This window comes from Psychrosphaera algicola (assembly GCF_028401425.1).
Taxonomy (GTDB): domain Bacteria; phylum Pseudomonadota; class Gammaproteobacteria; order Enterobacterales; family Alteromonadaceae; genus Psychrosphaera; species Psychrosphaera algicola.
The window spans coordinates 3,056,589-3,114,259 of the sequence record NZ_JAQOMS010000002.1; the positions used below are offsets into that span (position 1 = coordinate 3,056,589).

49 protein-coding genes, 2 tRNA genes, 3 rRNA genes, 19 pseudogenes and 1 riboswitch (2 of these 74 cut by a window edge) are annotated in these 57,671 nt (G+C 42.5%); of the genes and pseudogenes, 54 read left to right on the forward strand and 19 right to left on the reverse strand.

Annotated elements, in window-relative coordinates:
* Positions 1 to 68, reverse strand: partial view of a TonB-dependent receptor plug domain-containing protein gene (locus tag PN838_RS16755; protein ID WP_272181403.1) — the 5' end (the start) only. 1,696 nt of this gene lie to the left of the window's left edge; the window shows 68 of its 1,764 coding nt (coding positions 1–68); the start codon lies at positions 66 to 68; its stop codon lies off the left edge, out of view.
* Positions 69 to 168: 100 nt separating this feature from the next.
* Positions 169 to 296, reverse strand: a riboswitch (cobalamin riboswitch).
* 188 nt (positions 297 to 484) lie between these two features.
* Between PN838_RS16755 and PN838_RS16760 the strand changes: the two genes are divergently transcribed.
* Both PN838_RS16760 and PN838_RS16765 read left to right on the forward strand, forming a co-directional pair.
* Entirely contained in the window at positions 485 to 988 is a 504-nt protein-coding gene (locus PN838_RS16760; protein ID WP_215964673.1) for a DUF6491 family protein, read from the forward strand.
* 234 nt (positions 989 to 1,222) lie between these two features.
* Positions 1,223 to 2,492: pseudogene (locus PN838_RS16765) on the forward strand (Xaa-Pro dipeptidase).
* Positions 2,493 to 2,615: 123 nt separating this feature from the next.
* Here the strand turns inward: PN838_RS16765 and PN838_RS16775 are convergent.
* Positions 2,616 to 3,748: pseudogene (locus PN838_RS16775) on the reverse strand (GGDEF domain-containing protein).
* Positions 3,749 to 4,066: 318 nt separating this feature from the next.
* Between PN838_RS16775 and rpsF the strand changes: the two are divergent.
* From rpsF to rplI, 4 genes are read left to right on the forward strand one after another with little or no spacing between them, the layout of a single operon-like run.
* Positions 4,067 to 4,402 carry a 30S ribosomal protein S6 gene (rpsF, locus tag PN838_RS16780; RefSeq protein WP_215964676.1) on the forward strand — a complete coding sequence of 112 codons (336 nt, stop codon included), beginning with the start codon at positions 4,067 to 4,069 and terminating at the stop codon, positions 4,400 to 4,402.
* A 15-nt stretch (positions 4,403 to 4,417) separates the two neighbouring features.
* Entirely contained in the window at positions 4,418 to 4,723 is a 306-nt protein-coding gene (gene priB, locus PN838_RS16785; RefSeq protein ID WP_215964677.1) for a primosomal replication protein N, read from the forward strand.
* Between the two features lie 9 nt (positions 4,724 to 4,732).
* Positions 4,733 to 4,960: a 30S ribosomal protein S18 gene (rpsR, locus tag PN838_RS16790; RefSeq protein ID WP_215964678.1), complete on the forward strand. Its 228-nt coding sequence runs from the start codon at positions 4,733 to 4,735 to the stop codon at positions 4,958 to 4,960.
* 27 nt (positions 4,961 to 4,987) lie between these two features.
* Positions 4,988 to 5,440, forward strand: a complete 453-nt coding sequence (rplI, locus tag PN838_RS16795; RefSeq protein ID WP_215964679.1) for a 50S ribosomal protein L9 — start codon at positions 4,988 to 4,990, stop codon at positions 5,438 to 5,440.
* Between the two features lie 268 nt (positions 5,441 to 5,708).
* Here the strand turns inward: rplI and PN838_RS16800 are convergent, their stop codons facing one another.
* A complete protein-coding gene (locus tag PN838_RS16800) occupies positions 5,709 to 6,902 on the reverse strand; it encodes a DUF3083 family protein (protein ID WP_272181405.1) in 1,194 nt (397 codons plus the stop codon).
* Between the two features lie 476 nt (positions 6,903 to 7,378).
* Here PN838_RS16800 and PN838_RS16805 point away from each other — a divergent pair.
* Together PN838_RS16805 and PN838_RS16810 are read left to right on the forward strand one after the other, a co-directional pair.
* Positions 7,379 to 7,947: pseudogene (locus tag PN838_RS16805) on the forward strand (DUF6198 family protein).
* A gap of 149 nt (positions 7,948 to 8,096) precedes the next feature.
* On the forward strand, positions 8,097 to 8,768 hold the full coding sequence (locus PN838_RS16810) for a LuxR C-terminal-related transcriptional regulator (protein WP_272181406.1): 672 nt from the start codon (positions 8,097 to 8,099) through the stop codon (positions 8,766 to 8,768).
* A gap of 46 nt (positions 8,769 to 8,814) precedes the next feature.
* Here the strand turns inward: PN838_RS16810 and PN838_RS16815 are convergent, their stop codons facing one another.
* From PN838_RS16815 to PN838_RS16840, 6 genes are all read right to left on the reverse strand, one after another.
* Positions 8,815 to 9,282 (reverse strand): response regulator, encoded by a 468-nt coding sequence (locus tag PN838_RS16815; RefSeq protein WP_272181407.1) that lies wholly within the window; start codon positions 9,280 to 9,282, stop codon positions 8,815 to 8,817.
* Between the two features lie 80 nt (positions 9,283 to 9,362).
* The gene (locus PN838_RS26565; protein ID WP_334313533.1) at positions 9,363 to 11,264 is read right to left on the reverse strand and encodes a sensor histidine kinase; all 1,902 of its coding nucleotides are present in this window, start codon (positions 11,262 to 11,264) and stop codon (positions 9,363 to 9,365) included.
* The gene (locus PN838_RS16825; protein WP_272181408.1) at positions 11,218 to 12,273 is read right to left on the reverse strand and encodes an SLC5/6 family protein; all 1,056 of its coding nucleotides are present in this window, start codon (positions 12,271 to 12,273) and stop codon (positions 11,218 to 11,220) included. The genes PN838_RS26565 and PN838_RS16825 overlap by 47 nt, the downstream gene beginning before the upstream one ends.
* On the reverse strand, positions 12,274 to 12,756 hold the full coding sequence (locus PN838_RS16830; RefSeq protein WP_215964685.1) for a hypothetical protein: 483 nt from the start codon (positions 12,754 to 12,756) through the stop codon (positions 12,274 to 12,276).
* Positions 12,757 to 12,861: 105 nt separating this feature from the next.
* Positions 12,862 to 14,601 (reverse strand): sodium:solute symporter family protein, encoded by a 1,740-nt coding sequence (locus PN838_RS16835; protein ID WP_215964686.1) that lies wholly within the window; start codon positions 14,599 to 14,601, stop codon positions 12,862 to 12,864.
* The gene (locus tag PN838_RS16840) at positions 14,601 to 14,852 is read right to left on the reverse strand and encodes a DUF4212 domain-containing protein (protein ID WP_215964687.1); all 252 of its coding nucleotides are present in this window, start codon (positions 14,850 to 14,852) and stop codon (positions 14,601 to 14,603) included. The genes PN838_RS16835 and PN838_RS16840 overlap by 1 nt, the downstream gene beginning before the upstream one ends.
* Positions 14,853 to 15,101: 249 nt before the next feature.
* Here PN838_RS16840 and PN838_RS16845 point away from each other — a divergent pair, with 249 nt between their 5' ends.
* The 7 genes and pseudogenes from PN838_RS16845 (at position 15,102) to PN838_RS16875 (ending at position 20,983) form a co-directional block, all read left to right on the forward strand.
* Positions 15,102 to 15,389 (forward strand): hypothetical protein, encoded by a 288-nt coding sequence (locus tag PN838_RS16845; protein ID WP_272181409.1) that lies wholly within the window; start codon positions 15,102 to 15,104, stop codon positions 15,387 to 15,389.
* Positions 15,386 to 15,682 (forward strand): CBS domain-containing protein, encoded by a 297-nt coding sequence (locus tag PN838_RS16850; protein ID WP_272181410.1) that lies wholly within the window; start codon positions 15,386 to 15,388, stop codon positions 15,680 to 15,682. The genes PN838_RS16845 and PN838_RS16850 overlap by 4 nt, the downstream gene beginning before the upstream one ends.
* A 13-nt stretch (positions 15,683 to 15,695) precedes the next feature.
* Positions 15,696 to 16,175: a CBS domain-containing protein gene (locus PN838_RS16855; protein WP_272181411.1), complete on the forward strand. Its 480-nt coding sequence runs from the start codon at positions 15,696 to 15,698 to the stop codon at positions 16,173 to 16,175.
* Complete coding sequence (locus tag PN838_RS16860; RefSeq protein ID WP_272181412.1) at positions 16,138 to 16,947, forward strand: putative nucleotidyltransferase substrate binding domain-containing protein; 810 nt, start codon at positions 16,138 to 16,140, stop codon at positions 16,945 to 16,947. The genes PN838_RS16855 and PN838_RS16860 overlap by 38 nt, the downstream gene beginning before the upstream one ends.
* An 86-nt stretch (positions 16,948 to 17,033) precedes the next feature.
* Positions 17,034 to 17,645 carry an exonuclease domain-containing protein gene (locus tag PN838_RS16865; RefSeq protein ID WP_272181413.1) on the forward strand — a complete coding sequence of 204 codons (612 nt, stop codon included), beginning with the start codon at positions 17,034 to 17,036 and terminating at the stop codon, positions 17,643 to 17,645.
* A 153-nt stretch (positions 17,646 to 17,798) separates the two neighbouring features.
* Positions 17,799 to 19,693: pseudogene (acs, locus tag PN838_RS27510) on the forward strand (acetate--CoA ligase).
* A 228-nt stretch (positions 19,694 to 19,921) separates the two neighbouring features.
* Positions 19,922 to 20,983: a DcaP family trimeric outer membrane transporter gene (locus tag PN838_RS16875; RefSeq protein ID WP_215964691.1), complete on the forward strand. Its 1,062-nt coding sequence runs from the start codon at positions 19,922 to 19,924 to the stop codon at positions 20,981 to 20,983.
* A gap of 151 nt (positions 20,984 to 21,134) precedes the next feature.
* Here the strand turns inward: PN838_RS16875 and dbpA are convergent.
* Positions 21,135 to 22,520: pseudogene (gene dbpA, locus PN838_RS16880) on the reverse strand (ATP-dependent RNA helicase DbpA).
* Positions 22,521 to 22,669: 149 nt separating this feature from the next.
* Complete coding sequence (locus tag PN838_RS16885) at positions 22,670 to 23,245, reverse strand: hypothetical protein (protein WP_272181414.1); 576 nt, start codon at positions 23,243 to 23,245, stop codon at positions 22,670 to 22,672.
* Between the two features lie 292 nt (positions 23,246 to 23,537).
* Here PN838_RS16885 and imuA point away from each other — a divergent pair, with 292 nt between their 5' ends.
* The 5 genes and pseudogenes from imuA (at position 23,538) to PN838_RS16910 (ending at position 30,778) form a co-directional block, all read left to right on the forward strand.
* Positions 23,538 to 24,230 (forward strand): translesion DNA synthesis-associated protein ImuA, encoded by a 693-nt coding sequence (imuA, locus tag PN838_RS16890; protein ID WP_272181415.1) that lies wholly within the window; start codon positions 23,538 to 23,540, stop codon positions 24,228 to 24,230.
* An 8-nt stretch (positions 24,231 to 24,238) separates the two neighbouring features.
* On the forward strand, positions 24,239 to 25,036 hold the full coding sequence (locus PN838_RS16895) for a Y-family DNA polymerase (RefSeq protein ID WP_272181416.1): 798 nt from the start codon (positions 24,239 to 24,241) through the stop codon (positions 25,034 to 25,036).
* Positions 25,037 to 25,158: 122 nt separating this feature from the next.
* Positions 25,159 to 25,701, forward strand: coding sequence for a hypothetical protein (locus PN838_RS16900; protein WP_272181417.1), 543 nt, complete (start codon positions 25,159 to 25,161; stop codon positions 25,699 to 25,701).
* 19 nt (positions 25,702 to 25,720) lie between these two features.
* Positions 25,721 to 28,798: pseudogene (locus PN838_RS16905) on the forward strand (error-prone DNA polymerase).
* Positions 28,799 to 29,009: 211 nt separating this feature from the next.
* Positions 29,010 to 30,778 (forward strand): annotated as a pseudogene (locus PN838_RS16910) (acyl-CoA dehydrogenase C-terminal domain-containing protein).
* 100 nt (positions 30,779 to 30,878) lie between these two features.
* On the opposite strand, the gene PN838_RS16915 reads toward PN838_RS16910, so the two are convergent.
* On the reverse strand, positions 30,879 to 31,331 hold the full coding sequence (locus tag PN838_RS16915) for a protein kinase domain-containing protein (protein ID WP_334313535.1): 453 nt from the start codon (positions 31,329 to 31,331) through the stop codon (positions 30,879 to 30,881).
* Positions 31,332 to 31,381: 50 nt separating this feature from the next.
* Between PN838_RS16915 and PN838_RS16920 the strand changes: the two are divergent.
* Positions 31,382 to 31,890, forward strand: a pseudogene (locus PN838_RS16920) (sigma 54-interacting transcriptional regulator).
* A 43-nt stretch (positions 31,891 to 31,933) separates the two neighbouring features.
* Here the strand turns inward: PN838_RS16920 and PN838_RS16925 are convergent.
* The 3 genes and pseudogenes from PN838_RS16925 to PN838_RS27515 all read right to left on the reverse strand — a co-directional run bounded on the left by PN838_RS16925 (position 31,934) and on the right by PN838_RS27515 (position 34,583).
* Positions 31,934 to 33,016: a TonB family protein gene (locus PN838_RS16925; protein ID WP_272181418.1), complete on the reverse strand. Its 1,083-nt coding sequence runs from the start codon at positions 33,014 to 33,016 to the stop codon at positions 31,934 to 31,936.
* A 75-nt stretch (positions 33,017 to 33,091) separates the two neighbouring features.
* Positions 33,092 to 33,268 (reverse strand): hypothetical protein, encoded by a 177-nt coding sequence (locus PN838_RS27960; RefSeq protein ID WP_272181419.1) that lies wholly within the window; start codon positions 33,266 to 33,268, stop codon positions 33,092 to 33,094.
* Positions 33,265 to 34,583: pseudogene (locus PN838_RS27515) on the reverse strand (family 14 glycosylhydrolase). The gene PN838_RS27960 and the pseudogene PN838_RS27515 overlap by 4 nt, the downstream one beginning before the upstream one ends.
* A gap of 312 nt (positions 34,584 to 34,895) precedes the next feature.
* On the opposite strand from PN838_RS27515, the gene rpsJ reads away from it, so the two are divergent.
* The 33 genes and pseudogenes from rpsJ to rrf all read left to right on the forward strand — a co-directional run bounded on the left by rpsJ (position 34,896) and on the right by rrf (position 54,559).
* Positions 34,896 to 35,207 (forward strand): 30S ribosomal protein S10, encoded by a 312-nt coding sequence (gene rpsJ, locus PN838_RS16945; RefSeq protein ID WP_215964704.1) that lies wholly within the window; start codon positions 34,896 to 34,898, stop codon positions 35,205 to 35,207.
* Between the two features lie 14 nt (positions 35,208 to 35,221).
* Positions 35,222 to 35,862 (forward strand): annotated as a pseudogene (gene rplC / locus PN838_RS16950) (50S ribosomal protein L3).
* A gap of 14 nt (positions 35,863 to 35,876) precedes the next feature.
* Complete coding sequence (rplD, locus tag PN838_RS16955; protein WP_215964706.1) at positions 35,877 to 36,482, forward strand: 50S ribosomal protein L4; 606 nt, start codon at positions 35,877 to 35,879, stop codon at positions 36,480 to 36,482.
* Positions 36,479 to 36,784 carry a 50S ribosomal protein L23 gene (gene rplW / locus PN838_RS16960; RefSeq protein ID WP_215964707.1) on the forward strand — a complete coding sequence of 102 codons (306 nt, stop codon included), beginning with the start codon at positions 36,479 to 36,481 and terminating at the stop codon, positions 36,782 to 36,784. Before rplD ends, rplW begins: the two co-directional genes overlap by 4 nt.
* A gap of 15 nt (positions 36,785 to 36,799) precedes the next feature.
* Positions 36,800 to 37,625 (forward strand): annotated as a pseudogene (rplB, locus tag PN838_RS16965) (50S ribosomal protein L2).
* Positions 37,626 to 37,641: 16 nt separating this feature from the next.
* Positions 37,642 to 37,920, forward strand: a complete 279-nt coding sequence (rpsS, locus tag PN838_RS16970) for a 30S ribosomal protein S19 (RefSeq protein WP_215964709.1) — start codon at positions 37,642 to 37,644, stop codon at positions 37,918 to 37,920.
* A 9-nt stretch (positions 37,921 to 37,929) separates the two neighbouring features.
* On the forward strand, positions 37,930 to 38,259 hold the full coding sequence (gene rplV, locus PN838_RS16975) for a 50S ribosomal protein L22 (RefSeq protein WP_215964710.1): 330 nt from the start codon (positions 37,930 to 37,932) through the stop codon (positions 38,257 to 38,259).
* Positions 38,260 to 38,270: 11 nt separating this feature from the next.
* On the forward strand, positions 38,271 to 38,975 hold the full coding sequence (gene rpsC / locus PN838_RS16980) for a 30S ribosomal protein S3 (protein WP_215964711.1): 705 nt from the start codon (positions 38,271 to 38,273) through the stop codon (positions 38,973 to 38,975).
* A gap of 10 nt (positions 38,976 to 38,985) precedes the next feature.
* Complete coding sequence (rplP, locus tag PN838_RS16985; protein ID WP_215964712.1) at positions 38,986 to 39,399, forward strand: 50S ribosomal protein L16; 414 nt, start codon at positions 38,986 to 38,988, stop codon at positions 39,397 to 39,399.
* Positions 39,399 to 39,593, forward strand: coding sequence for a 50S ribosomal protein L29 (gene rpmC, locus PN838_RS16990; protein ID WP_215964713.1), 195 nt, complete (start codon positions 39,399 to 39,401; stop codon positions 39,591 to 39,593). The genes rplP and rpmC overlap by 1 nt, the downstream gene beginning before the upstream one ends.
* Positions 39,593 to 39,850 (forward strand): 30S ribosomal protein S17, encoded by a 258-nt coding sequence (gene rpsQ, locus PN838_RS16995; RefSeq protein WP_215964714.1) that lies wholly within the window; start codon positions 39,593 to 39,595, stop codon positions 39,848 to 39,850. The genes rpmC and rpsQ overlap by 1 nt, the downstream gene beginning before the upstream one ends.
* A 292-nt stretch (positions 39,851 to 40,142) precedes the next feature.
* Positions 40,143 to 40,511, forward strand: coding sequence for a 50S ribosomal protein L14 (gene rplN / locus PN838_RS17000; protein ID WP_215964715.1), 369 nt, complete (start codon positions 40,143 to 40,145; stop codon positions 40,509 to 40,511).
* 10 nt (positions 40,512 to 40,521) lie between these two features.
* A complete protein-coding gene (rplX, locus tag PN838_RS17005; RefSeq protein ID WP_215964716.1) occupies positions 40,522 to 40,836 on the forward strand; it encodes a 50S ribosomal protein L24 in 315 nt (104 codons plus the stop codon).
* Between the two features lie 14 nt (positions 40,837 to 40,850).
* A pseudogene (rplE, locus tag PN838_RS17010) lies at positions 40,851 to 41,388 on the forward strand (50S ribosomal protein L5).
* 11 nt (positions 41,389 to 41,399) lie between these two features.
* On the forward strand, positions 41,400 to 41,705 hold the full coding sequence (gene rpsN, locus PN838_RS17015) for a 30S ribosomal protein S14 (RefSeq protein ID WP_215964718.1): 306 nt from the start codon (positions 41,400 to 41,402) through the stop codon (positions 41,703 to 41,705).
* A 20-nt stretch (positions 41,706 to 41,725) separates the two neighbouring features.
* Positions 41,726 to 42,120, forward strand: a pseudogene (gene rpsH / locus PN838_RS17020) (30S ribosomal protein S8).
* A gap of 14 nt (positions 42,121 to 42,134) precedes the next feature.
* A pseudogene (gene rplF / locus PN838_RS17025) lies at positions 42,135 to 42,667 on the forward strand (50S ribosomal protein L6).
* A gap of 9 nt (positions 42,668 to 42,676) precedes the next feature.
* Entirely contained in the window at positions 42,677 to 43,027 is a 351-nt protein-coding gene (rplR, locus tag PN838_RS17030; RefSeq protein ID WP_215964721.1) for a 50S ribosomal protein L18, read from the forward strand.
* 9 nt (positions 43,028 to 43,036) lie between these two features.
* Positions 43,037 to 43,543 carry a 30S ribosomal protein S5 gene (rpsE, locus tag PN838_RS17035; protein ID WP_215964722.1) on the forward strand — a complete coding sequence of 169 codons (507 nt, stop codon included), beginning with the start codon at positions 43,037 to 43,039 and terminating at the stop codon, positions 43,541 to 43,543.
* 6 nt (positions 43,544 to 43,549) lie between these two features.
* Positions 43,550 to 43,732 (forward strand): 50S ribosomal protein L30, encoded by a 183-nt coding sequence (gene rpmD, locus PN838_RS17040; protein ID WP_215964723.1) that lies wholly within the window; start codon positions 43,550 to 43,552, stop codon positions 43,730 to 43,732.
* 4 nt (positions 43,733 to 43,736) lie between these two features.
* Positions 43,737 to 44,167: pseudogene (gene rplO / locus PN838_RS17045) on the forward strand (50S ribosomal protein L15).
* A 12-nt stretch (positions 44,168 to 44,179) separates the two neighbouring features.
* A complete protein-coding gene (secY, locus tag PN838_RS17050; protein WP_272181421.1) occupies positions 44,180 to 45,538 on the forward strand; it encodes a preprotein translocase subunit SecY in 1,359 nt (452 codons plus the stop codon).
* A 16-nt stretch (positions 45,539 to 45,554) separates the two neighbouring features.
* Positions 45,555 to 45,662 (forward strand): 50S ribosomal protein L36, encoded by a 108-nt coding sequence (rpmJ, locus tag PN838_RS17055; RefSeq protein WP_272181422.1) that lies wholly within the window; start codon positions 45,555 to 45,557, stop codon positions 45,660 to 45,662.
* A gap of 123 nt (positions 45,663 to 45,785) precedes the next feature.
* Positions 45,786 to 46,142, forward strand: coding sequence for a 30S ribosomal protein S13 (rpsM, locus tag PN838_RS17060; RefSeq protein WP_215964726.1), 357 nt, complete (start codon positions 45,786 to 45,788; stop codon positions 46,140 to 46,142).
* 16 nt (positions 46,143 to 46,158) lie between these two features.
* Entirely contained in the window at positions 46,159 to 46,548 is a 390-nt protein-coding gene (rpsK, locus tag PN838_RS17065; RefSeq protein ID WP_272181423.1) for a 30S ribosomal protein S11, read from the forward strand.
* 22 nt (positions 46,549 to 46,570) lie between these two features.
* Entirely contained in the window at positions 46,571 to 47,191 is a 621-nt protein-coding gene (rpsD, locus tag PN838_RS17070) for a 30S ribosomal protein S4 (RefSeq protein WP_215964727.1), read from the forward strand.
* Between the two features lie 24 nt (positions 47,192 to 47,215).
* A pseudogene (locus PN838_RS17075) lies at positions 47,216 to 48,209 on the forward strand (DNA-directed RNA polymerase subunit alpha).
* A gap of 32 nt (positions 48,210 to 48,241) precedes the next feature.
* Positions 48,242 to 48,644: pseudogene (gene rplQ, locus PN838_RS17080) on the forward strand (50S ribosomal protein L17).
* Between the two features lie 671 nt (positions 48,645 to 49,315).
* Positions 49,316 to 50,851: ribosomal RNA gene (locus PN838_RS17085) — 16S ribosomal RNA — on the forward strand.
* Between the two features lie 69 nt (positions 50,852 to 50,920).
* Positions 50,921 to 50,998: transfer RNA gene (locus PN838_RS17090), tRNA-Ile, on the forward strand.
* A 52-nt stretch (positions 50,999 to 51,050) separates the two neighbouring features.
* A tRNA-Ala gene (locus tag PN838_RS17095) sits at positions 51,051 to 51,126 on the forward strand.
* A 278-nt stretch (positions 51,127 to 51,404) separates the two neighbouring features.
* Positions 51,405 to 54,282: ribosomal RNA gene (locus PN838_RS17100) — 23S ribosomal RNA — on the forward strand.
* Positions 54,283 to 54,444: 162 nt separating this feature from the next.
* Positions 54,445 to 54,559, forward strand: a 5S ribosomal RNA gene (gene rrf, locus PN838_RS17105).
* The 16S, 23S and 5S rRNA genes sit together here with 2 tRNA genes alongside, the layout of an rRNA operon.
* Before the next feature lie 457 nt (positions 54,560 to 55,016).
* Here the strand turns inward: rrf and PN838_RS17110 are convergent.
* The 4 genes and pseudogenes from PN838_RS17110 to PN838_RS17125 all read right to left on the reverse strand — a co-directional run.
* A protein-coding gene (locus tag PN838_RS17110; protein ID WP_272181424.1) for an IS630 family transposase occupies positions 55,017 to 56,053 on the reverse strand; the annotation gives its coding sequence in 2 pieces (ribosomal slippage) (positions 55,017 to 55,840 and positions 55,840 to 56,053; 1,038 coding nt in all).
* 75 nt (positions 56,054 to 56,128) lie between these two features.
* Positions 56,129 to 56,425: pseudogene (locus PN838_RS17115) on the reverse strand (transposase); the annotation flags it as partial.
* Positions 56,426 to 56,469: 44 nt separating this feature from the next.
* Positions 56,470 to 57,507, reverse strand: coding sequence for an IS630 family transposase (locus tag PN838_RS17120; RefSeq protein ID WP_272180397.1), 1,038 nt, complete (start codon positions 57,505 to 57,507; stop codon positions 56,470 to 56,472).
* Between the two features lie 35 nt (positions 57,508 to 57,542).
* Positions 57,543 to 57,671 (reverse strand): annotated as a pseudogene (locus tag PN838_RS17125) (IS630 family transposase); it runs 907 nt beyond the window's last position.

Consider the following 57,671-nt stretch of genomic DNA (forward strand, 5'->3'; position numbering starts at 1 on the left):
CCGACGTCAGCAAATGCCTGCGTTGCAGTGATTAAAAAGAAGTAAGCTGTAAATAAGAACTGTTTCATGTCATCTCGTAGTTGAGCTTATATAAGCTCGATGAGACGAAAAGGGCACACAAGGTCGCGACGAATAGGCGAAGTTGGATGCCGTATTCGCCCACCGCAAATCGGTTATTTATCTTAGGTCGGTATCGGGCTTATTTTTTCAAAATAACCGTTGCGGGGGCAGCGTTGGATTTTCACCAATCTTCCCAGTTACCCTACAGAGTAGGCACCTAAAATAATGTAGTAAATATCGTGTTGTAAAACACGACATCAGAATTTGGCGCGATAATAACAGGAAGCAAGGTGTGACGAAAGTTCTTGTTGGCTATATCGTATGTCGTTATTACAAATGGTTTAGATAGATAGTTACAATTGATAACGATATTGTAGTAGATTCATGGTTAAACTAAGTAAAACTAAAATAAGTAAGGGGTATTATGTTTAAGCTCATTTTATCAATAATTGTCGCTGGGTTTATATTGGTTGGTTGCGCCTCAAATAATACGCTCACGAAAGAAGAACGGACTGCCGCCTATGAACAGTTTGTGGTGGATAACAACCTTGAACGTACTGATAAAATCCCTGGATTCAAATTTGATCAGTGGTCCTCTTTAGGGGCGAAACACCTTATTTTATACCGTAATTTTCGCTCACCTTATTTAGTGACATTGCAACGGAACTGTTTTGATCTCGACTTTGCTCATCAATTAGCTATAGAACATCAAGGTGGGTCTTTGCGGGCTAAATTTGATTATGTGTTAGTGCCGAATACTATTCCTGTGAAATGTTTTATTTCGGCAATTCATAAGATCACGCCGGAGCAGAAGAAACAGCTAATGGCGATTGGAGAAGATCCTAAAACGTCCTCGCCAGATGATGCCGAGGATAATGATCAAGAAGCCGACGGTGAAGCGTCAGACAGTGACTTGGAGTCGGTATAACTCGACGATGTTATCGGAGCATAGGTCCGTAATAATTAGTGACTGAGGTCAATATTAAATCAAGGTGCTACGACGTAGTGCCTTTTTTATGTAATTTACAAATGGATTTGCGTCCATCCTCGATAAATACGATGAACAACAGGAACTTCGATATAAAAACCGATATTTGTTTAGGAAACTCTGCTTTAATAAGCAAAGGTATTAATAAGAAAAAACAAAAGTGGAAGGTAACATATGCGTTTGGTCCCGGTAGCAGCTTTATTGAGTATTTTATTCTGTTCCTCAAATTTACTAGCACAACAAACCCTCATTAACGCCGACGCCTATGTCGATGTGGAAAGTGGCGAAACGATTAATTACGTGTCGGTTTTAGTTGAAGATAACGTGATTATAGAGGTTGGCCGACAGGGCAAAGTCTCCGCTGATGCAGGCGCTGACATTATTAACCTACAGGGGAAAACCTTATTACTAGGCTTAATGGATATGCATGTTCATTTAACTGGTGATGCGGAAGAGAACTTTTTGGCATCAAAAGGAAACTCGGTTCCTAGGATGACGGTAAAAGCGGTAAAAAATGCTAAAAAAACTTTGATGGCTGGATTCACTACTGTTCGTAACTTGGGTGCAAAGGGTTATTCAGTCATTGGTGTACGAGACGGCATTAACGCTGGTGAAGTTGTCGGGCCTCGAATTTGGGCCGCAGGCCATTCTGTTAGTATTACAGGCGGTCATTGTGATGATAATTTCTCACCACCAGAAGCAGAAAGTATCAGTGGTGGTGTTGCAGATGGTCCGTGGGCGGTGCGAACTAAGGTGCGTGAAAACATCAAGTATGGCGCAAACACAATAAAAGTGTGTGCAACAGGTGGTGTGTTTTCAAAGGGCACTAAAGTTGGCATACAACAATTAACGGAAGAAGAAATCCGCTCGGCTGTCGAAGAAGCTCATATGCGCGGTCTAATTGCTGCGGCACATGCGCACGGGACTGAAGGTATTAAAGCCGCTATCCGTGCTGGTATCGACAGTGTTGAACACTGTAGCTTTATGGACCAAGAAGCAATCGATTTGGCACTAGAGTATGGTACATACTTGTCGTGTGATATTTATAATACGGAGTATACGTTGGCGTTTGGTGAAGCAAATGGAGTCCCAGAAGAAAACATCAACAAAGAAAAACTCGTATCAAAAGCACAACGTGATAGCTTTAGAATGGCCGTCAGAAGCTGGTGTGAAAATGGTATTTGGCTCAGACGCGGCAATTTATCCACATGGCGATAACGGCAAACAGTTTTCTCGTATGGTACGGTTTGGGATGACACCTATGCAAGCGATTCAGGCGGCAACATTAAATAGTGCTGATCTTTTGCAACAGGATAACATTGGACAAATTAAAGCGGGTTATTTAGCGGATATCGTCGCTGTTGATGGCAATCCAATTAGCAATATTGATCTTATGGAAAATGTAACTTTTGTAATGAAAGACGGTGTTGTTTATAAGCAATAAACCGCTATGAAAACGGTGTCTTGATATACGCCAGTGCTGTTGCGTATTTCAAGGCACTTTTAATAGGAGATCGACAGTAAAACGATATCGCTATCGACTTCACAGCATTAGATGAATTTAAAACTAGCCTGTGATGTTTTGAGTATGTTCGACCTGATCCGTCATGATGCAATTTCTGCCAGCATCTTTGGCTTGATAAAGTAAATTGTCAGCGCGGGCAAGGAGCAGAATGTCAGTGTCTTTGGGTTTAATTTGAGTTAATCCAAAACTTGCTGATAGCGGCCAAGAAATTCCTTCAAATTGATTTTTCTCGATATTTGCCTTCATTCTTTCAATCACGGTCAGTGCAGCCGAAATTTTAGTACGTGGCATGACAATAACAAATTCTTCACCGCCAAATCGGATCAAAATATCCGTAGATCGGCTACTTTGTTTTAATACTTCCGCGATTGCTATAAGGGCTTGGTCACCAGTTAAGTGACCTAATGTGTCATTAATTTTTTGAAGTGATCTAAGTCACATACAGCAATGCAAAAAGACTCATTTGAGCGTGCAAATTCTTTAACTTCGCGCAGTAAGAAGTCCGTTAAATAACGTCTGTTGTACAATTTTGTTAATGGATCTTGAATGGATTCTTCTTTGAGTTTTTCGTTGGTCTTTTTTAAGTCCATGGACAGTTTTAACATCAGTCTGCGGTTGCTCTCTAGCGAGTTGGCAATTAAAAATGAAACGACACAAATCGCAATGATGGGAAACAAAAATAGGACGCTAAAAGGCTGATCATAAAAATGGAAATAAACCACTGAGAATTGGGTTGTTGCAATTGCCATAATGATGACATATTTAAGAGAACAGGCTCGGTACGCGGTTACTGTGCCTAAAATAGCAAAAGAGAATGCGGTGAAATTTGGCGTTAATAAGGACTGTAAAGCGGTAATAGACGCCGCAATAATGCATACGATTATGGCGTAACTCATCATCAAGAAGTCCATGTTCTTAATGTTGTTATAGGCTTTCGCTGTAGGTAAAACAAAACGGAAAACAGCTGAGCATAAAAATAGGCCAAACCAAATTATTAGGTAAGGGCTACTATATTCTCCGTTAATGTCGTTGACTTGATGGTATATGTTGCGGCAACAAAATAGCAATGCAATGATGCCCAACACGTAAGTCGCTACGACAAATCGAGAATAATTGTCTTCGACCTGAGATTCCAAATATTTGATAGCAAAACCACGTTGTTCAGCTTGAGCCATTTTTATTTTTCTTAATTAACTTAATTACGGCACTGCTCTTAAATCACATTGCTCATTTGCTATACAGAATAAAGGTTGCGCTTTTTCTGTGCAACACTTTGTTACATTTTGCTCAAAAATTAGTCACTTGCGGTTGGTAAGTGCTAACAAAATAGGGTTATCTAAACTAATTGTTTGAAAAGTCATCAAATCGATTGAGCCAAATCAAAAAGTAGGTATAATTGCGCCCCCAAATCAGCTATCAATTTTTGTTCCTTGCCTTTGTACAAGTTTGGCTGAGCTTGAGTTTAAGGCTACTAATCCAAAAGGAATCTAACGATGCGTCATTACGAAATCGTTTTTATGGTTCACCCTGACCAGAGTGAACAAGTAACTGGTATGATTGAACGTTATACTGGTTCTATTACTGAAGCCAATGGCCAAGTACACCGTCTTGAAGACTGGGGTCGCCGTCAATTAGCTTATCCAATTGAGAAATTACACAAAGCACACTACGTTCTTATGAATGTTGAAGCGCCGAGTGAAGTAATTGCTGAATTAGAAGAAACATTCCGCTACAACGATGCGGTATTGCGTTCTCTAACTATCCGTAAGGACCATGCAGTTACTGAACCTTCTCCTCTGGCTAAAGAAGAGAAGAAAGAAGCTGCTTAATTGAGGATAGCTTAGGTGTTTAATCAGGTGGTCTTAACGGGCCAAATTTGCAAATCACCCAAGTTTTCTGAAAGTCCTGCAGGCGTAGTTCATGGTCAATTTTCAATTGAACATCGTTCTATTCAACAGGAAGACGAGTTTAGCCGAAACGCTTATATTCGAATTCATGTTGTAACCTGTGGTGAACAACAAAGGCAGTTAATACAAAATTTTGTTGTAGGTGATGAAGTTAATGTGAGTGGTTTTTTAAACCGTCACGAAAGTAAAAATGGTCAACCCATTCTTGCACTTCACGCTCAACACATTGAAAAACTCAATTAGGAGACTCTAATGGCACGTTATTTTAGACGTCGTAAAGTTTGCCGTTTCAAAGCAGATGGCATCAAAGAGATAGATTATAAAGATCTAGCAACTCTACGTAACTATGTTACAGAAAGTGGAAAAATCGTACCTAGCCGTATCACAGGTACAAGTGCAAAGTATCAACGCCAACTAGCTCGTGCGATCAAACGCTCACGCTTTTTAGCATTGTTGCCTTATACAGATTTACATCAATAAGACTGGTAATTAAGAGGTTTAATACATATGAACGTAATCCTTTTAGATAAAGTTGCCAACTTAGGTTCACTTGGTGACAACGTAGTCGTTAAATCTGGCTACGCGCGTAACTACTTATTCCCACAGGGAAAAGCAGTTCCAGCGACTAAAGGCAATTTAGAGCAATTCGAAGCTCGTCGTGCAGAATTAGAAGCAAAAGTTGCTGAAGAATTAGCTGCCGCTGAAGCTCGTGCTGCTCAAGTTACTGAGCTTGCAGAAGTGACTATCGCTTCTAAAGCTGGTGACGAAGGTAAACTATTTGGTTCTATCGGAACTCGTGACATCGCTGACGTTATTTCAGAAGCTGGTGTTGCAGTCGTTAAAGCTGAAGTTAAAATGCCTGAAGGCGCAATCCGTGAAACTGGAGAGTTTGATATCGCTATCCAACTTCACCCAGAAGTAACTGCGTCTATCAAAATTAACGTTATTGCTGAAGCATAATTAGTTAGTTTTAAAAGTATGAATGCCAGTGACTTGTCACTGGCATTTTTGTATCTGCTGTTTAATGTTTTAGCCTGACACTTATCTAACGGTTCGAAAATTCAACGTAACTACCCAACCTGGTTTCTTCCTAGCATCTTGGATATCAAGGAACGACACTAAAAAATAGCATCAGCCAGTAATAACAGTCATTAAGAATAGTCAGTTGCAATCCGGTCATTAATTCAAAGTGTCAAAAAATCTGAATATTAAATTAAGCGAATTATACTTAGAAGTATTGCGTGGGCGTGATACTAGGCGGAAATTGCCCCGTCACTTTGCAGTTCAGGGGCATATAAATATTACACTTGTTGCATGATATGTTGATGAACACGAATGATAATATCGTCGTTATCTTTTTCCAATTCACATCGTCAGCAAACTTAGTTACGGTTTGCATCACTTGATTAACAAACTTCCCGTAGTTGTTATTATTTTCATCTGACTCGTCAGCGAAAAAGACAAAACGTATTGTGTCTGCTAATTTATCACCGCTCCAATGTACACAGAAACGGCTTTTGTTATTGCTTGGATCCACGCCAATAGATATTAACTCACCTTGTACTTCTGCTGTTTCTGACTCGTCATAACGAACAAACGGTGACAGGCCATTGGCAATTAGTGCCGCTTGGTCAATATTGTTTTCACTACATGCGTCTTTAAATATGCTTTCTACTTTTTCATACAATTTAGTGAAAGGCGTATCACAGTTGTAATCAATGTCAGTGCCTTTTAATAAACGTCGAGCCATTGGTACACTGGCAATCGCGTAAGTAATTGAGGTGTGTTCACCAATCTTTTGACCTTGGCTTTGATAGCGATCAGCAATTTCACGGAAACTATGAGTGATAGTTTCTTTATGACCTTTCTCTTTCGTGAATAAATCAAAAGTAAGATGTTGATGGTCGCGTAATTTTATTGCGTTAGGTGCTAAGCCTATTTTAGCTGAAATGTCTTTAACTGCTTTAAACACGGCATTATGGAACTTGCCAGAATTAAGGCGTAACTCGTCACCGGTTGCTAAAAATAATATTTTTACTTTTCGCGCTCTAATTGCGTTGTCGTAATAGCTTTTAAATGTGCTGTTATGTTCTGGGCAGTAAAAGAAAAAAGACTGCTGATTACTATGTAGCACTTGTTGCTCGCCACTGTAACGTACACGAACTAGTTTGTTATTCGCAACAAAATTAACGTGTGTCAGACCGTGTTGTTCAACTACTTCAAAAATTTGATGAGACAATTTTTGGTAAAACTTTTGATATGGCTGGTCTGCATTGCTGTCGATTGTGCCGACAACGGATTCAATTAACTCGTCTGTTAATTGGATTTCAGCCAAAATATACTGGTTATCGCGTGAGTCACTAGGAATGTAAACTCGGTCACCTGCGCGGTGTTTTCTTAAAATTGATGATGCTCTTCTCATAATTCCCTCTCTGCTTCTAGGACCAATTGGTTTGAGAAACTAATTTATTTTTATTGTTATAACATGGCGTTAATACGTAAACATCAATTCATTTGACAATTTGCCTGTTGTTTTTAGACTGAGTTGGAATTGATTAGTTGAACTAGTTTCTACTCTATTATTGTGACATATATGTGTTATTCAAGTTTTATTAACGGTGGAAATCCCAATATTAGTGCATCTTGGCTTAAGAGTCAGGTACTGTTTGGTTTAGCCGTCTTTTGCACTATTTAAGCGTAAATATCTCTTGCCGATTTTGGGCAATGTTTGAATGGATAAATAGAGCTATTACTCAGTAATGATAGAGTTAATAGGTTAAAATAGCGCCGTCGAATTTACGCAGAGTTGTCATGAAAAAAATAGCATTTGAATGGTACGCAATAGTTGAAGGCTGCTTCTTAGTCGCCCTTGGATTATTCTTTTTACAATCGAGTCATATGATCGTTGGTGGCACTGCAGGTCTTGCCGCACTCGCAACTAAAAGTTGGGGGTTGTCGATGGGGTTATGGTTCTTCATTGTAAATGCGCCGTTTTTTGTTATCGCTTACCGTCAAATGGGAAAAACGTTTACGTTAAAAAGTGTGTTTGGCATTGTGTTGGTTTCTATTCTTGCAGATACGATGCAATTGCTCATCTCTTTAAATTCAATCCCTATGTGGCTAGCCTCGTTTATCGGCGGCGGTTTAATAGGTGTTGGATTATTGCTGATATTCAAAAATAATGCGTCACTTGGTGGGGTCAATATTCTTGCACTTTTTATTGAGAAAAATACGGCATCCATAGTGGCAAAGTTATTTTATCAATTGATTTGTTAGTCGTGTTATTAGCTCTGACAAGTTATACCGTAGAACAATTGCTGTATTCGACACTTGGCTTTTTTGTTTTGACTTCGGTTTTAGGCCGTTATCATAAAAAAGCGCCACTGACTCAGAATCACAAAGTGAAGACATCCTCCGTTGCTAATACCGCGGGTACTGACGTTGATTCCCACGTAAGTCCTGCATAGAATTGTATCGCTCGTTCATACTAGGTTAAAAAGCGATTTTTGTTGATCTGCATTAGGTTTAGGTGCGAATAGACAAAAGTCTAATTAACTATTTGTTAATTTCAGACTAGACTAACGCTGGGATAATTTAACAAAAGCGATATAACCACATGCAGCCAGACAAAATTATTGTTGCTGATGATCATCCATTATTTCGGCAGGCTCTATTAGAAACCTTAAGGTCAAAGTTAACGCATACACAATGGCTTGAAGCCGAAAATGTTAATGAGTTAAATACACTTCTGGCCGAAAATACTGATGCAGATTTGTTGTTATTAGATCTCAATATTCTTAGTGCTCATGGCTTTAATACGTTAATCCATGTGAGGCGACATTTTCCTCAAATACCAGTTGTTGTTGTTTCTGCATATGATGATGTGGATACTATCTCCTCTGCGATGGAGCATGGTTCGTCGGGTTTTGTTCCTAAATCAACTCCAGTAGAAACCATCTTTTTGGCTATTAATGAAGTGTTTTCAGGCAATATTTGGACCCCACCTAATTTTTCTGCTCAAACCGCACAATCAGGAAAATCCGATATTGCAGAACGAATCGCAAGCTTGACGCCACAGCAGTATAAAATTTTGATGATGTTTGCCGAAGGGCTGTTAAACAAACAAATTGCCTACGATTTACATGTGTCAGAGGCCACGATTAAAGCCCATGCAACTGCTATCTTTAAAAAGTTAAACGTACGAAATCGTACACAGGCTGTTATTACGCTTAATGAACTTGATCTATCAGGCACGGCATTTGAAACGGAATTATCCGCGTCAAAATAGTAAGCCTTTGGTCTCTTGAATTTTATTACAATTTGTTGGCAATGGATTAGTCGACAAATTGTTTACGAAGCCTTTCAGCTAATTTGGCATTGATTAGCGCACGAAGTGCTGCTGGCTTAACTAACTTTCTCATAAACCCTAAATCTGCATTAGCGGCTTTATGCTCTATACCAACCTCGGTTGTCGCAGTTATCAATATTGCCGGTAGATAACGTTCTGAGGTGCTTCTTAGTTCTTCAATTAACTTGATACCTGTTCGGTCGTTTTCAAGCTGATAATCCACCAAAGCAATGGCTATATCGTCTTTTTGTTGCTGATACTTTTCTTTAGCTTCCGTCGTTGAGGCGGCGCTAATTACGTTGCATTGCCAACTTTTAAGCAATTCTACCATCCCATTGAGAACCGCAGGGTCATTATCGATACACAACACAGTTACACCTTGCAAGCTTACACTCTGCGCAGTAGCGGAGCGTTTTGGCGTTGGTGTAGCAACAGGAGAAATGAATTGAGGCACCGCTTGCGGGATAGTAATACTAAAATTACAGCCATGACCACTTCGAGAGGTTAGTGTTAGAGGGTGGTTGAGGAGTTCGGCTAAACTTTTGTAATACTCAGCCCCAACCCTAAGCCTTTAGCACCGGATTGCTTGTTGGTATTCAATTGGGTGAATTGTTCAAAAACTAGCTGTTGCTTATCCAGTGGAATACCATCGCCATTATCAAGCACTTGAACGACTACATTGTTGCCAGAGCGTCGAACACCAAGCAGTACTTTGCCAGGCGCAGCATAGCGAATCGCATTACCAAGTAAATTTTGCAAGATGCGGCGCAATAAGTGGCGGTCGGATTTAACCCAAACTTCGGTTTTTACAAATCGTACCTCGACCTGCTGTTTGTCAATGACCGCAGAGAAATCTCGTTTAAGTTCCTCAAATAAGGCTGTTAATGAAAAGCTGTCGAATTGAGGATGAATATTACCGCTTTCTATACGGGCTATTTCACCAAGGTTGGCCAACAGGTCGTTAGCCACCTTTAACGAGTCGTTGATATTGTTAACCTGCACCAGTTGTTTGTCGGTTAACTCTGGTTGACTCGCCAAAGCAGATGTAAACAAACGGGCAGCTTCAAGGGGCTGCATTAGGTCATGACTTACGGCATTTAGATATTGACTCTTTTTGATATGAGCGGTTTCTGATCTTTCCCGCGCGACTTCAAGCTCCCGATTGGTTTCTTCTAGCTTTTGCGTGCGCTCGATAACTCGGCTTTCGAGATCTAGATTAGCTTCTTTAAGGTATCGTTCGGCTTGACGGTACGTAGTGATGTCAGTGAACAACATCACAAAACCGCCGTCAGGCAGAGGGTTACCTTGGATACTAATGACCTTACCATTGTTATGTTGGCGTTCTGAATTATGGGGACTACCCTGCTTTAAGAAATTGACTCGGCGAGCGACTTGTTTGTCAACGTCGCCCGGGCCTGTAAGGCCTTTTTCAACGTTAAAGCGGATAAGGGGTTCGATAGGGCAGCCGACATAAAGTAGCTCTTTTGGGTATTCAAACAATTCGACATATCGTTTATTCCAAGCCACAAGGTTTAAGTCACCGTCGACAATGGAGATACCCTCACTGGCGTTTTCAATCGCACTTTGCAGTAAATTTTTACTAAATTCCAAGCGTTGTGCAGATGCGTCTTCAACTAACAAAGCGAGTTCATTGAGTGCAATATCCCGACCTTCGAGTGCTGAATGCAACACAAGGCGGGCAGAGGATGACCCCATTACACTGGCAAGCGTTTGTTCGGTGTGTTCAATGAGTTTTTGAATATAAACCTGTTTACTAAGATGTTTTTTATTATTGAATTGGTTAAATTTTTCAAATTTACTGCGTGCTGACGATTCACCTACAAACCGCGCCATTAAAGCGACTAGCTCGGCTTCGTTTAACTGACGGTATTTGGGGGAGCTAACCACGAGCTTAGTGGATTGTTCGAAAAACAATGCGCTTTGCACGCGCTCTTGCACGCTAGGGCGGGTGAATTGCGACACCAGCCACATGACAAAAATATTAGAGGTTAGACTGAGTAAGGTAATTATAGTGTAACTCGGAACTGGTGCCTCTTGGAAAGGATGAGGATAAAGCCCAAGTTCTGGTAGAAAGTTTAGTGCGAGCCACATACTAAAGCCCACCACAATACCGCTATAAACCCCTTTTAGGGTGACACTCCGAGAGTAAAAAGCGGTGATTAGTGCTGGGGTGAGTTGACCAATTGCGCCAAAGGCAATTTCACCTAGTGCCGAAAGAGTATCTGGTGAAGCAAAATAGAATGCGCCATAGCCCAGCATGATCACGACAAAGACGAGCACCTTACGAACGTTAAGAAGTCGCACTCTAAATGTATCAAAATCGGTATCCGACTTACCTGTAGATTTAAATAAAATTGGGAATACAATCTCATTGCTGATCATAGTGCTCAGTGCGATTGCTGTAATAATGACCATCGAACTTGCTGCGGATATCGCACCAATAAAGGTCAGTAGTGTTAACCACGAGTTGTTGGTTAACTGTGGTAAAAATAATACGTAGGCGTCGCTGGGGACGGTGTCCCCAAGTAACATATATCCTGCGAGCCCAAGAGGGATCGCAAATAAGGCAAATACCATTAAATAAAGAGGGAACAAACGGCGGCTTAACTAAGGTGTCTTTTTCAAATTTAAGCTCGACGACCATAACTTGGAATTGGCGCGGTAAGGCTAAAAACGCAGCCATGACAACAATAAGCAAACCAAACATAGATGTTAAGTTAGGTAGAGAAAATTGTTGCGTTAGGTTTATTTTTTGCTGGGCCTGCTGCCAGATATCTACAGGGGAATCGAACAGGAAAAAGCTGGCAAATATACCAACCGCGGCAAACGCAATGAGCTTCATTAACGATTCAAACGCGATGGCTAACATTACATCAGGGTGGCGCTCTGTAACCTCTATTGAGCGAATACCAAAGATGACAGTGAACCACACCAATACCAAACTTACGCCTAGACCAAGTTGCCAATGTTCAAACTCTAGCGCAAATTGAAGCTGTTGGAATGTATAGACAATTGCTTTTAATTGCAGTGCAAGATAAGGCAATGTGCCGACGAGGGCGACGGTTGTAACGAGTCGGGCGAGGTGTTTTGATTTTCCGTAACGTGATGCAATAAGGTCGGCAATAGACGTAATGTTTAGCTTTAAGCTGACATTAATCATGCGTTGAATAAATGGCCATGCAAATACAAAGAGTAAAATCGGGCCAAGAAATATGGGAATATGCGACAACACATTGCTAGCGGCCTTACCACTCGTGCCAAGAAAACTCCAGGACGTGCAATACACCCCTAAAGTCAGAGCATAAATAATAGGCTGATAAGTTTGTTTAATTCGGTGGCGGTAACGGTCACCTAAATAAGCAATGAGAAACAGCAGCATTATGTAACTAATGCTGATGCTTATCAGTTGCCAGTTTGCGAACATTTAGTCTTCTTTAGCAGGCAATTGAGTGCTCTGCGTTGTACTAGTAAATTCACCTGCGTATTGATTGCCTTTGATTGTGGCAATAACGCGGAAAACTTGTTTGCTTCCCTTGGCGGCATTAAGTTTGGCAAAAGGCGTATGTTCGTACCAATAGTATGGCGTTTGAAGTAGAGCCATTCGAAAAGGTGTAGCCGTACCTTGGTTGTCGACTAAAAAGAGCGTGGCGTCGTCTAACGGATAAGTTGAATTGATGACTGTTCTATCTTTGTCTTCACCATCCGTTGCAGTGTATAGACTAAGTTTAATATCACCGGAACGAAGAATGCACTGTTTTGCTATAACATCACAATAGTCATTTTCAGTGGTTAGCTTAAAAAATTGGTTTTCAGGTTTTTCGAGTTCCAGCCAAAGATCGGATCCAATCCAGCCGAGGACAGCCAGAAACGGGGCGATGATAAATGCGAGTCGAGTATGTTTATTCATATTTCTTTTTTATAGTTTCCAATGAGTTAATGCAACTAATTTTTACCTGTAACAGTAAAAGAAAAGACTCCCGAGGGAGTCTTATTTTATCGAGTTTTATTAATTCTAGTGGTCGTGCGCAGCGGCAACTTTACCATGTGGTGTACGGAAGTTTTCAACCATATCTTGTATGTGTTGAGGAGCTTCAGAAGTTGCTTTAAGAATTATAAAGGCAACAGTAAAGTTAACTAACGCACCAACAGCGCCAAACGCATTTGGTGAAATTCCAAAGAACCAGTTAGGCTCTAAACCACCAAGGAACTCAGTACCACTGATGAACATGATGCCCTTGTGTTGGAATACATACAACATAGTCACACCGATACCTGAACACATTCCCCATACTGCAGCTGGGCCTGACATCTTCTTAGAGAATATACCCATCATTAGTGCTGGGAATATCGAAGATGCAGCGAGTCCAAATGCTAGGGCAACTGTTCCTGCGGCAAAGCCAGGCGGATTGAGCCCCAGATAGCCGGCGACAATGATTGAAATTGTCATTACCACCCTGCCTGCAAATAACTCGTTTTTCTCTGAAATATCAGGGGTAAGTACGCCTTTCATTAAGTCATGGGATACCGATGACGAAATGGCGAGCAACAAACCGGCGGCTGTGGATAACGCGGCGGCAATACCACCTGCGGCTACCAGTGCAATGACCCAATTTGGCAAGTTAGCAATAGCTGGATTTGCTAGAACCATAATGTCACGGTCAACTTTCACCATTTCATTAGTTTCAGCATTTGCAGTGTATTGTATTTTACCGTCGTTGTTTTTGTCTTGATATTGCAACAACCCGGTTTTTTCCCAATCTTTAAACCACTGAGGACGTTCTGCGTACTCTAGGTTTTGACCAGCAACAGGTTCAATCGTATTCATTAGGTTAAGTCGAGCCATCGCGCCTACTGCAGGAGCTACTGTGTATAACAAAGCGATGAATACTAATGCGTAACCAGCAGACATACGAGCCGCTTTAACCGATGGTACAGTGAAGAAGCGCATGATGACGTGTGGTAAACCAGCAGTACCAATCATCAGTGACAATGTATAAGCAAACATATTTAACGTGCCGCCCATGTTGTCAGTTGTGTATTCTTTAAAGCCTAAATCCGTTACAACCATGTCGAGTTTATCTAATAGATAAACACCGCTGCCGTCTGCTAATGTACTGCCTAAGCCAAGTTGTGGGATTGGGTTACCGGTAAGTTGCAATGAGATAAATACAGCAGGGATCGTATAAGCAAAGATAAGGACACAGTACTGAGCAATCTGAGTGTAAGTAATCCCTTTCATACCACCAAGAACTGCGTAAACCCAAACAACGGCCATACCAATATATAGACCAAGATCATAATCAACTTCTAGGAATCGAGAAAACGCGACGCCAACGCCTTTCATTTGACCGATAATGTAAGTAAGAGACGCTATGATTAAACAGATAACCGCAACAACACGTGCTGTTTTAGAATAGTATCTATCTGCGATAAACTCAGGAACCGTAAACTTACCGTGTTTTCGCATGTAAGGGGCGAGTAGCATTGCCAAGAGGACATAACCACCGGTCCAACCCATTAAAAATACTGAGCCACCGTAGCCTAAGAAAGCAATCAGACCTGCCATCGAGATAAATGACGCGGCACTCATCCAGTCGGCACCAATCGCCATACCATTTTGCAGTGGTGTTATACCACCGCCAGCAACATAAAAGTCACTTGTAGATCCCGCTCGTGCCCACCAAGCTATACCAAAATAGACAGCAAATGAACCGAAGACGGCAATGTAAGTATAAAGTTTTAACTCTTCCATTATTCTTCCTCGACATTATATTTTTTGTCTAAGTCGTTCATCTTTTTGGTATACCAAAAAATGAGACCTAAAAAGGTATAAATTGAGCCTTGTTGCGCAAACCAGAAGCCTAATTTGTAGCCGCCTAAGCGGAATTCATTGAGTTGTTCGACAAGTAAAATGCCAAACCCAAATGAAACAACAAACCAAATGGCTAGGCAGATAAATATTAGACGAAGGTTTTCCCGCCAATATGAGCTTTGATTCTCCACGATCCTCTCCTAGATTTTTAAAATTGTTTAAACACTGTTGAAGTGATGGCCTGTTATCTTATTTTTGGTATAAATTTGTTCTTTAGCCCATCGCCATAGTTAAGCTAACAACAATTTTCAACTAGCGGTATTAAACTTTAGTCTAGAATGTAGTCTAAGCGGTTGACCCATTTTCTTAACTGCTCTAAAACTCTAACAGTCTGTTTTAATGTGCAATCCTGATATAAAGCGGTTAATAGGTGGAGAAATATGTCTAACGATTTATCTGAAGTACACGATTTTATTCGGGTTATTCCGCCATTTGATACTTTGTCAGAGGAGCAAATTTCTCGATTAACCCGAAATATATATATTCAATATGTGGCGTCTAATTCCAGCCTGCCTCCCGAGGGGGATCAAAAAGCTGTTTTGTATTTTATTCGCAAAGGGGCACTGGCCTATTTTGGCAATGACAACGAATTATTAAGTAAGTACGGTGAAGGTGATCTTTGTTCGGTTTTTTACTGCCGGATGAAAATGTTAAAATTTCTGTTGTGACCGAGGAAGACACCTTACTTTATTGCATTGATCGGGAAGCGCTACTCGAGGTCATTACTGAAAGTGAAGAAGCCGAAGCGTTTTTTGCTCAAACCGCAGCGCAGCGTCTTAAAAAACGAATGGAAAAATTTAGTGATGATGCCGTTGTATCATCCACTTTAATGAACACCCAAGTTGAACATGTGTACCATACGCCTGCTGCGACGATAGATATGAAACTCAATATTCAACAAACCGCTCAGCAAATGACAGAGCAAGGTTATTCTTGTTTAGTCGTGACTAAGGCAAGGTGAGATGGTTGGCATTGTGACGGACAAAGATATCCGTACGCGTTGCGTTGGAGAAGGGTTAGACCCTTTAATGCCGGTATCCGATATCATGAGTAGTGATGTATTGACGTTAGACACCAATGACAGTGCATACGACGCCTTGATAGTCATGACGAGTCGGAATATTCATCATTTACCAGTAACCTCCAATGGCCGATTAGCTGGTATGGTTACAGTAACAGATTTGATGAACCATGAAGGTAACAACGCCGTCAATATTTCTAGTTTAGTTGCCAAAGCGAATAAAATTAGTGAGCTAACTGAAATAAGTAAGATGTTACCAAAGTTGCAAATTAGAATGTCAAAACTTGGGACAACCTCTGATCATGTAGGCAAAAGCATTAGTGCGATTACCATGGCGTTTACGGTTCGACTGATCACAATGGCGGAAAACTTATTAGGGCCAGCCCCGGTACCGTATGCCTCAGCTTGCTGCGGGCTCTCAGGCCAGACTTGAGCAGTTTGCGCACTCTGATCAAGACAATGCGATGATTATTTCTGACAAGCTACAGCCCCAGGATGCCTATTGGTATCAAGACCTTGCCACTTTTGTTTGCGATGGTTTAGCGGCGTGTGGGTTTATTTATTGCCCCGGTGACATAATGGCAACTAACTCCAAATGGCGACAAACGCAATCGGTTTGGCACAAATATTTTCATAAATGGGTGGTGAACCCAAGTCCCCAAGCACTGCTAAATTCCAGTGTCTTTTTTGATCTTACTACCGTACACGGTGATGCGTCTCTATTAAACGAAGTAAGAGACAAAATGTTAGAAAAAACTAAAAACAATTCTTTGTTTATCGCCCATTTGTCACGAAATGCGCTTGCTCATCGACCACCTCTGGGCTTTTTCCGAGGTTTTGTGTTGGTGGAAAATGGCGATAACGAAAAGGTCTTGGATTTAAAACACAATGGCATTGCGCCAATTGTCGATCTTGCCCGAATTTATGCCTTACAAGAAGGTGTTGCAGCTGTGAATACGTTAGCAAGACTGCAGGCTGTGGCCGGAACGCCATCGCTAACTAAGTCGATGGCCAGAAGCCTAATTGATGCTTTTGAATTTTTAGGCTATTTACGTCTAAGTCATCAGGCGCGATTATTATCAGCAGGAAAAAAACCAGACAATTACTTACCGCCCAAAACTATTTCTAGGTTGGAACAAGAACATCTAAAAGATGTTTTTAAGGTGATTAAAACGTTGCAAAATAACCGTCAGGTTGCTTACTAATGTGGCCTTTTTTGAGTCTTTTCTATCGGCTGAACAACAGCGAAAGCGGGCGCTTAGGCGTGTGCCAGAGGGGCCCTAAAAAATATTTGTCGGTACCTTTTCCAGACAAAAATGCAACTATTAGTGAGCTGACTTTACTGTCGGTAGATTTTGAGACAACGGGTTTAAATGCAATGACGCACCAATTGCTTAGTATCGGTTCAATTGAAATTGATGGTGGCAAAATAAAATTGGCGAGTAGTTGTCACAATATAATAAAAACCAAAGGCAAATTAGAAGCGAATAATGTTGTTGTCCATCAGATCACGGATTCAGAAAAAGAGCAGGGCATTGAATTAAAAACCGCTGTTGATCAGCTACTACTGGCGTTAGCTGGGAAAGTCATGTTGGTCCATTATGCCAAGATAGAACGTCAATTTTTACGGCAAGTTTGTTTTGAACTTTACGGAGTGCGCCCTCCATTGATGATGATAGATACCTTAATGTTGGCAAAAAAACGACTCGATATTGGCGGTCAACATTACGACCCTTCAATATTTCGGCTGGAAAGCTTGCGCCAGAGCTTTCAACTTCCAAGCTACCATGCTCACAATGCCTTAAATGATGCAATTGCTACCTCAGAACTGTTTTTGGCTGAAATTAATAAATATAAACAAGGGGTTAAGACAAAAATACGACAGTTACTCTGTTCCGTATAAGACTAAAGTATTAGCCAAATTAGGCTTATTTTAGACTTAGGTCTAATGTTCGATTCGCCAAACACTCCTTACTCTAAGTGCAATCAATTTGAATTTGGTTAAACAGGTTTGCTGTTGACCATTTAAATGCATAAAAGAGCAGAAGGACGCACAATGAGTGACTCAAACCAATCTGAATTTATTTACCCTTCACAAGCTGTAATAGATCAAGCCAATGTCAGCGATTATGAAGCGCTTTATAATTATTCTGTAACCGACAGAGAAGGTTTCTGGGCAGAACAAGCAGATACACTCTCGTGGTATAAAAAATGGGATAGCGTTTTAGACGAATCCAATGCGCCATTTTACAAGTGGTTTGACGGTGGTTCGATTAACATCGTTGATAATGCCATTGACCGTCATTTAAAAAATGCCAATCGAAATAAAATGGCGATTATCTGGGAAGGCGAAAACGGTCAGGTTCGTAATTTCTCTTACAACGGATTAAATCGTGAAGTCTGCCAGTTTGCTAACGTTCTAAAAAGCATGGGCGTAGTAAAAGGCGATATCGTTACGATTTATATGCCACAAATACCAGAATTGGTGTTTGCTATGTTAGCGTGCGCTAAAATTGGTGCAATTCACTCTGTCGTTTATGGTGGCTTTAGTACCGAAGCGTTAGCTTCACGAATTGACGATGCGCATTCTAGAGTATTGATCACGGCCGATGGTGGCTGGCGCCGTGGTAAACAAATCGATCTTAAATCAATAGCTAATGATGCAATGAGTCGCTCGCCGAGTGTTGAAGTGTGTATCTGCGTTAAAAACAATGAACTTGACGTTGAGATGGAACCGTCACGTGATTTTTGGTTGCATGATTTAAAAGCCTTGCCAATTGCTAGTCCAAAATGTGAAACCGAACAAACCAGTTCAGAAGACCCACTTTTTATTTTATATACCTCTGGCACCACCGGCTCGCCAAAAGGTATGGTCCATACACATGGCGGTTATGCTGTGTACACCTCTACGACTCACCGGATGGCATTTGATATTAAGCCTGAAGATCGCTGGTGGTGCGCCGCGGATCCTAGTTGGATTACTGGTCACAGTTACATTGTTTACGGACCATTGATTAACGGCGCGACGATTATGTTATACGAAGGTGCGCCAAACTATCCTTACCCAAATCGCTGGTGGCAGATAGTCGAAAAATACGGCATCAATATTCTTTACACTTCTCCAACTGCAATTCGTGGCTTGATGCGCTTTGGTGAGCGTTGGCCACAAAAGCACGATCTCACAAGCTTACGCTTATTGGGAAGTGTCGGTGAACCAATCAATCCAGAAGCCTGAAGTGGTACCACAAAGTTATTGGTCAAGAACGTTGCCCGATTATTGATACTTGGTGGCAAACCGAAACCGGTGGTTTCATGATTTGTCCATTACCGATTACACCGTTGAAACCTGGTTCAGCGACCAAGCCATTTTTTGGCAATGAAATCACAATTGTCGATGACGACGGTGAAGAAGTTGGCGCAGGCGAAGAAGGTAAGTTGATTATCAATAACCCTTGGCCGGGGATGGCACGTACTGTGTTTAAAGATGACCAACGTTATCAAGACTTGTATTGGTCGAAAGTTGGCGACAAATGGCGTTATTTAGCGGGCGACAGTGCCAAAAAAGACAGCGATGGCTACATTTGGGTTATTGGTCGAATGGATGAAGTATTAAAAGTAAGTGGTTACCGACTTGGTACTGCTGAAATTGAAAGTGCTTTAATCAGCCACCCAGCAGTGAATGAAGCTGCAGCTATTGGTCTGCCACACGAACTTAAAGGCAACGCTATCCATACTTATGTGATTTTAAAGCAGGGAATGGTTGGAGATCAAAAGCTAGCTGCTGAGTTACGAGCACATGTTGGTCATGAAATGGGCAAAATCGCGACACCAGAGTCGGTCGAATTTGTTGAGTCATTACCAAAAACTCGTTCAGGGAAAATCATGCGCCGAGTGCTTAAAGCGAGAGCTTTAGGACAAGATGAAGGCGACTTGTCAACATTGGAAGAATAACCACCCTTTAATTTTAACTTATAAAAACAATCAACAGATAGGCGTCACACTAACGTGTGGCGCCGCCCAAAAATAAAAAATAAAAAATAGAAACACAAAATAAAAAACAAAATAAAAACACAAAATAAAAACACAAGAACACAAAAAACAGAAAACACACACAAATAATAAAGCACACAGTTGGCTTGTCGTATTTTGGCCTATCGCTGTGTTAACGAGGAACAGGTCATGAAACTTAAGAGCACACGCAATACATTATTGGTTTTGGGGTTATCAGCTGCTTCATCGGCGAACGCCGGGTATACTTTTGAACTTTCTGAAGAAGACAAACTGACATTTGGCGGCTTTATAGCTGCAGATGCCCGTTATATAGATGGTAACGCCAGTTCCAGTTTAGTGAACGACGACTTTTGGATTGGTCATGCGATAAAAGACGATATTTCGAGTTTGCGTATGCATGTCAATTCATCTCGGATCAATACAAAATACGAACATGGTGACATTACAGGCTTTATTGAATTTGACTTGTTTGGCGGCGGTGGTAATGAAAAACTAACAAATTCTCGTCATCCACGACTTCGCCACGCGTTTATTCGCAAGGGAAATTGGACAGTAGGCCAAACGTGGTCAACATTTGTTAATACTGGTGCGCTGGCTGAAGCGGTTGATTTTGCTGGACCGTTAGTGGCCTCTGGTTTTATTCGACAAACTCAGATCCGTTATACCAATGGCAATTTTCAGTTTGCGTTAGAAAACCCAGAATCTTACGGTGGTTATGAAGGTGCAACGGGTTATGGCGCTAAAGATGTTTTACCGGATGTGATTGCTAAATACACAGTGTCTGGTGATTGGGGTTCTGTTGCCTTTGCGGGGGTTGTTAAACAGCTTACAACCACAATGGATGAGTCTAAATCAGCTATTGGTTATGGCATCTCAGGTAAGATTAAAGTGGGTGCTAAAGATGATTTCCGATTCCAATTACATGGTGGTAATACTGGCCGTTATGTAGGTGCCGCTGCAGCGACAGATTTAGTGGGTGAAGAAGTTGAGGAGTCCACTGCAATTATGGTGGCGTATCGTCATTTTTGGAATGATACATACCGTTCAAATGTCTTTTATGGCAATCATACAACGGCCGAAAGTGATCGAGACCGTTCTCATTGGGGCGTTAACCTCTTTAAATCCATTAACAAAAATTTAACATATGGTTTTGAATTCGGGAATTTCGAAATGGCTGAAGCCGATGCAGATTCCAATTACATTCAGGTGAATGCCAAATATTCACTGTAGTCATTTAAATTGAGGTAGTGTGAATGACGCTACCTCAATATCAGTTTTACACCTCTTGGGCTGGCGACAGCCCTTTTTATGCTTCCTAACTGCCTAATTACAGTTGCTGTTAAACGTCACTTTGAAGTTAAGGTGAGGCCCTAAAATACGACTATCTAATGCGCCACACTCGGAAGTTGCGACCTTTCAATTTACCGTTTTCAAGCTTTTTCAGTGCAAAACCTGCAGAGACTTTTTCACTGCAACATAGGCGCAGTAATCAGTAACATTGATCTTGCCGACATCGCTACTGAGAATGCCATCTTTCCCCGTTAAGGCACCTAAAATATCACCAGGACGAACTTTTTGTTTTTTACCGCCGTCAATTCTGAGGGTTGCCATTTGTGGCCCATACACTTCCGCGTTTAAGACGTCAGCGTCGGGTAGATCGGATTCGCTAATTGTAATTTTTTGGTAATCTTCAATGTCTACTAACTTACTTGAATCACGATTGACATAAAGGCTGCAAGCAAGTCCTTGCTCACCAGCACGACCAGTACGGCCGATTCGGTGTACGTGTGTGTCGGCGTCATGGGCGAGTTCGTAGTTGATCACGGCGTCAAGCTTGTCGATGTCTAATCCACGAGCCGCAACGTCGGTGGCAACTAAAATAGAGATGCTTTTATTAGCAAAACGAATAAGCGTTTGATCACGTTCTTTTTGTTCCAAATCACCATTTAAAACAGCTACACTAAAACCTCGAGCGGCTAAGTAGTCGGTAACATCAAACGTCGCTTGTTTGGTATTACAAAATACAACGCATGACTCAGGCTTATGCTGCATTAACAATAAATGCAATGCCTCTTTGCGCTGCTCTTTGTCTTGAACAAGGAAAAATTGCTGTTCAATGGTGCTGTCGCTTTGCTCTGATTCGACTTTTACATTGACTGGGTTACGCAGTAATTTACCGGCGATCCAGTTAATTTGCTCAGGGAATGTTGCGCTAAATAGTAAGCTTTGACGCTCGATAGGTGCCGCTTCAATAATGGCATCAATAGAGTCTTGAAAACCCATTTCCAACATCTTGTCAGCTTCGTCTAAAACAAAGGTATTCATTTCATCTAGATTGATGCGACCTTTATCTAAGTGATCCAAAATTCGATCAAGGCGTGCCAACAATAATGTGCGCGCCGTGCTCAAGAGAACCTATTTGCGGTCCCATTGGTGTACCACCACATAAAGTTAATACTTTTATGTTGTGAATACCGCGAGCCAGCTTACGAATTTCAATCGCAACTTGGTCGGCCAATTCACGGGTGGGGCATAACACCATGGCTTGAATGCGAAAACGTTTTACGTCTAGATTTTGCAGTAAACCCAAACCAAATGCCGCGGTTTTACCTGAGCCAGTTTTGGCTTGCGCGATAATATCTTTACCTTCCAAAATAACCGGTAAGCTTTGAGCTTGTATCGGTGTCATTTGGTCATAACCTAATGTTGTTAGGTTGTCGGTAAGTTCAGGTTTTAGTGAAAGTGTAGAAAAACAGTGTGCAGACAAAACAGGTGACCTTGATGGGTAATTGTAAGGTCGTAAGTATAGCAGTCTATTGGATGAATAAGTATTTGTGTTGCTGAATTTGTTTTATCGCGTAACGAGTTGGCTATAGGTAACAGCCAACTCGTTATAAAGCATTAGAAAAATTGCGGTTAGAACATTAAACCAATTTTAAGAAATTCGATGTCGAACATCACGGCTTTGTCTTCTAACGTATCAAAACTGTTTAACGAAGACGTGTCGTATTTGTCGTTGTCGCCGAAGTAGCGGCCAAGCAAAATGCTGCTGCCCCAATATAAACCTGAGTTAAACATCTTACGGTAACCAAAACCAAAACCAAGTCCCAGCTTAGTTGTATCAGAGTTGATTGTGGTTAAGCGTGTTGCACCAGAAAAATAATATCCTTCGATGCCCTTATTTAAAAACTTACGGTAGTGGGCACTGATGTTTAATGCCGTAAATTGGTCTTCGCCGTTTTGAATGTTTTTGTAGTCGATTGGAAACGCAATTTCAGTGCTGTTATTACGATTAAAAATTGACACACCAGCATTAAAATATACCCGGGAGTCAGTGCTGGCAATAAAGGTCAGAGGGTTGATTTCAGCCCCGATGGTAAGTTGTTTATTCTTTAAACCTTCAGTGAAAGTGTTGGCAGAAATAGCGGTAGAAAACAGGGTCAGTACTAAGCCTAAACTTAACAGCGCACTTACACGAATGATGCGTAACATTTTGATTCCTTTTAGAACACGGACTAAGCACGACAAGATCTCCCTCGGCGTGCATTTTTAAAGGCGCGCAGTAAACTACGTTACAACCTAAAAATCAACATATATACATTATAAGCAAGATCCATATTAAAAGAGCATTATTACCAATATTACGTTTTAGTTAACTATTTTCTTATATAAATCATTTAATAAAGTACAGAAATCGGGTTTGTAACATTTCTTTATTGGCATAATTATTAACTGTATATATACTGTTTTTATATACAGTATTGTACGCGGTGCGAGTAACATTATGTTAGAAATTGATAAATATCAGAACCGAGGCCTTATTTGGTACGGCAATAAAAATGATCAACTTGTTGGTCGGGTAAAAACCGGATTTGTGACTTTAGATAATGCGCTTTCAGGAGGATTACCGCCACAGGGGGTGATGGAAATTAAAACCCCAATGGGCATTGGTGAGCTTCGCCTTATGTTGCCTTATTTGAAGCAAAAACAGACGTTGGGTTTACTCGTATTTATTGGACCGCCGGCGATGCTCGACGCTGAGTTTTTAGCGGCTAATGATATTGACCTTAGCAAGGTTTTAGTGATCTCAGAATATGAATCAGAACGTATGTTATGGGTTGCTGAACAATGCTTAAAAAGCGGCAGTTGTGGTGCCGTGTTATTGTGGCAAAAAACATTGTCGATAAAGCAGTCTCGTAGATTGTTATTGGCCAGTGAACAAGGTGAAAGCAGTTTGTTGCTTTATCGAATTATGACGCACCAGCAGGAACAAACTGGGGTATTTTCTATTCCGTCTAATGTCAGCATGACCCTCGCCCCCGCACCAGAGGGCATAACCGTGAATATCGACAAGCAACGAGGCGGTCGCAGCTTCAAAGGCTTGTCGGTAGACATGCGGGACATATGGCCAGACTTAACAACGTCGCCTATCTCAACCACAAATGTTGTGGCATTTCCTAAAGTTGCAGTTCACTAGGTTCGCTTATGTTGTGGTTATATCTCGACTTTCATTCTTTGCAACTTGACGCTCTCGACAGCTCAAGACAAACCTTGCGAACAGAGCTGACTCCAGCACCAGAGGTTGTGATTATTGTCGACGCTAAAAAGAATGAAGTTGTGCAGCTTAACGCGATGGCAAAAAGCCAAGGCATAACACAAGGCATGGGATTGGCAACCGCCTTGTCTTTGCACCAGCATATACAGGTAATGGAGTACAAACCGGATATTGAATTTAGGACATTGCAGCAACTGGCACAGTTGTTATATGAATTTACAGCGGATATTGCCTTAGCCTTTCCCCACGGCATGTATTTACGTATCGACAATATGTTGTGCTTATATAAGGGGCTGCTGTCTTATTGGCAGCAAATTGAACATGTGCTTAAACCAATAGGATACCAATACGATTATGCAACAGGTACGACGCCCGCAATGGCTAAGGTATTGGCGCAAGCTAAGCTAAACACTTTACTGGATGATCCTAAAAAGCTAAAACAGGCTTTGTATGGTTTGGCGATTGAACAGCTTGAACTCGAGCCTAAAGCCCTTAATGCATTGCATCGGGTTGGTGTGAAACAAACTAAACAGTTGTTGGCGCTGTCTTTAAAAGAAATGGCAAAACGCTTTGATATTCATCTACTCAATTATATTGGCAAGTTGATGGGGAGTTTAAACATGGTCTTATTTTTTATCGCCCACCTGCGGAATTTAATGTTGATATTGAGTTGTTATTTGAGATTGAAAACAGCCAAATATTACAACACCCAATTAAACGATTATTAATCCAACTCGAACAATTTTTAAGTATACGTGGTTTAGTCACTCAACAATTAACCCTACATCTACGCTATCGTTACTTGGAATTTATCGAACTGAGCATTAACCGGGCTCAGGGAGAATATAAAATGGAAAAGTGGTTGTCCCTCGTACGGTTAAAATTAGAGAGTGTAAAGCTCGCTGAGCCAGTGGTGGCCATCCGATTGTTAGCTCGGCAGTTACGGCCGTTAACTGCTGACAGTGGTGACTTATTTAGTCAAAAGTCGCCCCAAGTTTCGGTGGATGAACTGGTGGCGGTAATACAAGCTAAGCTCGGGGATAATAAAGTCAAAGGGGTATGTTTAATTGATCAACATCACCCACAGTTAGCCACTCAGTATAGTGAAGGACTTGCTATCGAGAATACTATAGAAAATACCAAAGGGCGGGCAGCTGATCAAAAAACATTTGAGGGGCGGTACAAGTTGCGGCCAAGCTTAATGACAGCTGTGGCGGTGCCATTAAAGGAACATGTCTCTATATTGCATGGGCCAGAACGAATACAAACCAATTGGTGGCACGAACATTCAATTCAGCGAGATTACTATATTGCCCGTAGCGACAAGGGGCGACTGTGCTGGGTATATCGTACGCCACAAAAAAATTGGTATTTACAGGGGTACTTTGCGTAACGGCAAGTAAATAACAATCATGAGTTATGCTGAATTATCCTGTTTTAGTAATTTCACCTTTTTGCAAGGCGCATCCCATCCAGAGGAATTAGTGGTGCAAGCGACCTTGCTAGGTTACAACGCAATAGCCATTACCGATGAATGTTCTGTTGCTGGTGTTGTCCGAGCATATAGTCAGATACGGCAGGATAACTTGCCTATTAAGCTGATCGTTGGCGCGTATTTTCAATTTCAACAAGACTTAAAAATAACCTTACTGTGCCCTAACCGGCAAGGTTACGCTGAGCTATGTCGAGTGATAACAAACAGTCGACGGCGCTGCGAAAAAGGGCAATACGAGTTAACCGAGTGGGATCTTAAATCTCTAAAGCATTGTTTAGTTTTGTGGCACGCCGATGGTGATGCAGAGCTTGATTTACACTGGGGGCGGTTCTTACTTGGGCTCAACAAAAGTATTCAACATAGATTATGGTTAGCCATAACCAGAACATTAAACGATGAAGAGCAACATTATACTCAGCACTGCGAACAAGTAGCAGCTAGCTTGCACATCCCTATGGTTGCTTGTGGGCAAGTGTTAATGCACAACCCCGAGCGTTTGCCGTTGCAACATGTATTACATGCGACACGCCTTGGTAAGACTGTTGATAAGCTTGGTCGTCAAGGAATAAGCAATGCAGAGCGTTGCTTGAGGCCCCTTAAAAAATTGGTCAAGCTGTATAAACACGAATACCTGTTTGAAACGTTACTCATTGCTAACCGTTGTCAGTTTGATATGGGGAGCTCAAATATGAATACCCATCAGAGCTGATCCCAAAAGATCAAACACCCACGACTTATTTACGGATATTAGTAGAAGAGGGAAAAAACGCCGTTTCCACATGGGTTAAAACCGGAACTCGAAACGTTAATTGAAAAGGAACTCGGGCTGATAAAAGAAATGGAATATGAGCATTTTTTATCACGATTTACGACATCGTACAGTTTGCTAAATCACAGAATATTTTGTATCAAGGACGAGGTTCAGCGGCCAATTCAGTTGTGTGTTATTGCCTTGAAATTACAGCGGTAGACCCGTCCCAAATAAGTGTATTGTTTGAACGCTTTATTTCAAAAGAACGCAACGAGCCGCCAGACATTGATGTGGATTTTGAACATCAGCGGCGAGAAGAAATTTTCCAGTATATCTATCAAAAATATGGTCGTAATCACGCAGCAATTGCGGCAACAGTTGTGACCTACAGAATGAAAAGCGCCATTAGGGAAGTGGGCAAAGCTCTAGGCTTTAATGATGTGCAGTTAGAATTTTTTATTAAAAACATTAATCGCCGAGACCGCGCGACACACTGGATTGACCAAGTCGTTGAACTAGGGCTTAACCCCAAGTCATTAAAAGCTAGGCAATTTGTTGAGCTGGTGGAGCAAATTAAGGGATTTCCGCGGCATTTATCGCAACACGTCGGAGGCTTTGTGATATCTGCCGGCCCACTGTATGAGTTAGTACCCGTCGAAAATGCAGCGATGGAAGGGCGAACTGTCATTCAATGGGACAAAGATGACTTAGAAACATTGCAACTGCTCAAAGTCGATGTACTGGCATTAGGTATGTTAACCGCCATTAGAAAAAGCTTTGACTTGATAAAAACCTACTATCAAAAAACCATTTCGATTGCCGACATAACCGCAACCGGTGACGATCCTAATGTGTATAAGATGATCTCAAACGCCGATACGATTGGGGTATTTCAAATTGAGTCACGGGCTCAGATGAGCATGTTGCCTAGATTAAAGCCCCATTGTTATTACGACTTAGTTATCCAAATTGCTATTGTTCGGTATGGCCCTATTCAAGGCGGCATGGTGCACCCTTATCTGAAGCGGCGGATGGGATTAGAAGAGGTCAGTTATCCATCAACGGCGGTCAAGGATGTATTAAGTCGGACAATGGGGGTGCCTATTTTTCAAGAGCAAGTCATTAAACTTGCTATGGTCGCCGCAGGTTTTTCCGGCGGGAAGCCGACCAACTTAGACGGGCAATGGCCAAGTGGAAAAAAACGGTGAGCTCACTAAGTTTCAAACTAAGCTGACCGAGGGCATGTTGGCCCGTGGTTATACGTTGGAATTTGCTGAGCGTATTTTTAAACAAATCTGTGGCTTTGGTGAATATGGTTTCCCTGAATCGCATTCGGCCAGTTTTGCGGTATTGGCTTATGTATCGGCGTGGTTAAAATATTATTACCCAGAGGTCTTTTATTGCGCTTTATTAAACAGTCTTCCCATGGGGTTTTATTCACCGTCACAGCTTGTTCAAGATGCACAGCGACATCGTATTTATGTTTTGCCTTTGTGCATCAACCACTCAAATTGGGATCATGAATTGCAAATGGAAGCCGGGCAGTTAGCGCTACGTATCGGATTTAGGCTCGTTAAGGGCCTTCGAAAAATTACCGTGGATAAAATCGTCCAATACCGCATAGGGTGTCGATTTAGTCATGTTTCGCAACTAAAGCAATTGTCTATTGCACGTAACGAACTCGAAGCACTGGCCAGCAGCAATGCACTTAAAAGTATTTCTGGAGACCGGTTTTCGAGCCGTTGGCAAATGATGGATATGGAACACGATTTACCGCTTTTTCTCAAGTGAGTGATACGCCCTCAACATATCAAATTGCCCCGAGCGAATATGAAGAGTTGATTGAAGACTATTCGGCGTTAGGGCTGAGCTTGGACCGACATCCGATTCAATTGTTAAGGCAGTCAGGTCGGCTAGGTCGGTTTACCTCAGCGACGGATTTAGTCAATGTTAAACATAAAACGCCCGTTACCGTTGTCGGACTTGTGACCGGAAAACAAAGTCCAAGGCACGGCATCTGGGGTGACCTTTATTACGCTAGAAGACGATACGGGCAATACCAATGTGGTGGTTTGGGTAGCGACAGCAAGGGCACAAAAGCAAAGTTACCTCACCGCTAAGGTCTTAAAAGTAAAGGGGATCTTAGAAAAAGAACAGCAAGTAACCCATGTTATCGCAGGTAAGTTAATTGACCTGACTCCCGAGCTTGAAAACTTGGAGCTAAAATCGCGGGAGTTTCGATAGTCATCGGCAGTTGTTGAGAAAATAGGTAATTTGGTAGGTTTAGACAACTTAATAATGAAGGAGGGCGTAACCCATCACAACAATATGGGCAAACATCCAAACAGAGTCTATCTTTATACGAGAAAGTTAAAAAAATTAATTCAAACGTTTGTTTTAATTTTTTACTTAAGTAGTATGACCAGTTAATAACGATAAATAAAAGAGATAGAACATGAGTCAATACCAAGCTCCCGTCAACGACATGAACTTCCTGCTATTTGACGTATTTAAAGTCCAAGAATTTTGGGCCAACAATGACGCGTTAAGTGAAGCAATCGATTTAGACACAGCAAAAGCTATTCTAGAAGAAAGCGCAAAAGTGACTGAACAAGCCATTGCACCTTTTAGTCGAGAAGCCGATGAAACCGGCGTGAGTTGGGATGACGGCACGGTGACGACACCAACAGCTTATAAAAATGCCTTTAATGTTATCGCTGAGGGGGCTGGATTGGCTTAGCTGGAGACCCAGAGTTCGGCGGAATGGGGATGCCAAAAACATTGGCTGGTATGCACGAAGAAATGATGTGTAGTGCTGACTTAGCATTTGCTCTTTATCCCGGGTTAACTGCTGGTGCTTGTTTAGCAATCCATGCTCATGCCACAGAAGATCTTAAAAACACTTATCTCCCAAATATGTATGCAGGCACTTGGGCCGGAAGCATGTGTTTAACCGAAGCCCACGCAGGAACTGACTTAGGTTTAATAAAAACCAAAGCAATTGATAACGGCGATGGCAGTTATGAAATCACCGGTAGCAAAATATTTATTTCCGGTGGCGAACAAGATTTAACAGACAACATAGTCCATTTAGTATTAGCTAAATTACCGGGGGCACCAGAAGGGTCTCGCGGTATATCTCTGTTTATTGTTCCTAAATTTAATATTAATGATGACGGTAGCTTAGGTTCAGAAAACAAAGTTACTTGTGGTTCGATTGAACACAAGATGGGTATTCATGGCAGTGCCACATGTGTGATGAATTTTGATGGTTCAAAGGGGTTTTTAGTTGGTGAAATAAACAAAGGTCTAGCGTGCATGTTCACTATGATGAACTACGAGCGTTTATTAGTTGGACTCCAGGGACTTGGCGCGGCAGAACGTTCTTATCAAAATGCACTCGCTTACGCACTAGACCGAGGACAGGGCAAAGGCCTACCTCGAATGAAAGAAGGCGCGACTGACCCAATTATTGTCCACCCTGATGTTCGCCGCATGTTGTTAAACATGAAGGCTATGAACGAAGGTGGTCGTGCATTTACTACTTATGTCTCAACTCAACTCGACGCTGCTAAATATCAGCCCGACCCAGCGCTAGCAAAAATATCAGCGGCAAAAGCGCAGCTATTAACGCCTATAGCTAAAGCATTTGTTACTGATATCAGTTTAGATATGTGTATCGCGGGGCAACAAGTGTTTGGCGGTCACGGTTATGTGCGCGAGTGGGGGCAAGAGCAACTGGTTCGGGATACTCGAATAACGCAAATATATGAAGGCACCAATGGCGTTCAAGCACTTGACTTAATGGGCCGAAAAGTTGCGATGGATGGTGGCGAAACGGCTAAGTTATTTGCCATTGAAATTAAACAATTTATTGCAGAACAAAGCGGTGTTTTTCCAACGGAAATGGCAGCATTGTCAGACGCGGTGGATGATCTCGTTGCCGTAACAACAACGGTATTAACTAAAGCTGCGACAAATCCAAACGAAATTGGCGCGGCATCTGTTGATTACTTGCACCTTTTTGGTTATGTCATGTACGGCTATATGTGGGCGAAAATGATGGTGGCCGTGTCTGATGTTGAAGATAAAAAACTGGCGAGTTCAAAAATAAAAACAGGTCGCTACTATTTTCAACGATTATTGCCAAAAGTAGCAAGTCTCAAGTTACAAATCGAAGCCGGTGCTGAGATATTATTCAGCCATGATACGGACGATTTTTAATTAAAATCAATAAAGGCAAACAATGGGCAATGTAAATTCTGTGTTGTTTGCCAACTCCCTAACATGTTTCAAATACGCCAAGGTAAAGCCCTTGATAAATCTATTTTGCTAACTGGATAACCAGCAAAATAAACAGTCCAAAACTTATTCCTTGCCAAAACATCACTGGATCTCGCTGAATCAGAGGTGGTTTAGTGCGTGACACATAGCTGGAACTTGGATGTTTAAGATCATGTATAAATTCAGACAATATTTGATATCGTTGTAGTGGGTCGATTTGCAAAGCTTTATTCAAAGCATCATCCACCCAAGCGGGTAATTCTGAGTCATCATCAATGAGAGTTTGGTAATTAAGCTTTTTCTGTGCAGAAAAGCTTTTTGCCTGCGCAATTTTGGTCCCATATGGAAATGAGCTTGAGAGCATTTGGTAAGTTATAACTGCTAAAGAATAGAGATCTGAGCATTGTGTACCGGCTTTTCCTAAGAAATACTCCGGTGCAGAATATCGCATAGTGCCTCGAATTTCGTTGTCGTATTCACTTACCCCGGCAATGTAGGTTGAACCATCACCAAATCATTGGTAACAGTTCTCAAGTTAAGCATATGGTGCATCAAATCGAACTTGTAGGACCGACGGATGCAAATGTACTCATAACCGGTGAGTCAGGTACAGGTAAAGAGTTAATTGCCCGATCCATACACGAAGTTAGCCAAAGAAAAGCAAGGCCACTAATCCGGGTTAACTGTGCTGCTATTCCAGCGGAACTGTTTGAAAGTGAATTTTTGGGGCATGTAAAGGCGCATTTTCTGGCGCGGTATCCGACCGATTAGGACGGTTTCAACTAGCCGATGGTGCGACAATTTTTCTAGATGAAGTTGGTGAAATTCCGCTGCAGCTTCAAAGTAAACTATTGCGGGTTTTGCAGGAACAACAATTTGAACGGGTTGGCGAGTCCACCACTCGAAAAGTGGATGTACGGGTTATCGCCGCAACAAACAAAGATCTAAAACAGCTTGTTGCTGAAAATAAATTTCGTGAAGATCTGTATTTTCGACTTAACGTATTTCCACTTAATTCTCCGCCATTAAGAGAGCGTCGTGGCGACTCGTGAATATCAATAGTCACCTAAGCTAATTAATAACGTTTGAACGCCATTAACGTCCAATTTTAAAATCGAGTTGTACCCTTGAAGTTGCTTCGACAGGCTCGCCGTTTTCAAATTTAGGGGCGTATCGCCAATTCTCAACTGCGTCGATTGCTGCCCTTTGGAATTTTTTACTGCCGCCATATTCCGTCGAAATAGGGTCTTTTACAAAGCCATTTGCATCTATCACAAATTCAACAATAGCGTAGCCGTCTTTACGAGAGCGCACTGCTGACTGAGGGTATTGAGGTTGCGTTCGGTATAGTGGCTTTGGCAACTGGTTATCATCCCAAGGCGTCATTTGGCCAATGGCTTTACAATGATTAGTCGCCTGATCACTTTCACCAATTTTTTCATATGCTTTAACTAAAACAGCATGGGTGGTCAGTTCTAAAGGGTGAGTCGGGCCTTCTAGATTGTAAAAAACATCTAAGTTTTTTGATAACATTGCTATGGCTTTGTCAGTTTTCCCCGTCGCAATATAGTAGTTTCCGGTGTAATAATTAGAATATACAAGTTGTCTTTCATTCGCAGGCAAGTGTTTACTCAAATAGTCATTTGCTTCGATAAGGACTCTGCTTTTTGGCGAACCTAAAGAGAGTAATTCGGCGCCAATATCCGCTTGAATATTTGCCACAAGTAAAGGTTTAGAATCTTTATGGCTATCCAATAAAGATAGTGCCTTTTGGTAATACTTTATTTGTTTATTTTTGCTTTTCCGCTGATATGACTTAGCAACTAATATGTAAAGGTCAACGATTGCAAGGCTGTCTTCTTTATACTCTTCTAAATAAACATCTATATAAGGAAGCAAAAGGTCATTTGCGAGTTTGAATTCCTTATTATCTATATAGGCGGTTGCCAAATTGGACGCCAAATTTGCAGTATTTACACTATTTGAACCAAATAAGCGCTTTCCGGTGTTATAGGCGTTAAGGCCAGTACGAATGGTTAACTCAATATCTTCAGATTCAAGCGCATTTTTAAACGCATCATAGGCGATATTAAAACTGCGCTTTAACGCGTTATCTTCTGCAGCTAGAGCGCCGGTTGACATTAAAAAGGCGACAAATAAAAATCCAATTCTAGGCATGAACAATCCCTGTAATAAATAGTAGTGTTTCGCCATTATTGACGAAATGGACAGCGCTCGCAACAATTCACTAAATCAGTCATTCAGCTTATTAATAAGTTTTGGGTATTGAGTGTTTGCAAGACCGTTTACAACATCGTTTAATCTAAGGATGGTTATTCCGCCATACCCGTCATTCATTAACGCATCGGTAATATTGTTCCATCCCGTCTGTGATGATGTGCCTGCAGCCAACGCATTTTCTCCTTTCACCGTGACACCTTGCCTTTTGCCTCTTTTCCGACCCAGCTAACAAGCGTCTTGGCCAATGAAAAGGAAGGGGATACTGGGTTGTCAGACATTTCTAAACAGGTGAAGTGCAAAATGACTTGGCGTTCAGTCGTTGAATGTTTTGCAGCTAGACCAATGGCAGCTTTATAACCATGGCCAACACCTTTATTATTGAGTTTGCTTCTAAACTCGGCTGATATAACCCCAGCCGATAATTCAGCAGCTCGAGCTAAATGTGAAGGGGCAGCCATTAACCAATGGATGCTAGGGACCTTATAACCTAAGTCGATATTTTTAAATGCTTTTGAGAAGCCTCGCTGTGCTGCAGTTATTAATCGGTCGCCGTGTTTCATTAGGGACTGATGATACCAATCCAATATATCCAAGCCGTATGTTGAATTAAGGTGTTGACCGGTCGTAACAAACGTATCCATGTGCTTAGGTAACTCAATTTGTTCCAGTGCCGTATACGAGGTCTGCCATGCTTTATTTAAATTAGACAAACTTTGGTATTTACTAAGTATGGACTGTTGAAAGTCGCTAATAGCTAACAGACCAAAAGATTGAAATGCCCCCGAGTTGGATAACCGGTATTGGTATCATGGCTATTATATGAAGGGTATCTAAGTTCACCCGCTGGTCCCATGCTTATATTGAGTTCATCAAAGTTAACAGCCATGTGCGCATAATGTGATTCAAACGCTGACATAAACTCAATGTATTGCGGAATTACGAGGTTGTCAGCCCAAAGTGAAACATACTCATTTGAATAGTTTCCTTGTTCACTTTTATACATGAGGTCAGTCGGCTTTAAAGTCTGAGCTTTCAGGTGCTCCGATTGTCCCGTGTTTTCGTTAGTATAATGTTGCCAAATCCAATTAGGGATAGGTACGTCGCAACTGTCACCGACATTTCCGCCACACTGATGGAAGGACATAATTGGTATGATCTGCAATCCTGCTGAGGTAATGGCGGAAAAGATGTTGTCATAATAAGACCAGTCGAACATCTGGTCGCCTTCGTTTTCAACAGCTCCCCACCAAACATCGACGGTGACTGCTTCTATGCCCATCTTTTTCGCAGTTTGAAGGTCATTTTTAAAATCACGCCATTGAGCTTGTGTGTCTAACCATAAAGGACCCATCACGTTGACGGACGTTGAGAACGCGGGGAGACTCCATAAACCTAACAAGGTAACCAGTAAAAGTGCTGTAAATAATTTAACCATAATGACCATGCGTATGCCGATATAATGTAGATAAGAGTGTCTGAAAAGCTTATTGGATGGAACAGGCATACGTATGCGTAGTGACTGAATCCCAATACGGCAGATAAAATACAATTTATGTAAATAAATTGTTGCATTTATAGTCAGACTCTATAGAATGCGCACTCCCATTTTGTATCTCGGTACAATTAATTTTTGGGCAAGCTAATAATTTTATATGTTCTTTCATTAGCTTGGTAGGTTAGCAATTGGCTAACCATATACAGGGGCTCCGATATGGAGTCCAATTAATATATAAAGAAAAACGCTTATTTCTCTTATAAGGAGAGGTGATGCGTGTTTTTTATGCTCTTTCTAAAATGCTCTTTTTTGAGGTTTAAAATGAATAGTCAACGTATTCGTATACGATTGAAAGCGTTTGACCATCGATTAATCGATACGTCAACACAAGAAATCGTTGAAACGGCTAAGCGTACAGGCGCGCAGGTTCGTGGTCCAATTCCACTGCCAACTCGTAAAGAACGCTTCACTATATTGGTATCCCCGCATGTAAACAAAGATGCGCGTGACCAATATGAAATTCGTACGCACAAACGTCTAATCGACATAGTTGAGCCAACAGAAAAAACTGTTGACGCACTTATGCGCTTAGATCTTGCTGCTGGTGTAGATGTTCAGATAAGTCTGGGTTAATCGGGGGTTTCAAAATGACTATAGGTCTAGTCGGACGTAAAGTGGGCATGACACGTATCTTCACAGAAGATGGCGTATCTGTACCAGTTACGGTAATTGAAGCAACACCTAATCGTGTTACTCAAATCCGTGACGAAGAAACCGACGGTTACCGTGCTCTTCAGGTAACTGCAGGCGATAAAAAAGCGAGCCGCGTAAACAAGGCAGATGCTGGTCACTATGCGAAAGCAGGTGTCGAAGCTGGTCGTGGTTTATGGGAATTCCGCTTAGCTGCAGATGAAGGTAACGGTATCGAAGTTGGTAACGAAATTACTGTAGAAGTATTTAACGACACTAAGTTAGTTGACGTTACAGGCACATCTAAAGGTAAAGGTTTCCAAGGTGGTGTTAAGCGCTGGAATTTCAGCATGCAAGACGCGACTCATGGTAACTCTCTTTCTCACCGTGCTCCGGGTTCAATTGGTCAAAACCAAACTCCAGGACGTGTATTTAAAGGTAAGAAGATGGCCGGCCAAATGGGTAACGTACGCACTACAACTCAGAATCTTGAAGTTGTTCGTGTAGACGCAGAGCGTAACTTACTTCTAGTAAAAGGCGCTGTACATAAGGTGCAATTGGCGGAAACGTCGTAGTTAAACCTGCTGTTAAAGCGTAAACCGGAGATTAGTGATGAAATTAGATTTTGCAGGCGCAAACGGCGCTGTTGAAGTTTCAGAAGCTACTTTCGGCCGTGAGTTTAATGAAGCATTAGTTCACCAGGTAGTTACTGCATACGCTGCAGGCGCTCGTCAGGGTTCTAGAGCTCAGAAAACTCGCTCAGAAGTTAGCGGTGGTGGTAAAAAACCATGGCGTCAAAAAGGAACAGGTCGTGCCCGTGCTGGTACTATTCGTTCTCCAATTTGGCGTTCAGGTGGCGTAACATTCGCAGCCAAACCACAAGATCACTCACAAAAAGTGAACAAGAAAATGTATCGTGGTGCTATTCAAAGCATCCTTTCTGAACTTGTTCGCCAAGAACGTTTCGTAGTAGTTGACAACTTTGAAGTTGAAACTCCTAAGACTAAAGCGCTAGCAGCTAAGTTGAACGAAATGAGCTTAAAAGATGTGTTAATCATAACTGAAGAAGTTTCAGAGAACTTGTTCTTGTCAGCACGCAACTTATATAAAGTTGACGTACGTGACGTGGCAACTATCGACCCAGTTAGTTTAATCGCTTTTGACAAAGTATTGGTAACTGCTGCTGCAGTTAAACAAATTGAGGAGATGCTAGCATGATAAGCGAAGAACGTTTGTTAAAAGTTTTGGTAGCTCCACATATCTCTGAAAAGAGTACTTTGGCACAAGAAGCTAACAATACTTTGGTTTTCAAAGTTGCAGTAGATGCGACTAAAGAAGAAATCAAAGCAGCGGTTGAGAAACTTTTCGAAGTTGAAGTTAAAAAAGTTAACTCTTTAAACGTTAAAGGTAAAGCCAAGCGCACAGGCGCTCGCATGGGCCGTCGTAAGAATTGGAAAAAAGCTTACGTGACTCTTGTTGAAGGTCAAACTTTAGACGTTGAAGAAGCAGCTGCAGAGTAATTGGAGAATTGAAAAATGGCTTTAGTAAAATGTAAACCAACTTCTCCAGGTCGTCGTCATGTAACGAAAGTTGTTAACACTGACCTACATAAAGGCGCACCGTACGCACCGCTTTTAGAGAAAAAATCTAAATCTGGTGGTCGTAATAACAACGGTCGCATTACTGTACGTCATATCGGTGGTGGTCATAAACAACACTACCGTTTAGTTGACTTCAAACGTAACAAAGATGGTATCCCTGCTACAGTTGAGCGTTTAGAATACGATCCAAATCGTAGTGCTAACATCGCTTTAGTTCTTTATGCCGATGGTGAACGTAAGTACATCATAGCGCCTAAAGGTCTTAAAGCTGGTGACTAAGGTAATGTCTGGTATAAACGCACCAATCAAAGCTGGTAACTCTATGCCTATGCGTAATATGCCAGTAGGTAGCACAGTGCACAATGTTGAGCTTAAGCCTGGTAAAGGCGCTCAAATGGCACGTTCTGCTGGTGCATACGTACAAATCTTGGCTCGTGATGGTCAATATGTAACTCTACGTCTTCGTTCAGGCGAAATGCGTAAAGTACTATCTGATTGTCGTGCGACTCTAGGTGAAGTGGGTAACGCTGAACATATGCTTCGTCAGCTTGGTAAAGCTGGTGCAAGCCGTTGGCGCGGTATCCGTCCGACTGTCCGTGGTGTCGTAATGAACCCGGTAGATCACCCACACGGTGGTGGTGAAGGTCGTACTTCAGGTGGTCGTCACCCGGTTACTCCATGGGGTAAACCGACTAAAGGTGCTAAGACTCGTAAGAACAAACGCACGGACAAGTATATTGTTCGCCGTCGTAATAAATAATTAGTGAGGTAATACCATGCCACGCTCTCTCAAGAAAGGTCCTTTTATAGACCTGCACTTGCTGAAGAAGGTCGAAGCAGCTTTGGAAAGCGGGAACAAGAAGCCTATAAAGACTTGGTCTCGTCGCTCAATGATCATTCCAGATATGATTGGATTGACCATTGCTGTTCATAATGGTCGTCAACACGTTCCAGTGTATGTATCTGACGAAATGGTTGGCCATAAACTGGGTGAATTTGCACCGACTCGTACATACCGCGGTCACGCGGCTGACAAGAAAGCTAAGAAGAAGTAAGGAGTAAAAATGGAAGCATTAGCTAAACATCGTTTTGCCCGCACTTCTCCACAGAAGGCTCGCTTGGTAGCTGACCAGATCCGTGGTCTACCAGTCGACAAGGCACTCGACGTATTAACTTTCAGCAACAAAAAAGCTGCTGTTTTGGTTAAGAAAGTATTGGAATCAGCGATTGCAAACGCCGAACATAATGAAGGCGCAGACATCGACGAACTTAAAGTTGCTAAAATTTTGGTGGACGTAGGTCCAACAATGAAGCGCATTAAGACTCGTGCGAAAGGTCGTGCAGATCGCGTTTTAAAACGTTCTTCACACATAACTGTAGTAGTTGCGGACTAGGAGATTAACTAATGGGTCAAAAAGTACATCCAACGGGGATTCGCCTAGGTATCACTAAACCATGGGTTGCTACCTGGTACGCGAATACGAAAGAATACGCAGGTCAACTAAACGGCGATATTAAAGTACGCCAATACTTGACTAAAGAATTAAAGAACGCTTCAGTTTCAAAAATCACAATTGAGCGTCCTGCAAAATCGATTAAAGTAACAATTCACACGGCTCGTCCGGGTGTTGTAATCGGTAAGAAAGGCGCAGATGTTGAGAAGCTACGTAATGTAGTTGCGAAATTGACTGGTGTCCCTGCTCAAATCAACATTGCGGAAATCCGCAAACCTGAGTTAGATGCGCAGCTTGTAGCTGATAGCATTTCTAGCCAGCTTGAGCGTCGTGTTATGTTCCGTCGTGCTATGAAGCGCGCAGTTCAAAACGCAATGCGTGTTGGAGCAAAGGGTATCAAGGTTGAAGTAAGCGGTCGTTTAGGCGGAGCAGAAATTGCACGTTCTGAGTGGTATCGTGAAGGTCGTGTTCCACTACACACTTTACGTGCTGACATCGACTATGCTACTTCTGAAGCATTAACTACTTACGGCATCATCGGTGTTAAGGTATGGATCTTTAAAGGTGAAGTACTTGGTGGTTTCGGTTCTATCTCTCAAGAAGAACCAAAACAACCTAAACCAGCGAAGAAACGTCGTAGCCAGAAAGCTAAGTAGGGAGTAGACGATGTTACAACCAAAACGTACAAAATTCCGTAAGCAGCATAAAGGCCGCAACCGCGGACTAGCACTGAACGGTAACAAGGTTAGCTTTGGTACTTTCGGTCTTAAAGCTACTGGTCGTGGTCGTATGACTGCTCGCCAAATTGAGGCAGCTCGTCGTGCGATGACTCGTGCCGTGAAACGTCAAGGTCAAATTTGGATCCGCGTTTTCCCTGACAAACCAATAACAGCTAAGCCGTTAGAAGTTCGTCAAGGTAAAGGTAAGGGTAACGTTGAATATTGGGTTGCAGAAATTCAACCTGGTAAAATGTTATACGAGATGGATGGTGTAGCCGAAGAGTTAGCGCGTGAAGCATTCCGCCTAGCTGCTCGTAAACTTCCATTCAAAACCACTTTTGTAACTAGAACGGTGATGTAATGAAAGCTAGCGAACTTAAAGATAAAAGCGTAGAAGAGCTTAAAGCTGAACTACTAGGTTTGTTACGTGAGCAATTCAATTTGCGCATGCAACATTCATCAGGTCAACTAGCTCAAACTCACTTACTGAAAGAAGTACGTCGCAACATAGCACGTGTGAAAACAGTAATTACACAAACTAAGGCAGGTGCGTAATGAGCGATATTATCCGTACATTACAAGGCCGCGTAGTTAGCAACAAGGCAGAGAAATCTATCGTTGTTTCTATCGAACGTAAGGTTAAACACCCTATCTATGGTAAATTCGTTAAGCGTACAACTAAGTTGCATGCACATGACGAAACAAACCAGTGTGATATTGGTGACACGGTTACAATCCGTGAATGCGCTCCGATTTCTAAGTTAAAAACTTGGACATTAGTAGACGTAATCGTAAAAGCTAAAGAACTTTAATTAATTAAAGCCTTTTGTTTAAAAACCGGAGCTTAGGCTCCGGTTTTTTATCCCTTTAATATTTTAATCATTTTACTTCTAAAACTAACTAGAGATATGGCGTGTATTAAGCCTTTAAGACTAATTTGTTTATTCATTGAACATTTTTTAATCTTAGGTTGTATTCAGTGTCCTGTTCAGTTACACTTGCGCGCCCTTTTAGGGGGTAGATTGTTCTTGTGTATCTTGAACGTCTTGAAAGTAGCTTGTCCGAAAGGGCATATGAAGTAAATTTAATAGTGGAGCACTAAACATGATCCAGATGCAAACTACGTTAGACGTGGCTGATAATTCAGGCGCTCGTCGCGTACAGTGTATTAAGGTTCTAGGTGGCTCTCACCGACGTTATGCCCGTATAGGCGACATCATTAAAGTTTCTGTGAAGGAAGCAATTCCTCGCGGTAAAGTTAAGAAAGGTGATGTCCTAAACGCGGTGGTAGTTCGCACTAAGTCAGCGGTTCGTCGTCCAGATGGTCAAGCCATCCGTTTCGATAGTAATGCAGCTGTTATATTGAACGCCAACTTGCAGCCAATTGGTACTCGTATCTTCGGCCCAGTAACTCGTGAATTGCGTAGTGAAAAGTTCATGAAGATTGTATCTTTGGCACCTGAAGTAATTTAAGGAGCTGAAAATGGCAAGCAAAATTCGTCGTGATGATGAAGTCATCGTAATTACTGGCAAAGATAAAGGTAAGACTGGTAAAGTTTTACAAGTTATCGCTGGTACTGAACGAGTAATCGTTGAAGGAATTAACCTAATCAAGAAGCACACTAAGCCTGTACCACAGTTACAGCAGCCTGGTGGGATCATTGAGAAGGAAGCTTCTGTAAACGTTTCAAATGTAGCGATTGTTAATCCAGAAACTGGAAAAGCAGATCGTGTAGGTTTTAAATTTGAAGACGGCAAAAAAGTTCGTTTCTTCAAATCTAATAATAAAACTATCTAATCTTGGAGTATAACGTGGCGAAACTGCATGATACTTTTAAAGACAGCGTAGTGCCTGAATTGATGAAACAGTTCGGCTACACATCTGTCATGCAAGTCCCTCGACTTGAGAAAATTACCTTGAACATGGGTCTGGGTGAAGCTCTAGCGGACAAAAAGTACTTGAATCAGCAACATCTGACATGGAATCTATTGCCGGTCAGAAGGCTGTTGTTACTCGTGCTCGTAAGTCTGTTGCAGGCTTCAAAATCCGTGAAGGATACCCGATCGGTGCCAAGGTAACTCTACGCGGTGAGCGTATGTGGGACTTTTAGAGCGCTTAATTACTATCGCTCTACCTCGTGTTCGTGACTTCCGTGGCTTAAATCCTAAGTCATTTGACGGTCGCGGTAACTATAGCATGGGCGTACGCGAACAAATTATCTTCCCTGAAATCGATTTTGACAAAGTAGACAAGGTACGTGGTTTAGATATCACTATTACTACTTCGGCAAAAACGAATGAGGAAGGTCACGCTTTGTTAGCTGCTTTCAACTTCCCATTTAAAGGATAAGGTGTAGAGTAATGGCTAAAAATTCAATGAAAGCGCGCGACGTAAAACGTGCTAAATTAGTTGAAAAATTTGCGTCTAAACGTTCTGAGCTTAAAGCAATCATCAAAGACGTTAACACGTCTGATGAAGATCGTTGGGCTGCAGTGCTTAAACTTCAAGAGCTTCCTCGTGATTCAAGCCCTTCGCGCCAACGTAACCGTTGTGCAGTGACTGGCCGTCCTCATGGCTTTTTACGTAAATTCGGCTTAAGCCGTATTAAATTACGTGAATCAGCTATGCGTGGTGAAGTTCCAGGCCTTAAAAAGGCTTCTTGGTAAGAATCTGGGAGTATTGAAAGATGAGCATGCAAGATCCTATCGCGGATATGTTCACCCGCGTACGTAACGGCCAAATGTCAAATAAGGTCGACGTAACAATGCCTTCTTCTAAAGTTAAGACAGCTATTGCTGAGCTTCTTAAGAATGAAGGTTTCATTACTGATTACGAAGTTTCAGGTGACGTTAAGAAAGAATTAAGCGTTACTTTGAAATATTTCGAAGGTAAATCTGTAATTGAAACAATTAAACGAGTTAGCCGTCCCATGGTCTTCGTATTTATAAGAAGACTGACAACCTACCTAAAGTTATGGGTGGATTGGGCGTAGCTATCATATCTACATCAAAAGGTTTGATGACTGACCGTGCTGCACGCAAAGCGGGCATTGGCGGAGAAATCATCGGCTACGTAGCTTAATAGGAGAGTCTAATATGTCTCGTGTAGCAAAAGCACCTATTAACGTACCGGCCGGTGTTGAAATTTCTGTTTCAGGTCAGGACGTCAAAGTTAAAGGTAAAGTAGGCGAGTTAGCAATTAGTGTTAACGCCGCCGTTGAAGTTGTTGTTAACGACAACGTAGTAAGCACTCTACCACGTGAAGGTTTTCCTGATGCGTGGGCACAAGCTGGTACAGCTCGTGCGAATATCAACAACATGGTTGTTGGTGTTGCTGATGGTTTTGAGAAAAACTTATTTTAAATGGTGTTGGTTACCGTGCAGCTGTTAAAGGCAACGTACTTAACTTATCACTTGGTTTTTCTCACCCAGTAAATTTCGAAGTGCCTACAGGCGTTACTGTCGAAGCTCCTAGCCAAACTGAAATTGTGGTTAAGGGCGCTAGCAAACATCTAGTTGGTCAAGTTGCAGCGAACATTCGCAAATATCGTGAACCAGAGCCGTATAAAGGCAAAGGTATTCGTTATAGCGATGAGAACGTTCGTCGCAAAGAGGCTAAGAAAAAGTAAGGTAAGACGATGGATAAGAAATCAGCTCGTTTACGTCGTGCCAAGCGCGCTCGCAGAACGTATATTGAAAACGGTGTTACTCGTTTAGTAATGCACCGTACGCCTCGTCACGCTTACGCTCAGGTAATTTCTCCTGAAGGTAAGGTGTTAGCGGCGGCATCCACTGTAGAAAAAGACATCCGCTCTGCGGTTGCTTCTACAGGTAACGTTGAAGCTGCGGCTGCGGTTGGTAAAGCAGTAGCAGAACGTGCGGTTAAGAATGGTGTAGCGAAAGTTTCATTCGACCGTAGCGGTTTTAAATATCACGGCCGTGTTAAAGCGTTGGCAGACGCTGCTCGCGAAGCCGGACTTCAGTTCTAGGAGTAGCGCATGTCGAATGTAGAAGCAAAACAGACTCAAACTGAATTCGAAGAGAAACTTATTGCGGTTAACCGTGTATCAAAAGTAGTTAAGGGTGGTCGTATATTCTCGTTCACTGCTTTAACTGTTGTTGGTGATAAAAACGGCCGTGTAGGTTTTGGTTATGGTAAAGCGCGTGAAGTTCCAGCTGCTATTCAAAAAGCAATGGAAAAAGCGCGTCGTAACATGGTTAGCGTAGATTTGAACAATGGAACATTGCAACACCCTATTAAGGGTCGTCACTCTGGTTCTAAAGTTTATATGCAACCAGCTTCAGAAGGTACGGGTATCATCGCAGGTGGTGCAATGCGTGCAGTGCTAGAAGTAGCAGGTGTACAAAACGTACTTTCTAAATGTTACGGTTCAACCAACCCAATCAACGTTGTTAGAGCTACCGTTGACGCACTTGCAGGAATGAAATCTCCTGAACAAGTTGCGGCAAAACGTGGCTTAAACGTTGGTGAGATCTTGGGGTAATACACCATGGCTAAGAAAACGATTAAAGTAACACAAACACGTAGCTCTATCGGTCGTCTACCGAAGCATAAAGCTACATTACGTGGCTTGGGATTACGCCGTATCAATCACACAGTAGAGTTGGAAGACACTGCATGTGTGCGTGGTATGGTAAACCAAGTTCAATACATGGTTAAAGTGGAGGGGTAATCTAATGCATTTGAATACTCTATCTCCAGCATCAGGCGCTAAGTCAGATAAGAAACGCGTAGGTCGCGGTATCGGTTCTGGCACAGGCAAAACTGGTGGTCGTGGACACAAAGGTCAGAAAGCTCGTTCGGGCGGAAGTGTAAGACCAGGTTTTGAAGGCGGTCAAATGCCTTTACAACGTAGGTTACCGAAATTCGGTTTCACTTCACGCAAGTCGTTAGTAACTGATGAAGTAACATTGTCAGAAATCGCAAAAGTCGATGGTGATATCGTTTCTTTAGAAACGTTAAAAGCCGCCGGTCTTGTGAAAAAGGCATGCTTTACGTTAAAGTTGTTAAATCTGGTGAAATCGCTCGTTCAGTAACTGTAGCTGGTCTACGTGTTACTAAAGGCGCTGAAGAAGCTATTTTAGCAGCTGGCGGAAAAGTAGAATAAGGATAGTATATTATGGCTAAACTAGGATTAGACCTACAAAGCGGTCAAGGCGGCTTTGCCGAATTGAAACAACGCTTATGGTTTGTATTGGGCGCAATCATTGTTTTCAGATTGGGTTCATTTGTTCCAATTCATGGGATAGATGCCGCAGTACTAGCTGATTTATTCGAGCAGCAAAAGGGTACCATCGTAGAAATGTTTAACATGTTCTCCGGTGGTGCGCTTGAGCGAGCTTCGGTATTAGCGCTAGGTATTATGCCGTACATAACTGCATCAATTATTATGCAGTTGTTAACGGTAATGCACCCGACTTTAGCTGAGCTAAAGAAAGAAGGTGAGACTGGTCGTAAGAAAATCAGTCAATACACGCGCTACTTCACGCTTGTACTGGCGACATTCCAGTCGTTTGGTATTGCTACAAGTTTGCCAAATATGATGTCTGGCTTGGTAATTAATCCAGATCTAGGGTTCTATTTTACAGCTGTAGTAAGTTTGGTTACCGGTACCATGTTTTTGATGTGGTTAGGTGAGCAAATAACTGAACGTGGTATCGGTAATGGTATTTCTATACTTATATTTACAGGTATCGTAGCGGGTTTACCGTCAGCAATTGGACAAACAGCAGAGCAAGCTCGTCAAGGCGAGATTCACTTAATCTTGTTGTTATTGATTGCACTAATTGTATTTGCAGTAACATACTTTGTTGTGTTCGTAGAACGTGGTCAGCGACGTATCGTTGTTAACTACGCTAAACGCCAACAGGGACGCCAAGTGTTTCAAGCACAAAGCTCACATTTACCACTTAAGGTAAATATGGCTGGCGTAATACCACCAATATTTGCTGGTAGTATTATCATGTTTCCTAGTACAATTGCGGCATGGTTTGGTACAGGTGAAGGGGCTGTTGCAGATTTTCTACAACAAGTGTCTTTAACTTTATCACCGGGGCAACCCCTATATGTTATGTTGTACGCGGCTGCTATAATATTCTTCTGTTTCTTCTACACAGCGTTGGTTTTTAACCCACGTGAAACAGCTGATAACTTAAAGCGCTCAGGTGCATTTATTCCTAGTATTCGTCCGGGAGAACAAACGTCGAGATACGTAGATAAAGTAATGACACGTTTGACTCTTGCAGGTGCGCTATACATTACGTTTGTATGTTTAGTCCCTGAATTTATGATGATTGCATGGAATGTTCAGTTTTATTTTGGTGGCACATCGTTATTGATTATCGTTGTTGTTGTCATGGACTTTATGGCTCAGGTTCAAACACTGTTGATGTCTCATCAGTATGAATCTGTTCTTAAAAAGGCGAACCTTGCAGGTAAAGCGATTGATAAAGCTAACCTGAAAGGCTATAGCCGTTGATTGCGGAGTAAAAGCAATGAAAGTACGTGCTTCCGTTAAGAAGATTTGTCGTAACTGTAAAGTAATCAAGCGTTCAGGTGTTGTTCGCGTGATCTGTACAGACCCTAAGCATAAACAGCGCTAGGGTTAATACGACATAAAAAAGGCGGGCGGGATTAATAATAGTCTCGCCCACATTTACAAATGGTCATACGTCGAGTATCCTAACGGGCTTTTCGACCGACCCATAAATTAAGGAGATGTGTTAGTGGCCCGTATCGCTGGCATTAACATTTCCGATCGTAAACATTCTGTTATCGCTTTAACAGCGATTTACGGTATCGGCAAGACTCGCGCACAAGCAATTTGCGCAGCTACTGGTATCGCAGAAGTTACGAAAATCGGAACTTTATCTGAAGCAGATTTAGATAAATTACGTGAAGAAGTTGGCAAGTTTACCGTAGAAGGTGACCTTCGCCGTGAAGTTACACTTAACATTAAGCGTTTAATGGATTTGGGTTGTTACCGTGGTTTACGCCACCGTCGCAGTCTTCCTTTACGTGGTCAGCGCACTAAAACAAATGCGCGCACCCGTAAAGGTCCACGTAAACCTATTTCGAAATAAGGCGAGGTAGCAAGATATGGCAAAAGCTCCAACTCGTTCACGTAAAAAGGTAAAAAAGCAGGTTGCTGATGGTATGGCTCATATCCATGCATCTTTCAACAACACAATCGTTACGTTAACTGACCGTCAAGGCAATGCGTTGTCTTGGGCTACGGCAGGTGGTTCAGGTTTCCGTGGTTCACGTAAATCTACTCCATTCGCTGCTCAGGTAGCTGCAGAACGTGCAGGTGAAGCTGCAAAAGAGTACGGTTTGAAGAATATTGAAGTATTCGTCAAGGGCCCAGGCCTAGGTCGTGAATCTGCAATCCGCGCATTAAATGCTGTGGGTTATAAGATCACAAACATCACTGACGTTACACCTATTCCTCATAACGGTTGTCGTCCGCCTAAAAAACGTCGTGTATAACGACGCTTAGTGGAGAAAGATCATGGCAAGATATTTGGGTCCAAAGCTAAAGCTTAGTCGTCGCGAAGGAACAGATTTGTTCCTTAAAAGCGGTGTACGTGCGATCGAAACTAAATGTAAAATCGATACTGCTCCAGGTCAGCACGGTGCGCGCAAGCCACGTTTGTCTGACTACGGTTTGCAGCTTCGTGAGAAACAAAAAGTTCGTCGTATTTATGGAATTCTAGAAAAACAATTCCGTAACTACTACAAAGAAGCGGCTCGTCTTAAAGGTAATACTGGTGAAAACCTTTTAACACTTTTAGAAAGTCGTTTAGATAACGTTGTTTATCGTATGGGTTACGCAAGTACTCGTGCGGAAGCTCGTCAGCTAGTTAGCCACAAGTCAATTGTAGTTAACGGTCAAGTAGTGAATGTTCCTTCCTACAAAGTAAATGCTGCTGATGTCGTTGCAATTCGTGAAAAATCGAAGAAGCAAGGTCGTATAGCTGCAGCATTAGAGTTAGCTGAACAGCGTGAAAAACCGACTTGGATTGACGTAGATAATAAAGAAATGTCTGGTGTGTATAAATCTCACCCAGAGCGTTCTGATTTGTCTGCCGAGATTAACGAACAGTTAATTGTTGAACTTTACTCTAAGTAAAGTTGAAAACTAAGAGGATATAAAATGCAGGGGTCTGTAACTGAATTCCTTAAGCCAAGGCTTGTAGACATTGAACAAGTAAGTCCAACTCGAGCTAAAGTAACGTTGGAGCCGCTAGAACGTGGTTTCGGTCATACTTTAGGTAATGCGTTGCGTAGAATCTTGTTGTCATCCATGCCTTAGTTGTGCCGTAACCGAAGTAGAAATCGACGGCGTGCAGCACGAATACAGTGCAAAAGAGGGTGTACAGGAAGATGTGATAGAAATATTGTTAAACCTTAAAGGTTTGGCAGTACGCGTTGAGGGTAAGGACGGTGTTACTTTGACTTTAAATAAGTCAGGTGTCGGCCCTGTTACAGCTGCTGATTTTCAGCACGATGGTGATATAGAAATCATCAACCCTGAGCACATCATTTGTAATTTGACGAGTGAAAGCTCTGAAATTTCAATGCGTGTAACAGTTGAGCGTGGCCGTGGCTATGTACCAGCTTCTGCGCGAGTGTCCTCCGACGAAGAAGATCGTCCAATCGGTCGTTTGTTATTAGATGCATCTTTTAGCCCTGTGGAGCGTATAGCTTACAATGTTGAGAGTGCACGTGTTGAACAGCGTACAGATTTAGATAAGTTAATTATCGATATGGAAACGAACGGCACTTTGGATCCTGAAGAGGCAATCCGTCGTTCATCTACTATTCTTGCAGAGCAATTAGAAGCGTTCGTAGATTTACGTGACGTTACTGAAGTTCAACAAGAAGAAGAGAAGCCGGAATTTGATCCAATTCTACTTCGTCCAGTGGACGACTTAGAACTAACAGTTCGCTCTGCAAACTGTTTGAAAGCGGAACAAGTTCAATATATCGGTGATTTAGTACAACGCACTGAGGTTGAGTTACTTAAAACACCTAACCTTGGTAAGAAGTCGCTAACAGAAATCAAAGACGTTTTGGCGTCTCGTGGTTTATCTCTAGGCATGCGCCTAGAAAACTGGCCACCGGCTAGTCTGTTAGATAACGACTAAATCTGTCAACGAATAGTTAGAAGGAAAAGCTCATGCGCCATCGTAAGAGTGGTCGTCAATTAAACCGCAACAGCAGTCATCGTCAAGCGATGTTCCGTAATATGGCGGGTTCTTTGGTGAAGCATGAAATCATCAAAACAACTTTGCCTAAAGCTAAAGAGTTACGTCGTGTTATTGAACCATTGATCACAATGGCTAAATCAGACAGCGTTTCTAACCGCCGCTTGGCATTCGCTAGAACGCGTGATGCTGAAGTAGTTGGTAAGTTATTTAGTGATTTAGGTCAACGTTACAGTGAACGCCATAGGTGGCTATACTCGTATCATTAAGTGCGGCTACCGTACTGGTGATAAAGCACCTATGGCTTACATTGAACTGGTCGGTAGACCAGAACTTGATGAAAGTGCTGATGTAGTTGAAGCTACTGAAGAATAAAAACGAATGCCGGGTTTACCCGGCATTTTTTTGTCTGAAGATCCTTATTCTCTTTTATATAAACATCTGCTTTTAGAGTTCTTACTCAACCTTTCTATATTAACGCTCATTTTCTACACTTATCTATCTATATATATCGTACTAACTACTGAAATAATTTTAACTTTCTACTGTTAGATCCTAGAATCACTAGCATTATTTAGTGGCAGCTAGAAAATATTAGGATCCAGAAAACCCCATATAACAAGCATCTCAGCGCCGAGTTGGTTGTTCTTTGTTCGGTTGCGATCTTTTTGTAAAAAGTAGTTGCACCTTTAAAAATGATCTCTATAATGCGTCCTCGTTGTCAGGGAGACATCAACCGCTCAAAACAATATGTTTAGTAGCAGGATTGGCGTCTAAATCGGCTAGAAAGTTTGAAAAAACTTTCAAAAAGATTTAAATAAAACGTTGACAACAAAAACAGGAAGCGTATTATACGCGTCCCGGTTGAGACAGAGTCTTAACCCAGAGGAAACCCTCTAAACCGTTCTTTAACAATTTGTAATTAATTATCTGTGTGGGCACTCCGTAGAGTAGTGACAACAATATATATGTATAAAGCTACTTATATAGAATGTCTGCACAAATTTATTTGAACAGTATTTTTATTAAGTAGCCGATTAAACTTTTAAGTGAAGAGTTTGATCATGGCTCAGATTGAACGCTGGCGGCAGGCCTAACACATGCAAGTCGAACGGTAACATGAACTAGCTTGCTAGTTTGATGACGAGTGGCGGACGGGTGAGTAATGCTTGGGAATTTGCCTTTAGGTGGGGGACAACAGTTGGAAACGACTGCTAATACCGCATAGTAGCTACGGCTTAAAGAGGGCTTCGGCTCTCGCCTTTAGAGAAGCCCAAGTGGGATTAGGTAGTTGGTGAGGTAAAGGCTCACCAAGCCGACGATCCCTAGCTGGTCTGAGAGGATGATCAGCCACACTGGAACTGAGACACGGTCCAGACTCCTACGGGAGGCAGCAGTGGGGAATATTGCACAATGGGCGCAAGCCTGATGCAGCCATGCCGCGTGTGTGAAGAAGGCCTTCGGGTTGTAAAGCACTTTCAGCGAGGAGGAAGGTTTAGTAGTTAATACCTGCTAGATTTGACGTTACTCGCAGAAGAAGCACCGGCTAACTCCGTGCCAGCAGCCGCGGTAATACGGAGGGTGCGAGCGTTAATCGGAATTACTGGGCGTAAAGCGTACGCAGGCGGCCATTTAAGTCAGATGTGAAAGCCCCGGGCTCAACCTGAGAACTGCATTTGAAACTGGATGGCTAGAGTGTGAGAGAGGGTGGTAGAATTTCAGGTGTAGCGGTGAAATGCGTAGAGATCTGAAGGAATACCAATGGCGAAGGCAACCACCTTGGATCAACACTGACGCTCATGTACGAAAGCGTGGGTAGCAAACAGGATTAGATACCCTGGTAGTCCACGCCGTAAACGATGTCTACTAGCAGTTCGTCTCTTAAGAGATGTCTTGCGCAGCTAACGCATTAAGTAGACCGCCTAGGGAGTACGGCCGCAAGGTTAAAACTCAAATGAATTGACGGGGGCCCGCACAAGCGGTGGAGCATGTGGTTTAATTCGATGCAACGCGAAGAACCTTACCATCCCTTGACATCCAGAGAATTTTCTAGAGATAGATTAGTGCCTTCGGGAACTCTGAGACAGGTGCTGCATGGCTGTCGTCAGCTCGTGTTGTGAAATGTTGGGTTAAGTCCCGCAACGAGCGCAACCCCTATCCTTAGTTGCTAGCAGGTAATGCTGAGAACTCTAAGGAGACTGCCGGTGACAAACCGGAGGAAGGTGGGGACGACGTCAAGTCATCATGGCCCTTACGGGATGGGCTACACACGTGCTACAATGGCAAGTACAGAGGGTTGCGAACTCGCGAGAGTAAGCGGATCCCATAAAGCTTGTCGTAGTCCGGATTGAGTCTGCAACTCGACTCCATGAAGTCGGAATCGCTAGTAATCGTGGATCAGAATGCCACGGTGAATACGTTCCCGGGCCTTGTACACACCGCCCGTCACACCATGGGAGTGGGCTGCAAAAGAAGTGGGTAGTTTAACCTTCGGGAGGACGCTCACCACTTTGTGGTTCATGACTGGGGTGAAGTCGTAACAAGGTAGCCCTAGGGGAACCTGGGGCTGGATCACCTCCTTAACGAAAAGTCGCACATGCGAAGTGTCCACACAGATAATTAATTACATATTGTGAGCAAGAAGAAGCTGAAGGCCTGTAGCTCAGCTGGTTAGAGCGCACCCCTGATAAGGGTGAGGTCGGCAGTTCAAGTCTGCTCAGAGCCTACCAAACTTTATGTTTGGATAGCGTATGCCAGAAGTTAGGTCCTCAGTATTTAATTGGGGCTATAGCTCAGCTGGGAGAGCGCTTGATTTGCATTCAAGAGGTCCGCGGTTCGATCCCGCGTAGCTCCACCACTTCTTCTGCTAGGAAGCACGCTAAAGAATGAATATTGTTTCAGTATTTATTGTTTAGCGTTTTTTATAAACGCATTGCTCTTTAACAATTTGGAAAGCTGATAAATAAGGTAAACATTATTGTTTATTTAATTTGTTATTCAACAATTAAAAAAATAATTTTGATTATCACTGTAAGAAGAAAACTCAAGCGTTATTTATGTCGATTGTACTTTTAGCGAGTGCAATCAAAATGGCATAACCTACGACTGACAGTATGAGAATACTTAAGGTTGTATGGTTAAGTGAATAAGCGTATACGGTGGATGCCTTGGCAATTGGAGGCGATGAAAGACGTGTTAATCTGCGATAAGTCTGGTTAAGGTGATAAAAACCGTTATAGACCAGAATTTCTGAATGGGGAAACCCACCCTTTTAGGGTATCGCATAGTGAATACATAGCTATGCGAGGCAAACCTGGAGAACTGAAACATCTAAGTACCCAGAGGAAAAGAAATCAACCGAGATTTCCTGAGTAGCGGCGAGCGAAAGGGAAACAGCCGAATCAGTATAGTTTAGTGGAAGCATCTGGAAAGTTGCACAGTAAAGGGTGATAGTCCCGTACACGACAAGCTATATTGGACATATTAAGTAGGTCGGGGCACGAGAAACCTTGACTGAAGATAGGGGGACCATCCTCTAAGGCTAAATACTCCCAATTGACCGATAGTGAACCAGTACCGTGAGGGAAAGGCGAAAAGAACCCCTGTGAGGGGAGTGAAATAGAACCTGAAACCGTATACGTACAAGCAGTAGGAGCAGACTTGTTCTGTGACTGCGTACCTTTTGTATAATGGGTCAACGACTTATATTTTGTAGCAAGGTTAACCGAATAGGGGAGCCGTAGTGAAAGCGAGGGTTAACTGCCCGTCTAGTTGCAAGGTATAGACCCGAAACCCGGTGATCTAGCCATGAGCAGGTTGAAGGTTGAGTAACATCAACTGGAGGACCGAACCCACTAACGTTGAAAAGTTAGGGGATGACTTGTGGCTAGGAGTGAAAGGCTAATCAAACCGGGAGATAGCTGGTTCTCCCCGAAATCTATTTAGGTAGAGCCTCGGACGAATACTTACGGGGGTAGAGCACTGTTTGGGCTAGGGGGCCATCCCGGCTTACCAACCCCATGCAAACTCCGAATACCGTAAAGTACTATCCGGGAGACACACGGCGGGTGCTAACGTTCGTCGTGGAGAGGGAAACAACCCAGACCGCCAGCTAAGGTCCCAAAGTTATTGCTAAGTGGGAAACGATGTGGGAAGGCTTAGACAGCTAGGAGGTTGGCTTAGAAGCAGCCACCCTTTAAAGAAAGCGTAATAGCTCACTAGTCGAGTCGGCCTGCGCGGAAGATGTAACGGGGCTAAGCAATACACCGAAGCTGCGGTAGCGTAATTTATTACGCTAGGTAGGGGAGCGTTCTGTAAGTGGCTGAAGGTGACTCGAGAGGGTTGCTGGACATATCAGAAGTGCGAATGTTGACATGAGTAACGATAATGGGAGTGAAAAACTCCCACGCCGAAAGACCAAGGGTTCCTATCCCATGCTAATCAGGGTAGGGTAAGTCGGCCCCTAAGGCGAGGCAGAAATGCGTAGTCGATGGGAAACAGATTAATATTTCTGTACTTTTAATCATTGCGATGGGGGGACGGAGAAGGCTAGGTGAGCACGGCGTTGGTTGTCCGTGTGAAAGTATGTAGGTTGGCTGCTTAGGTAAATCCGGGCGGCTAGAACTGAGATACGAGACGATACTCTACGGAGTAGAAGTCATTGATGCCATACTTCAGGAAAAGCCTCTAAGCTTCAGATGATTGAAAACCGTACCCTAAACCGACACAGGTGGTCAGGTAGAGAATACTAAGGCGCTTGAGAGAACTCGGGTGAAGGAACTAGGCAAAATGGTACCGTAACTTCGGGAGAAGGTACGCCGGTTTTGGTGATAGGACATGCTCCTTAAGCTGAAGCCGGTCGCAGTGACCATGGTGGCTGCAACTGTTTATTAAAAACACAGCACTCTGCTAAATCGAAAGATGACGTATAGGGTGTGACACCTGCCCGGTGCCGGAAGGTTAATTGATTGGGTTATCGCAAGAGAAGCTCATGATCGAAGCCCCGGTAAACGGCGGCCGTAACTATAACGGTCCTAAGGTAGCGAAATTCCTTGTCGGGTAAGTTCCGACCTGCACGAATGGTGTAATGATGGCCACGCTGTCTCCACCCGAGACTCAGTGAAATTGAAATCGCAGTGAAGATGCTGTGTACCCGCGGCTAGACGGAAAGACCCCGTGAACCTTTACTACAGCTTGACACTGAACATTGAGCCTACATGTGTAGGATAGGTGGGAGGCTATGAAACTTGGACGCCAGTTCAGGTGGAGCCAACCTTGAAATACCACCCTTGTATGTTTGATGTTCTAACGTTGGTCCCTTATCGGGATTGCGGACAGTGTCTGGTGGGTAGTTTGACTGGGGCGGTCTCCTCCCAAAGAGTAACGGAGGAGCACGAAGGTTTGCTAAGTACGGTCGGACATCGTACGGTTAGTGTAATGGTAGAAGCAAGCTTAACTGCGAGACAGACACGTCGAGCAGGTACGAAAGTAGGTCATAGTGATCCGGTGGCTCTGTATGGAAGGGCCATCGCTCAACGGATAAAAGGTACTCCGGGGATAACAGGCTGATACCGCCCAAGAGTTCATATCGACGGCGGTGTTTGGCACCTCGATGTCGGCTCATCACATCCTGGGGCTGAAGTCGGTCCCAAGGGTATGGCTGTTCGCCATTTAAAGTGGTACGCGAGCTGGGTTTAGAACGTCGTGAGACAGTTCGGTCCCTATCTGCCGTGGGCGTTGGATGATTGAGAGGAGCTGCTCCTAGTACGAGAGGACCGGAGTGGACGAACCGCTGGTGTTCGGGTTGTCATGCCAATGGCATTGCCCGGTAGCTACGTTCGGAATCGATAACCGCTGAAAGCATCTAAGCGGGAAGCGAGCCTCGAGATGAGTCATCCCTGACAGTTTAACTGTCCTAAAGGGTCGTTGAAGACTACAACGTTGATAGGTAAGGTGTGGAAGTGCTGTGAGGCATTAAGCTAACTTATACTAATTGCCCGTGAGGCTTAACCATACAACGCTTAAGTGTTCTTAAGACATTGATGGTCGAAATTATTGAATGTGTGAATACAAACCTTATTTATAACGTATTGCCTTAGGCGGTACGAGCTTTCTGAATGTTAAATCAATTATGTAAACAGTGTTCGTAGAACATTGATTACAATTCAGCTTTGCCTATGGTGGCAATAGCGCTGTGGAACCACCTGACTCCATTTCGAACTCAGAAGTGAAACGCAGCTGCGGCGATGGTAGTGTGGCATTTGTCATGCGAGAGTAGCTCACCGCCAGGCTCCCAATAAACGAACCCGTTAATCGAAAGATTGACGGGTTTTTTACGTCTGGGATTTAAAGATTTGAGCTGTCTGCAAGGTGAAACATGCTATTCCTCTGCACTCGGTTGGAGGTTCCAAATATCGCTGTGGCTCTTTTGGAATGACGTTTTTGTTCTGAACTTTTGAGCTGCCTGCAAGGTGAAACATACTATTCCTCTGCACTCGGTTGGAGGTTCCAAATATCGCTGTGGCTCTTTTGGAATGACGTTTTTTATTCTGAACTTATGAGCTGCCTGCAAGGTGGAACATGCTATTCCTCTGCACTCGGTTGGAGGTTCCAAATATCGCTTTGGCTCTTTTGGAATGACGTTTTTATTCCGAACTTATGAGCTGCCTGCAAGGTGAAACATGCTATTCCTCTGCACTTGGTTGGAGGTTCCAAATATCGCTATTGCTCGACTAATACCAATCCACCTTAATTTGTTCCCACTGAAGCCCAAGCCCTAGTACACATTTTAATGACTCTTTTTGTATCGCTAATGAAGCAATTCCATGCTTTTGTACATGAGTTCACAATGTCGTCATAACCTTTAAAACTTTTATTGGCTAAATGGTGCTGACGCATCCAACTCCATACTTGTTCGATTGGATTCAGTTCTGGTGAATATGGTGGAAGTTTTATTAGCGTCACATTATCAAATGGTTGTACCGTATCGAGCGTATGCCAGCCTGCACCATCCATGATAACTACGGCATGTCGGCCTATTGGTGTCGCCTTTGATATTTGCTCCATATGCAATGTCATTACTTCTTTGTTAACGTATGGAGTGATCAGCGCTTCTGTCCTTCCATTGCGTGGGCAGACTGCGCCGAAGAGATACGCATATTCAAATTGTTGCTGTTTGACCGCTCTTGGCCTAGTCCCTTTTTTTGCCCAAACTCTTGTCGTTGTATTTTGCTGTCCAAACCTTGCTTCGTCTTGAAACCATATATCCATATCTTTAGGCATAACATTAAATGGAGTGTTAAGGATCGTTTCAGGGTGAACTTTTTTAAAAGTCTCTTGGTTATTCTGAGACTGCTTTGGGTGCTTAGAGCGACTCGTTATCCAGCTATAGCCTAAAGATTCGAGTAATTTGTAGACGGAATTCGGGTGGTAAGTTACGCCAAAGTTATCCACGATGTAACGGTGTATTCGTTCACCAGTCAATCTGCCGCCTGTTGCGCTAACGGATTGTTTTTCAACAAACTTGGCTAATTTTAGTTTTTGGATCTCGTTTAGATACGGTTCTCGTCCTTTTGCTTTTTACTTTCCAATCCATCTAAGCCAAAGGAAAGGTACCGCTTAATCCATTCATTAACGATACGCCGGCTTACGACTAGCATACTGGCTATCTGGGTTCTATTTTTACCATCTAGAAAATGGTAAACGGCCAAAAGGCGTAACTTTTTACGTGCGTTTTGTTCAGCTTTGGCTAAGGCCAAAACATCATTTTTAGAATTTACTTTCACATTTATAAACGATTAGACTGTAAGTGCTGTTATTAGATCACAATTTAAAATGAAATGGTATAATACCAATCCACCTTAATTTGTTCCCACTGAAGCCCAAGCCCTAGTACACATTTTAATGACTCTTTTTGTATCGCTAATGAAGCAATTCCATGCTTTTGTACATGAGTTCACAATGTCGTCATAACCTTTAAAACTTTTATTGGCTAAATGGTGCTGACGCATCCAACTCCATACTTGTTCGATTGGATTCAGTTCTGGTGAATATGGTGGAAGTTTTATTAGCGTCACATTATCAAATGGTTGTACCGTATCGAGCGTATGCCAGCCTGCACCATCCATGATAACTACGGCATGTCGGCCTATTGGTGTGTAGTGGCATAGTGATTTTGGCCACCTAATTATACCAATCCACCTTAATTTGTTCCCACTGAAGCCCAAGCCCTAGTACACATTTTAATGACTCTTTTTGTATCGCTAATGAAGCAATTCCATGCTTTTGTACATGAGTTCACAATGTCGTCATAACCTTTAAAACTTTTATTGGCTAAATGGTGCTGACGCATCCAACTCCATACTTGTTCGATTGGATTCAGTTCTGGTGAATATGGTGGAAGTTTTATTAGCGTCACATTATCAAATGGTTGTACCGTATCGAGCGTATGCCAGCCTGCACCATCCATGATAACTACGGCATGTCGGCCTATTGGTGTCGCCTTTGATATTTGCTCCATATGCAATGTCATTACTTCTTTGTTAACGTATGGAGTGATCAGCGCTTCTGTCCTTCCATTGCGTGGGCAGACTGCGCCGAAGAGATACGCATATTCAAATTGTTGCTGTTTGACCGCTCTTGGCCTAGTCCCTTTTTTTGCCCAAACTCTTGTCGTTGTATTTTGCTGTCCAAACCTTGCTTCGTCTTGAAACCATATATCCATATCTTTAGGCATAACATTAAATGGAGTGTTAAGGATCGTTTCAGGGTGAACTTTTTTAAAAGTCTCTTGGTTATTCTGAGACTGCTTTGGGTGCTTAGAGCGACTCGTTATCCAGCTATAGCCTAAAGATTCGAGTAATTTGTAGACGGAATTCGGGTGGTAAGTTACGCCAAAGTTATCCACGATGTAACGGTGTATTCGTTCACCAGTCAATCTGCCGCCTGTTGCGCTAACGGATTGTTTTTCAACAAACTTGGCTAATTTTAGTTTTTGGATCTCGTTTAGATACGGTTCTCGTCCTTTTGCTTTTTTACTTTCCAATCCATCTAAGCCAAAGGAAAGGTACCGCTTAATCCATTCATTAACGATACGCCGGCTTACGACTAGCATACTGGCTATCTGGGTTCTATTTTTACCATCTAGAAAATGGTAAACGGCCAAAAGGCGTAACTTTTTACGTGCGTTTTGTTCAGCTTTGGCTAAGGCCAAAACATCATTTTTAGAATTTACTTTCACATTTATAAACGATTAGACTGTAATACCAATCCACCTTAATTTGTTCCCACTGAAGCCCAAGCCCTAGTACACATTTTAATGACTCTTTTTGTATCGCTAATGAAGCAATTCCATGCTTTTGTACATGAGTTCACAATGTCGTCATAACCTTTAAAACTTTTATT

Bases quoted from the DNA above. Each gene is read 5' to 3' on its own strand.
- PN838_RS16760 (WP_215964673.1), top strand. From the start codon at position 485: ATGTTTAAGCTCATTTTATCAATAATTGTCGCTGGGTTTATATTGGTT.
- rpsF (WP_215964676.1), top strand. From the start codon at position 4,067: ATGCGTCATTACGAAATCGTTTTTATGGTTCACCCTGACCAGAGTGAA.
- rpsR (WP_215964678.1), top strand. From the start codon at position 4,733: ATGGCACGTTATTTTAGACGTCGTAAAGTTTGCCGTTTCAAAGCAGAT.
- rplI (WP_215964679.1), top strand. From the start codon at position 4,988: ATGAACGTAATCCTTTTAGATAAAGTTGCCAACTTAGGTTCACTTGGT.
- PN838_RS16800 (WP_272181405.1), bottom strand. From the start codon at position 6,902: ATGAGAAGAGCATCATCAATTTTAAGAAAACACCGCGCAGGTGACCGA.
- PN838_RS16810 (WP_272181406.1), top strand. From the start codon at position 8,097: ATGCAGCCAGACAAAATTATTGTTGCTGATGATCATCCATTATTTCGG.
- PN838_RS26565 (WP_334313533.1), bottom strand. From the start codon at position 11,264: ATGGTCATTATTACAGCAATCGCACTGAGCACTATGATCAGCAATGAG.
- PN838_RS16825 (WP_272181408.1), bottom strand. From the start codon at position 12,273: ATGTTCGCAAACTGGCAACTGATAAGCATCAGCATTAGTTACATAATG.
- PN838_RS16830 (WP_215964685.1), bottom strand. From the start codon at position 12,756: ATGAATAAACATACTCGACTCGCATTTATCATCGCCCCGTTTCTGGCT.
- PN838_RS16835 (WP_215964686.1), bottom strand. From the start codon at position 14,601: ATGGAAGAGTTAAAACTTTATACTTACATTGCCGTCTTCGGTTCATTT.
- PN838_RS16845 (WP_272181409.1), top strand. From the start codon at position 15,102: ATGTCTAACGATTTATCTGAAGTACACGATTTTATTCGGGTTATTCCG.
- PN838_RS16860 (WP_272181412.1), top strand. From the start codon at position 16,138: ATGCCTCAGCTTGCTGCGGGCTCTCAGGCCAGACTTGAGCAGTTTGCG.
- PN838_RS16875 (WP_215964691.1), top strand. From the start codon at position 19,922: ATGAAACTTAAGAGCACACGCAATACATTATTGGTTTTGGGGTTATCA.
- PN838_RS16885 (WP_272181414.1), bottom strand. From the start codon at position 23,245: ATGTTACGCATCATTCGTGTAAGTGCGCTGTTAAGTTTAGGCTTAGTA.
- imuA (WP_272181415.1), top strand. From the start codon at position 23,538: ATGTTAGAAATTGATAAATATCAGAACCGAGGCCTTATTTGGTACGGC.
- PN838_RS16895 (WP_272181416.1), top strand. From the start codon at position 24,239: ATGTTGTGGTTATATCTCGACTTTCATTCTTTGCAACTTGACGCTCTC.
- PN838_RS16900 (WP_272181417.1), top strand. From the start codon at position 25,159: ATGGAAAAGTGGTTGTCCCTCGTACGGTTAAAATTAGAGAGTGTAAAG.
- PN838_RS16925 (WP_272181418.1), bottom strand. From the start codon at position 33,016: ATGCCTAGAATTGGATTTTTATTTGTCGCCTTTTTAATGTCAACCGGC.
- rpsJ (WP_215964704.1), top strand. From the start codon at position 34,896: ATGAATAGTCAACGTATTCGTATACGATTGAAAGCGTTTGACCATCGA.
- rplD (WP_215964706.1), top strand. From the start codon at position 35,877: ATGAAATTAGATTTTGCAGGCGCAAACGGCGCTGTTGAAGTTTCAGAA.
- rplW (WP_215964707.1), top strand. From the start codon at position 36,479: ATGATAAGCGAAGAACGTTTGTTAAAAGTTTTGGTAGCTCCACATATC.
- rpsS (WP_215964709.1), top strand. From the start codon at position 37,642: ATGCCACGCTCTCTCAAGAAAGGTCCTTTTATAGACCTGCACTTGCTG.
- rplV (WP_215964710.1), top strand. From the start codon at position 37,930: ATGGAAGCATTAGCTAAACATCGTTTTGCCCGCACTTCTCCACAGAAG.
- rpsC (WP_215964711.1), top strand. From the start codon at position 38,271: ATGGGTCAAAAAGTACATCCAACGGGGATTCGCCTAGGTATCACTAAA.
- rplP (WP_215964712.1), top strand. From the start codon at position 38,986: ATGTTACAACCAAAACGTACAAAATTCCGTAAGCAGCATAAAGGCCGC.
- rpmC (WP_215964713.1), top strand. From the start codon at position 39,399: ATGAAAGCTAGCGAACTTAAAGATAAAAGCGTAGAAGAGCTTAAAGCT.
- rpsQ (WP_215964714.1), top strand. From the start codon at position 39,593: ATGAGCGATATTATCCGTACATTACAAGGCCGCGTAGTTAGCAACAAG.
- rplN (WP_215964715.1), top strand. From the start codon at position 40,143: ATGATCCAGATGCAAACTACGTTAGACGTGGCTGATAATTCAGGCGCT.
- rplX (WP_215964716.1), top strand. From the start codon at position 40,522: ATGGCAAGCAAAATTCGTCGTGATGATGAAGTCATCGTAATTACTGGC.
- rpsN (WP_215964718.1), top strand. From the start codon at position 41,400: ATGGCTAAAAATTCAATGAAAGCGCGCGACGTAAAACGTGCTAAATTA.
- rplR (WP_215964721.1), top strand. From the start codon at position 42,677: ATGGATAAGAAATCAGCTCGTTTACGTCGTGCCAAGCGCGCTCGCAGA.
- rpsE (WP_215964722.1), top strand. From the start codon at position 43,037: ATGTCGAATGTAGAAGCAAAACAGACTCAAACTGAATTCGAAGAGAAA.
- rpmD (WP_215964723.1), top strand. From the start codon at position 43,550: ATGGCTAAGAAAACGATTAAAGTAACACAAACACGTAGCTCTATCGGT.
- secY (WP_272181421.1), top strand. From the start codon at position 44,180: ATGGCTAAACTAGGATTAGACCTACAAAGCGGTCAAGGCGGCTTTGCC.
- rpmJ (WP_272181422.1), top strand. From the start codon at position 45,555: ATGAAAGTACGTGCTTCCGTTAAGAAGATTTGTCGTAACTGTAAAGTA.
- rpsK (WP_272181423.1), top strand. From the start codon at position 46,159: ATGGCAAAAGCTCCAACTCGTTCACGTAAAAAGGTAAAAAAGCAGGTT.
- rpsD (WP_215964727.1), top strand. From the start codon at position 46,571: ATGGCAAGATATTTGGGTCCAAAGCTAAAGCTTAGTCGTCGCGAAGGA.